Here is a 40,857-nt window from a genome sequence, read left to right on the forward strand (position 1 = left end):
GCGCGACCACGGAGGCTGGGGCGCCGTTTGCGGCTGACTGGCGACGCGCCGGCCGGATCGCGCAAGTCTTCACCCATTTCGCGCTCGAACTCGAAGTCTTTCATGCCCACATCAAAGGTGATGCGCCGGAAGGGCATTTCTGGTCGCTGGCCCATGAGATTTCCGGGGAGGCGCTGCCCACCGTCATGAAAAAGGTAATCGAGGCAGCGATACCGGGCGCGACCAAAGCGCGTCGCGTGTGACCGGGTCACGCGCGACACGCTATCCCAAACCGCTGCACTTTTGGGCGACATGCGCTAAGGCAGCGCCCGCATTGAAAGGACAGGCATGACCGAAATCCGCCACATCGTGTTCGACATCGGCAGGGTGCTGATCCACTACGATCCGGACCTTCCCTTCAGCCGCCTGATCCCCGATGCCGAGGAGCGGAAATGGTTCTTCGACAATGTCTGCACGCATGACTGGAACCTCGAGCAGGACCGCGGGCGGACATGGGCAGAGGCCGAAGCGCTGCTGATCGGCGAATACCCGGGCCATGCGGAGAATATTCGCAATTTCCGCCGGCATTGGCACGAGATGGTGCCGCATGCCTATGACGACAGCGTCGCCATCATGGTCGGCCTGATCGAGGCCGGCCACGATGTCACCATGCTGACCAACTTTGCCTCGGATACGCTTGCCGAAGCCCGGCAGCGCTTCGACTTCCTCAACCGTCCGCGCGGCGTGACCGTTTCGGCCGACATCCGCCAGATCAAGCCGGATCGCGCCATCTACGATCATCATGTCGCCGCGTTCGGCCTCGAACCGTCCGCGACGCTATTCATCGACGACAGCCAGAAGAATGTCGACGGCGCCAGGGCGGCCGGCTGGCAGTCGGTGCTGTTCACCGACGCCGAAACGCTCAAGACGGACCTCGAGCGTTACGGGATCAGGGCCTGATTTGAATCGCTTCGGACGATCCGCTGAATTTCTGATTCAACTTTAACAGCGGGATCTCAGGCCCCTGCCCGCTCCATGCCGAGGCGGGCGATGCGGCGCAGCTCGTCGATCGGGGTGAGGCCGCCGCTACGCTCATAATGCCAGAAGGTCCAGCCGTTGCAGGCGTCCAGCCCCTGCACCTCGGCGCCGATCTTGTGGATCGAACCGGCGCTGTCACCGATCGCCACCGTGCCGTCGGCGCGCACCTTGGCAGCCCAGCGCTTCTTGGCGTCGTAGAGGGTGGCGCCGGGCTGCATCAGTCCGGTGTCGATCAGGCTGATGAAGGCGACGCGCGGCTCGGCGCGCTTGCCGGACAATACGGTCAGGTCGGCGCCTTCCAACGGCCGCACTGCGTCGATGCGCTCATTGGCGGCGTCGATATAGGCCTGCTCGCGTTCGATGCCGACGAAGTGGCGGCCGAGGCGCTTTGCCACCGCGCCGGTGGTGCCGGAGCCGAAGAAGGGATCGAGCACGACGTCGCCCGGCCTGGTCGAGGCCATCATGATGCGGGCGAGCAGTGCTTCCGGCTTCTGCGTCGGATGCAGCTTGTCGCCATTGTCGTTCTTCAGCCGCTCCTGGCCGGTGCATATCGGAAACAGCCAGTCGGAGCGCATCTGGACGTCGTCGTTCGAGGCCTTCAGCGCCTCGTAGTTGAAGGTGTAGCCCTTGGCCTTCTGGTCGCGCGAGGCCCAGATCATCGTCTCATGCGCGTTCTGGAAGCGGCGGCCGCGGAAGTTCGGCATCGGGTTGGTCTTGCGCCAGACGACGTCATTGAGGATCCAGAAGCCGAGATCCTGCATCTTGGCGCCGACCCTGAAGATGTTGTGATAGGAGCCGATGACCCAGATGGTGCCGTTCGGCTTCAGCACGCGCCGCGCCGCCAGCAGCCAGGCGCGGGTGAAGGCGTCATAAGCCTCGAAACTCTCGAACTGGTCCCAGTCGTCGTCGACGGCATCGACCTTGGACTGGTCGGGCCGGTGCAGGTCGCCGTCGAGCTGCAGGTTATAGGGCGGATCGGCGAAGATGACGTCAATGGATTTTTCGGGCAACCGTTCGAGGGCCGCGATGCAGTCGCCCTTGAGGATGGTGTCCAGCCATTCGGATTGCTGGGGAGCGCGGGAGAGCTCGTCGATAAGACGCACGGCTGACATTTTTACACCCAAGGCACGCGTTACTGTTTACTGTCCGTTATGGTTACCGATCAGCGTAAATATTCGATGAAGGGCGGGACTGCCCCGGTCGAGACCTGCCGTGAATTTGCGAAGCCCCGCCGCTTGGTGTATGCCGCGCCGCCTGAGCCGTATCAGGCCAGCTTTCTCCCGCGTTCCGGATTGCCATGCCCCAGCCAGACCTTGTCATCTTCGATTGCGACGGCGTGCTCGTCGATTCCGAAATCATCGCCGCGCGCATCGAGGCCGAGCTCCTGACCTCGGCCGGGTATGAGATCTCGGCCGAGGAACTGGCCGAGACCTATGCCGGACTGACCTTCAAGGACATCATGATGCGGGTCGAGGAGAAATCCGCCATCCCGTTCCAGGCCTCGCTGATCGGCCGCGCCGAAGAGCTGGTCGACCGCAAGCTGCGCAGCGACGTGCGCGCCATCGACGGCGCGCGCGAGGCGGTCGCGGCGGTGACGGTGCAGCGCTGCGTCTGCTCGAATTCCCGCACGGAGCGGGTCGAGTTCATGCTGGAGAAGGTGGGGCTGTTGCCGTTCTTCGCCGGCCGCATCTTTTCGGGGCTCGACATCCCAAGCAAAAAGACCAAGCCGGCTCCGGACGTGTTCCTTTACGCCGCCGAAAGGCTCAACGCCGATCCGAGAAACACCTTCGTCATCGAGGACTCGGTGCATGGCGTCACCGGCGCCAGGACGGCCGGCATGCGCGTCATCGGCTTCACCGGCGCCGCGCACAGCTATCCCGGCCACGCCGACGCGCTGACCGAAGCCGGCGCGGAGACGGTCATCCGCCGCTGGGCCGAGTTGAAAAGCGTGATTGCCGCGCTGTCGGAATGGTCGGCGGACGCTTGAAGCGTCCGCCCCAGCCCACCTCAGTTCGTCGCCGGAGCGGCCTTTTTCTTCCGCTTGCCCTTGTCGGTCGCGGCTTTCGGCGTGTTTTCGTCATAGCCGGCAAAGGCCTGGTAGTCCTTGGCGGTCGGTTCCGGCACCACGACGTTCTGGTCGGTGAAGACGAACTGCGTCGCGGCCGACGGGTCGGAGACCTGGACCTGGTACTGGTGGATCTGCGAGTAGAGCACATCGGTGCCGTGCATCACCGCGACGCGGATCGGCATGGTGATGGTGCCGGGCGCGAACATCGGTCCCGGCACGACCTTGCCGGCCACCGCTATCTTCATCGACAGCTGGCCGTTGGCGCGCGTGCAATCGCGAGTGACGTCGGTGATCGAGGCCTGATAGATGACCTTGGCGGGATCGCGATCGGGATCGACAATAGTGCCATCAGGCGCGGTCTGGGCGGCGGCGGCCTCGGCGTCCTGCGCGGCGTCGGCCTTCTTCCTGGGCTTGGCGCCGCCCTTGGCATAGGTGTTGAAGTAGGCGGTACCGTCGCGCAGCGTCACTTTCGGGCAATAGGCCTCCAACTGGCTGGCAAGCACCTTGGGGTCCTGCGGCGGCGGTGGCGCCTGGGTGTCCTTCTTGCCCAGACCAAAGCTCAGTATGCCATTGTCGCTCGATTGGCAGCCGGCGGCGGCAAGCATAAAGCCGGCAAGCGCCAGACCCGCGACAAAACGACGGTTGACCGAATGAAACGCCATGAACTCCACTTCCCTCTCGCAAAGCTGGTGACGTATATCAACGGCGCGGCGAAAATGCGACTGAGCCGGCTCGGAAAATTAACCAATTGGCGGTGGATGAACCCGCCGGCTGCAATGGACTTGTGACGATGCAATATGTGAGTACCCGCGGGGACGCGCCCGTGCTTGGATTTTCCGACGCGGTGCTGGCCGGGCTGGCCCGCGACGGCGGGCTCTATGTGCCGCGCGAATGGCCGCAGTTTTCCGCCGCCGACATCCGCGCCATGCGCGGCCTCGCCTATCCCGACCTTGCCATTCGCGTGCTGACGCCGTTCCTGGGCGGCGAGATCGCGGCGCCCGTCTTCGAGCGGCTGGTGCGCGAGGCCTATGCCACCTTCCGCCACGAGGCCGTCTGCCCGCTGGTGCAGACCGGGGCGAACACTTTCGTGCTCGAACTCTTCCACGGCCCGACGCTCGCCTTCAAGGACGTCGCCATGCAACTGCTGGCGCGGCTGATGGATCATGTGCTGGCCGAGCGCGGCCAGCGCGCCACAATCGTCGGCGCCACCTCCGGCGACACCGGCGGCGCCGCGATCGATGCTTTCGCCAGCCGCGACCGCACCGACATCTTCATCCTTTTCCCGCACGGCAAGGTCTCGCCGGTGCAGCAGCGGCAGATGACGACGTCTAGCGCGGCGAACGTGCATGCACTGTCGATCGAAGGCAATTTCGACGATTGCCAGGGCCTGGTGAAGGACATGTTCAACGACCACGGTTTTCGCGACCTGGTCTCGTTGTCGGGCGTCAATTCGATCAACTGGGCACGCATCATGGCCCAGATCGTCTATTATTTCTCCTCGGCGCTGTCGCTCGGCGCGCCCGACCGGCCGGTGTCGTTCACCGTGCCGACCGGCAATTTCGGCGATATCTTCGCCGGTTATGCCGCGAAAAGGATGGGATTGCCGATCGATCGGCTGATCATCGCCACCAATGACAACGACATATTGGCGCGCACGCTGGCGAGCGGCGAATACCGCACCAAGGGCGTGTTCGCCACGACCTCGCCGTCGATGGACATCCAGGTGTCGTCGAACTTCGAGCGCCTGCTGTTCGAGGCGGCCGGCCGCGATGCCGAGACCGTGCGGCGCTACATGAACGGGCTGAAGCAGTCCGGCGCCTTCACCATCGAGGCGGGCGAAATCGCGAAGATCCGCGCCGAATTCGACGCCGGCCGTTCAAGCGTCGACGAGGTCGCCGCCACCATCCGTTCGACGCTCGCGGCGAGCAACTATCTGCTCGACCCGCACACGGCGGCGGCCGTGCACGTTGCCGCCGGAAAGGTCGATGGCGCAGTCCCCATGGTGGTGCTGGGCACCGCCCATCCAGCCAAGTTCCCGGCCGCGGTCGAGGCCGCCAGCGGCATCACGCCGGCCCTGCCGGCATGGCTGGGCGCATTGATGACAGCCGACGAAAAATACACGGTACTTCCCTCCGACCTGAAAATGGTGGAAGATTACGTCGGACGCCACACGCGGGCGGCGCGTTAAGGAGTACTTGCCATATGGGTGTTGAGGTAAGCCGTCTGTCGAACGGCCTGACAGTCGCAACCGAAACCCTTCCAAGCCTCGAATCCGTTGCCCTCGGTGCCTGGGTCAAGTCGGGCGCACGCAATGAGCGTGAGGAAGAGCACGGAATGGCCCATTTGCTCGAGCATATGGCCTTCAAGGGCACGAAAAGGCGCACCGCCTTCGAGATCGCCTCGGAAATCGAGAATGTCGGCGGCGAGATCAACGCCGCCACCAGCGTCGAGACCACCTCCTATTACGCCAGGGTGCTCTCCGACGACGTGCCGCTGGCGGTCGACATCCTGGCAGACATCCTGCAGGAGTCCGAATTCGACCCTGAAGAACTCGAGCGCGAACAGCATGTGATCCTGCAGGAAATCGGCGCCGCGCACGACACGCCCGACGATATCGTCTTCGATCGCTTCACCGAAACCGCCTTCCGCCACCAGACGATCGGCCGCTCGATCCTCGGCACCCCGGAAACGGTCAAATCCTTCACCTCCAAGCAGCTGCACAATTTCATCGAGCGCCAGTACGGCGCCGAGCGCATGGTGGTCGTGGCCGCCGGCGACATCAAGCACGACAATTTCGTGCGCGAGGTGGAGAAGCGGCTCGGCGGCTTCCGCGCCAAGGCCGAGAGCAGCATTCCGCAATACGCGCAATATGTCGGCGGCGACTTCCGCGAGGATCGCGACCTGATGGACGCGCAGATCGTGCTCGGCTTCGAGGGCCGCGCCTATCATGTGCGCGATTTCTACGCCTCGCAGGTGCTGTCGATGATCCTTGGCGGCGGCATGTCGTCGAGGCTGTTCCAGGAGGTGCGCGAGAAACGCGGCCTGTGCTACTCGGTCTACGCGTTCCACTGGGGCTTTTCCGACACCGGCATATTCGGCGTGCACGCCGCGACCGGGCAGAGCGATATCGCCAAGCTGGTGCCGGTCATCATTGACGAATTGCAGAAGGCCGGCGAGAACATCCTGCAGGAGGAGCTCGACCGGGCGCGCGCGCAATACCGCGCCGGTTTGATCATGTCGGCCGAAAGCCCGGCCAGCCGCGCCTCGCAGATCGCCAGGCAGTTGCTTCTGTTCGGCCGGCCGATCGCCAAGGAAGAGCTGATGGAACGGCTGGCGGCGCTCACCACCGAGCGGCTCACCGATCTCTCGTCGCGGTTGTTTTCGACCAAGCCGACGCTCACCGCCGTCGGACCCGTGGGGACGCTGGCGCCCTATGAGGCGATTCTCGATTCGCTTTCGGGTCCGCAGACGACGGCCCGCAAGCTCGCCGTCTAGTCCTGCTCAAGCGCCATGTTCGCGCTCCCTTTCTTTCGCCGCGACCTGCCGGCACTGAAGGGCGACAAGGTCACGCTGCGCGTGCCGCTGACCAACGACTATCGCGATTGGTCGACGCTGCGCGGTGAAAGCCGCGCGTTCCTGGAGCCGTGGGAGCCGCGCTGGACGCCGGATGAGCTCGACCGCACGGCATGGCGGCTGCGCATCAGCCGCTATCGCGAGGATTACGCGCAAGGCACCGCGATCGCCTTCTTCATCTTCGAGAAGTCGAGCGGCAAGCTCGCCGGCGGCATCACCCTCGGCAACATCCGCCATGGCGTCGCGCAAAGCGGCCATATCGGCTACTGGATCGGCGAGCGCTATGGCGGCCGCGGTCTGATGACTGAGGCGGTCAAGCTGGTGTCGCGCTTCGCCTTCGATACGCTGAGGTTGCACCGGATCGAAGCGGCCTGTATTCCCGACAACGCCCGGTCGATCCGCGTGCTTGAAAAAGCCGGATTCCGGCGCGAAGGACTTCTGCGATCCTACCTCAGGATCAATGGTATCTGGCAGGATCATTACCTCTACGCCCGGATCGCGGACGATCCGCCGGGCGCTGGAACGAAGGGCTGATAGTTGACGAATTTTTTGCGATTCGCGTCGCTGCTCGCCCTTGTCCTGGCGATGGTCGTTGCGCTCTGCGCAGCCTCGCCGGCGTTCGCCGTCGAGCCGATCAAGATCGCCCGCGACGACGTGGCGCTCGATCTCTCGCGCGCCTTCGATCTGTACCCGAATCAGGGCGAGAATTTCCAGGTCTCGACAGCCCCCGGCCCCGACGGCATCGTAAGGCGCATCGAGGTGGAAGCGAAGGATTCGCGATCGAGTGGCGACTGGGCCGTGTTCGCGCTCGCCAACACCACCGACCAGCAACTCGACCGGCTGATCGTGGCGCCGCATTTCCGGCTGGTGAATTCCGGCATCTTCTGGCCCGATCTCGGCGCGACACGTATCGCCGCGATCACGCCCAGCGAAGGCTTCGCGCTCGACCGCCAGACCAGCCCCGATGCCGACGTCTTCCGGGTGACGCTGAACCCCGGCACTGTGGTCACCTTTGTCGCCGAGCTTGCCTCGCCGAAACTGCCGCAGGTCTACCTCTGGGATCCGGAATCCTACAAGGACTCGGTCAATTCCTACACGCTGTTCCGCGGCATCGTCATCGGCATCGCCGGCCTGCTGGCGCTGTTCCTGACCATCCTGTTCGTCGTCAAGGGCACCTCGATGTTCCCGGCGACGGCCGCGCTTGCCTGGGCGGTGCTTGCCTATATCTGCGTCGATTTCGGCTTCCTCAACAAGATCATCGAGATATCGCCCGGCAATGAACAGATGTGGCGCGCCGGAACGGAGGTGGCGCTGGCGGCGACCTTCGTTGTGTTCCTGTTCGCCTATCTCAACCTCAACCGCTGGCACGGCCATTTCAGCTACGGCGCGCTGGTCTGGATCCTCGGCCTGCTCTTGATCGCCGGCGTCGCCATCATCGATCCTGCGGTGGCGGCCGGCATTGCCCGCATCTCGTTCGCGGCAACCGCGCTGACCGGGCTCGGCCTGATCATCTTCCTCGGCATTCGTGGCTATGACCGTGCGATCATGCTGGTGCCGAGTTGGGTTATGGTCTTGCTGTGGCTATGCGGGTCGTGGATGGCGATCACCGGCATGCTCGACAACGATATCGCCCAGCCAGCGCTGGGCGGCGGCCTGATCCTGATCATCCTTCTGATCGGCTTCACCGTCATGCAGCACGCCTTCGCCGGCGGTGGCGCCCATCAGGGCCTGTTCTCCGATCTCGAACGGCAGGCGCTCGCCGTCGCCGGATCGGGCGACATCGTCTGGGACTGGGACGTGCTGCGCGACCGCGTCGTCACCAAGCCGGATGTCAGCCTGCAGCTTGGCCTTGCCCCCAACAGCCTAGGCGGGGCGGCCCGCAACTGGCTGCCGGTACTGCACGCCGACGACCGCGACACCTTCCGCACCACGCTCGACGTTGTGCTGGAGCACCGTCGCGGCCGGGTGGCGCAGAATTTCCGCCTGCGCGGCGCCGACGGCCACTATCACTGGTTCGCGCTGCGCGCCCGCCCGGTGATCGGCTCGGACGGCGAGGTGATCCGCTGCGTCGGCACCATGGTCGACGTCACCGAGCAGAAGAAATCCGAGGAACGGCTGCTGCACGATGCCGTGCACGACAATCTGACCGGCCTGCCGAACCGCGAACTGTTCATGAACCGGCTGGAGGCGATCATCTCGATCGCCCGCACCGAAGACAAGGTGCGCCCGACCGTCTTCGTCATCGACATCGACCGCTTCAAGCAGGTCAATGACGGCCTCGGCATCTCGGCCGGCGACACCATCCTGCTCACCATCGCGCGCCGTCTGCACCGGCTCTTGAAGCCGAAGGATTCGCTGTCGCGCTTTGCCGGCGACCAGTTCGCGCTGATGCTGCTGTCGGAACAGGATCCGGCCCGCATCGCCGCGGTGGCGGACGCCATCAAGCATGCAATCAACAACCCGATCACCTTCGCCAAGCGCGAGATCGTGCTGACCGCCTCGATCGGGCTGATCACCTGGACGACGGCGCAGACCTCGTCCGAGGACATGGTCAAGGACGCCGAGCTTGCCATGCACCAGGCCAAGCGCTTCGGCGGCGACAGGATCGAACCGTTCCGGCCGGCCTTCCGCACTGTCGGCACCGACCGGCTGCAGTTCGAATCCGACCTGCGCCGCGCCATCGAACGGCGTGAGTTCACCCTCGCCTACCAGCCGATCGTGCGGCTGGAGGACGGCAGCGTCGCCGGCTTCGAGGCGCTGCTCAGGTGGGACCATCCGCGCCGCGGCATGATCCCGCCGGCGGATTTCATTCCCGTCGCCGAGAATTGCGGGCTGATCGTGCAGCTCGGCCTGTTCGCCATGCAGCAGGCGGCCGAGGACCTGGCGACCTGGCAGAAGCAGATCGGCGACGCGCCGCTGTCGGTTTCGGTCAACCTCTCCAGCCGCCAGCTGATCCGCCGCGACCTGGTCAGCGACGTGCGCTCGGTCATCGCGCGCGCCAATCTGAAGCCGCGCTGCTTCCGCCTCGAGCTCACCGAATCGCTGGTGATGGACAATCCCGAGCAGACCTCGCATGTGCTGACCAAGCTGAAGCAGCTCGGTATCGGGCTTTCGCTCGACGATTTCGGCACCGGCTATTCGTCGCTGTCCTATCTGACGCGCTTCCCCTTCGACACGATCAAGATCGACAAGAGCTTCGTCGACGACGCGACGCCGAAACGCGCCGTGCTGCTCAAGTCCATGGTCAACATGGCGCACGAGCTTGGCTTGTCCGTCGTGGCGGAAGGCATCTCGGACGAAAGCGATGCGCTGGAGCTGCGCCAGATGGGCTGCGAATACGTTCAGAGCTTCATGTTCGGCGCGCCGATGCCCGGCGAGCAGGTGCTGAAGACGCTGAAGGAGCAGTATCCGCTGACGCAGGCCTGATCAGGCGTGGCCGGCGGCCAGGCTGAGATGCGCGAGATCGATGCCGATCGAGGCGAGGATGCGGTCGTATTTGCGCTCGATGTCGGCGTCGAACAGAAGCTCCGGCGTCGCCGGGCAGGTCAGCCAGCCATTCTCGGCGATCTCGCTTTCGAGCTGGCCTGCGCCCCAGCCGGAATAGCCGAGCGCCATCAGCGCATGGCGGGGACCGCGGCCGGACGAGATGGCGCGCAATATGTCGACGGTGGCGGTCAGGCAGATGTCGTCGGAAACGCTGAGCGAGGATTCCACCCGGTAGTCGCCGGAATGCAGGACGAAGCCGCGGCTGCGGTCCACCGGCCCGCCGTTGCGCACGACGAAATCGCGCGCATGCGCCGGCAGGCGGATCGCCTCCTGCTCGTTCATGATGCCGAGCTGCACCAGGAGGTCCGGAAACAGCATCTGCTGCGTCTGGTTGATGATCAGGCCCATCGCGCCCTCGTCGCTGTGGGCGCAGATGTAGATGACGGAGCGCGTGAAGCGGTCGTCCTTCATGCCGGGCATGGCAATCAGGAACTGATCGTCGAGAAAGCCGCGTCCGGCGGCCGTCTTCTTGTGGCGCAACAAGTCCATGGATGGGAGGGTAACGCGTTTCCCGGGCGTCGGAAAGATGCGCCGCGCGCGATTTGCGGCCGGCGTGCCGCTGCCGATTGCGCCGCGCGCTTTTTGGCACGCGCACGATGTCACGCAAATATGATACCGAATGGCTGATGAAATCATTGCGCAGCCATGAACTGACGATCAAATCACCGCCATGCAAAGCTTGAAGATCCTGCTGCTCTGCTCCGCCTTTGGATTGGGAACGAGCATTCCCGCCTCGGCCTCCTCCTCGATCTGGTACAACAGCGAAGGCGGCCAGGTGCGGCTCGTCACCAGCGGCAAGCCCGACGAGGCCGGGCGCGTCCAGGGCGTGCTCGACATTGCGCTGAAGCCCGGCTGGAAAACCTATTGGCGCGACCCTGGCGATGCTGGCGTGCCGCCGCAGATCGACATTTCGCCGAGCACCAACGTGGCGAGCGCCGCCTTCTCGTTTCCGCCACCGCAGCGCCATGACGACGGCTACGGCGAATGGGCCGGCTACGACCATCCGGTGTCGCTGCCGGTGACCTTCACGCTGTCGGCCGCCGACCAGCCGGCCATCATCGTGGCCGATGTCTTCCTCGGCATCTGCGAGACGATCTGCATTCCTGTGCAGACGCGACTGACCATCGACCCGGCTTCCGACGCGGACAACGCCAAGGATGCGGCGCAGGTGAAGGCGGCATTCGCGGCGCTGCCGGCGCCGCCACGGCCCGATTTCGGCGTCAACGTGCTGCCGGGCGACCATGAGACGCTGGTCGTCGAAGCGAGCTTCCCGGGCGATCCGGAAGCGGCCGACTTCTTCGTCGCCGGCGAGCGGGACTATATGTTCGGCGCCCCGTTGCGCAGCCAGAAGGACGGCAAGCTGGTGTTCACGGTGCCGATCCTCGACCGGCCGTCGACGACGCCAACCGATGGCGGGCTGCACTACACGCTGACCAGCGCCGACGGCGCGGTCGAGGGTCTGCTACCTTTCCCGTGACGCAGATCGCAACATCTCTTGCTCCAGGCGGCCCGGCAGTTGCGGGCAGCATCCGACTTCGCTATCGCAGGGGCACGTCCTGCCCTCCATCTCTCCCAATCATCGAACGAGGTATTCCATGATCTCCGTTGGCGACAAACTGCCCGAAGCGACCTTCAAGACGATGACCGCCGACGGCGCCAAGCCGATCACGGCGGCCGAGATCTTCGCAGGAAAGAAGGTGGTGCTGTTCGGCGTGCCCGGCGCCTTCACGCCGACCTGCAGCAACAACCATTTGCCCGGCTATCTGGAAAACCGTGACGCCATTCTGGCGCGCGGCGTCGACACGATCGCCGTCGTCTCTGTCAACGACGCGCATGTCATGGGCGCCTGGGCGCGCTTCACCGGCGGCGAAGACAAGATCCTCTATCTGGCCGACGGCAGTGGCGACTTCGCCAAGTCGGTCGGTCTCGACAACGACCTTTCGGCAAGCGGCATGGGGCTGCGCTCGAAGCGCTTTTCGATGATCGTCGAAGACGGCAAGGTCACCGCTCTCAACGTCGAGACCAAGCCCGGTGTCGACACGTCGGGCGCTGCTCACATCCTGGAACAGCTCTAGCCCGCAGCCGGGACGAGCCACACACCGCCAAGGATCGCGCCCGACAGCGCTTGGCGTTTCTTGCCTATTGGGGGACCTGACCGATGCTCGACGTGATCTGGCGCAGCGTGGCGATCGGCATTGGCGCCACGGCGTTGATGGATGTCTGGGCCATTTTCCTCCACAAGGCCTTTGCCCAGCCGCGGCCGAACTGGGGGCCGGTCGGCCGCTGGGTCTGGCACCTCAGGAGCAAAATCTTCCACGACGACATCGGCGATGCCGTGCCCTACCGGCATGAAGCGGCGTTGGGCTGGGCTTTCCATTATTTCGTTGGCATCGTCTACGGCATCATCCTGGTCGTGCTGGCCGGAACGGCCTGGCTCACCCAGCCGACTTTCCTGCCGGCCTTCATCCTGGGGATCGTCACCGTCGGCGCCGGCTGGTTCCTGCTTGCGCCTGGCATGGGCGCCGGCTGGGCCGCCTCGAAGCGGCCAAATCCAATGCAGATCCGCGCCCTCAACCTCGTCGCGCACACGGTGTTCGCGCTGGGGCTCTACGGCACCGCCCTGCTGATCCGCTGAGGGACGGCGCGAATGGTCACGATCCGCTGGCGGCGCGTGGCTTCATCGAGGCGACAGTGTCGATGATTTCCTGGCGCAGCGCGCCCTTCTGCGCCTCGAACTGCTCTCGCGTGACGCCCTGACCGCCGGTGGCGGTGACGCCGAATTCCTCCAGCGCGAATTCGTAGCGCGTCTTCCATCTGATCACATGCCCGGTCATCGCCTGGGTGTGCGCCGGCACCGAGCCCGGATGCGCCGGCAGGCCGCACAATTGCGTGGTCCGCGCATCCGCAGCCAGCATGACGACATTCCAGTCGTCGAAGCCGATCAGATCCATCTGGGCATAGAGGAACGCCCCGTGCTCGCCGTCCCAGATCGTGTCGCCGATGACCAGGAAGGGAGCGGCACGGCAATAGCCGTGGCGTGCCGTCATCTCGCTGTTGAAGGTTTCGGTGCGCTGCTGAAGCCGGTACCGGGCAGCTGCAAAAAGGGCGATGTAGTCGTCGGCCGTGCGCATGATGTTGCGCTGGTCGTCCGGCGCGAAGCCGAGTTCGCGCAGCATCGAGCCGATTTTCGGATCGTTCCAGAGTTCCTTGGAGAAGACGCGCGTCACGCCATCGGAATCGGGCGTCGGACGCATCATCTTCTTGAGGTCGGCAAAGCTGTGCTTTTGCTTGCCGAAGGTCCTGCGCCCGAACATCTTCGCAATACCTCGTGCCAGGTCGATCGCGGCAGTCTATCGCGTCACGCGTAAAATTGAATTTAATCCGAAGCCTCGATTTGTCCCGGTCCGGCCAACTCAATCATCGAGGCGCGGTGAGGCCCTGTCGATCGGCCGCCATCCGTGGATGAGGCTGTGAGCGCCGATATCGTAGGCGAAATAGTTGCCGCCGCCCGCCGGCTGATCCGCCTCGCGGCTGATTGCCCGCCCGGTCAGAGAAAGCAGCAGGAGCGTCCCCACGCCTCCATGGCCGACGAAAGCGGTATCGCCGGGATCGTCGTTGCCGAGCACCGCGTCGACCTCGCTCACGATGCGGCGCTGGGCATCGATGGCCCGCTCCCATCCGCGAATGCTGTCGTTTGGATTGGCGAAGAACTGGTCGGCGACGGCTTCGAACTCCGGCGGCGGCAGGAAACCCGTCGCCGACCGGTCGTTCTCATGCATCCGCTCCCTTACCTCGACCGCGAGGCGCAGACGCGTCGCGAGGATTTCGGCGGTCTCTATCGCCTTGCGTTCAGCCGACGACACGATACGCCGGATCGACCCGATCCAGGGCTGATCGAGCATTGCGACCGCCCTTGCCTTTCCGATGTCGGACAGCCCCCATTCCGGCACCGGAACGTTGGCATCGACCTGAACCTGGGGATGCGTGATGTAGTATGCGATCGGCACGATAGAGGTTCTTCCTGCCGGCGAGCGGACCGCTCCCGCAATCAATAGCTCTGCGTCGAGCGCCGTGCTTTTGCGACCGTCGGTCGTGTTGGCTGTGCCGCCGGCTGCGGCGCGGCAGCAGGCCTGATCGGGCCCTTCTTGAATGGCGCCATGCCTTCGCGAGCGAGCTCGTCGGCGCGCTCGTTCTCGACATGGCCGGCATGACCCTTGACCCAGTTCCAGGTCACCTGATGGCGTCTATTTGCAGCATCGAGGGCCTGCCAGAGCTCGCCGTTCTTGACCGGCTTCTTGTCGGCGGTCTTCCAGCCGTTCTTCTTCCAGCCGTGGATCCACTTGGAAATGCCGTCCATGACGTATTTGCTGTCGGTGTGAAGCTCGACCGCGCAGGGCTCCTTCAGCGCTTCAAGCGCGGAGATGGCGGCCAGCAGTTCCATGCGGTTGTTGGTGGTCTCGGCCTCGCCGCCCGACAGTTCCTTGGTCTTGCCGTTGAAGCGAAGGATGGCGCCCCAGCCGCCAGGGCCCGGATTGCCCGAGCAGGCGCCGTCGGTGAAGATTTCAACATGCTTGGTCATAGCAATCCGTATTCGGAAGGAGATCTGATCGCCCGATGGAAGCGCATGCGGCGGATGTATTCGGTCGGGTCGCGCTTCATCACCAGCCCGCCATTGGGAATGGTCAGCCAGTCGTAGAGCCGGGTCAACATGAAGCGCAGCGCCGAGCCGCGCGCCAGCATCGGCAGCGCCGCCTTCTCGTCGCCGGAAAGCTGCCGCACGCTCTGGTAACCGGCGAGCAGCGCCGTGCCCTTGGTCAGATTGAAGGAAAAATCCTTCTCGAAGCACCAGGCGTTGAGGCAGGTGGCAACGTCATAGGCGTAGAGGTCGTCGCAGGCGAAATAGAAATCGATCAGGCCGGACAATTTCTCGCCGAGAAAGAAGACATTGTCCGGGAAAAGGTCGGCATGGATGATGCCTTCCGGCAGGTCCTTCGGCCAGTTGCGCTCGAAATCGGCGAAATCGGCATCGACCTCGGCCGCCAAGCCCGGCTCAACCTCGTCGGCACGGTCGCGAGAAGCGTCCCACAATTTGCGCCAGCCATCGATGGCGAGCGCATTCGGGCGCCGCATGGCAAAATCCCGGCCGGCGAGATGGAGTTCGGCCAGCGCCTTGCCGACCTCGCCGCAATGCGCCGCTGTCGGCCGCCGCAGCGACAGACCTTCGAGGAAGGTAATGATGACGGCGGGCCGGCCGGCGAGTTGGCCGATGACGGTGCCGTCATGCGCGGTGACCGGCAGCGGGCAGGAAATGCCCTTTCTCGCCAGATGGCCCATCAGGCCGAGGAAGAACGGCAGGTCGGCCTTGTCGACGCGCTTCTCGTAGAGCGTCAGGATGTAGGAACCGCTGGTGGCGTGCAGCAGGAAGTTGGAATTCTCGGTGCCTTCGGCGATGCCCTTGTAGGACAGGAGCTCGCCGACCGGATAGGCCTTCAGGAACGCGCCGAGCTCGCCCTCGTTGACATCGGTATAGACGGCCATGGGCTGTTCACGCGGCTCCGTTGACGAAGGCCATGTCGGCCGCCGTCAGTTCGACATCGCGCAGAACCCGCATCACCGGAAAGTCCGCCGTTTCGGTCGCCGTCACCGCCAGTTCGATCGTCACGTCGAAGCGCTGCCGGAAGGCATCGATGATCTCGTCGACGATGATCTCGGGCGCCGAGGCGCCCGCCGATAGGCCGAGCGTCGAGATGTTGGCGATGTCATTCCACGGAATCTCGGCGGCACGCTGCACGAGAAGCGACATCTTGGCGCCGGCGCGTTCGGCGACCTCGACAAGACGCCGCGAATTGGAGGAGTTGGGAGCGCCGACGATCAGATAGAGATCGGCGCCGGCGGCGGTCTCCTTCACCGCCTCCTGGCGGTTGGTGGTGGCATAGCAAATCGATTCGGCGGCCGGCGCGTGCAGCTCTGGAAAGCGCTGCTCTAGCGCCCGGATGATGCCGGCGGTGTCCTCGACCGAGAGCGTCGTCTGGGTGACGAAGCCGAGGGCTGCGGGGTCGGCCGGCTCGAAGACGGCGGCATCGGCCTCGGTCTCGATCAGCGTGACGGCGCCGTCCGGCAATTGGCCCATGGTGCCGATCACCTCCGGGTGGCCGGCGTGGCCGATCAGGAGCACGTGGCGGCCAAGGCGCTGGTGGCGCATCGCCTGCTTGTGCACCTTGGACACCAGCGGGCAGGTGGCGTCGAGGTAGAAGAGACTGCGCGCCTGAGCATCGGCCGGCACCGATTTCGGCACGCCATGCGCTGAAAAGACAACCGGGCTCTGGCGATGCTCCGCAGGTATCTCGGACAGTTCCTCGATGAACACCGCGCCCAGGCTCTGCAGCCCCTCGACGACATAGCGGTTGTGCACAATCTCGTGGCGAACATAGACCGGCGCGCCATACTTCTTCAGCGCCAGCACGACAATCTGGATCGCGCGGTCGACGCCGGCGCAGAAGCCGCGCGGCTGGCAGAGCCTGATCGTCAGCGGTGGCTTTGTCTGAAGCATGATTGCGGACCGGTTGATCGGAACTAACTCAAGCGCGAATACCTAGGCGCGAAATGAGGCGCGCACCCCTGCCCTGTCAAGGGCAGCGTCTCCATCACCCTGCTTTCGCCGGGCGGCGAAGCCTGAACAACAGGACGCCGGCAAGGGCGGCGGCAAGGCCGTACCAGGTGACGGCGTATTGCAGGTGGCTGTTCGGCAGATCGATGATGGTGACGCCACCGACCGGCATATCGCCCGGATTGGGCGTCTTGTCGGCATCGATGAAGAACGGCACCAGTCCGGCCCCTGCGGGCAGGCCGGCGCTCGCAGCCATCGCATCGCGGTCCTTCCAGTAGAAGATGTTCTTTTGCACATCATTGTCGGGAAGCATCATCGAGGGCTTGCCCACCAGCGGATTGCGGGCGAGCCCGGTAATCGTGACCTTGCCGGCGACCTCGCCTTGCGGCCGCTTGGCAGCATCCTTCAGGTCGTAGGGGACGAAGCCGCGGTTGACGAACACGAAGCGGCCATCGTCGAGCTGCAGGGGCGTGAAGACGTCGAAGCCGGAGGCGCCTTTCCAGGTGGCGAAGAAATGGCGCTCGCCCAGGTGCAGGAAGGTGCCGGTCACCGTGACCGGCGTGTAGTCGACGTCACCTGTGGCTGCGAACTGCTTTTCGAGCTCGGCCAGAGGGCGTGGCGCCGAATGCGTGCGCTGGTCGATGGTCTGGAGCAGGCCTTCCTTCCAGTGCAGGCGCTGGACCTGCCAGGTGCCAAGGCCGATCAGGACGGCGAACAGCGCCATGCCGAGGATGAGCAGCAACGCCCGCTTCGGCCGCGAGCGGCCCGCCGCCACGCCGGATGCCTCGCTCATTGGTCGGTGTCCAGCCTGCCCTCGGCGGCCTTGTTGCGGTATTGCAGCGTCAGGAGCACACCCTTGATCAGCCTGAGGGCGGTCAGGCACAGCGCCAGGGCCAGCGGTATCCAAAGCAGCAGGTGCACCCAGAGCGGCGGGCCAAGCGTCACCTCCATCCACAGCGCCAGGCCGACGACAATAAAGCCGATGATCAGGATGACGAACACGGCAGGCCCGTCGCCGGCATCGGCGAAGGAATAGTCGAGGCCGCAATTGACGCAGTGCTTGCCGACGCTGAGGAAGCCCGAAAACAACTTACCCTCGCCGCAGCGCGGGCAGCGGCCGCGCAGGCCGGCCGAGATCGGCTCAATCGGTGGCCAGATGGCCTTGTCCTCGCTCATTGCAGGCATCCTAGATCATTACGAGCAAAAGATAAGGCGGCCACGTCGCCGCAGCCGCCTCGTCACATTCCTCGGACTGCTGTCAGTGCGCTTCGATCATCGCGCCGTTCGAGGCCCAGACGTAGATGGCGCTGAACAGGAACAGCCAGACCACGTCGACGAAGTGCCAGTACCAGGCAGCCGCCTCGAAGCCGAAATGCTGCTTCGGGGTGAAATCGCCCTTCATCGCGCGCACCAGGCAGACCAGCAGGAAGATGGTGCCGATGATGACGTGGAAGCCGTGGAAGCCGGTGGCCATGAAGAAGGTGGCGCCGTAGATGGAATCCTTGAAGCCGAATGGCGCGTGCATGTACTCGTAGGCCTGCACCATGGTGAACAGCATGCCGAGGCCGACAGTCAGCACCAGGCCGTTGATCAGGCCCTTGCGGTCGCCATGGATGAGCGAATGGTGCGCCCAGGTCACGGTCGTGCCCGACAAAAGCAGGATGATGGTGTTGTAGAGCGGCAGGTGGAAGGGGTCGAGGACCTCCATGCCCTTCGGCGGCCAGACGCCGCCGGTAAAGGCGGTGCGGGCATATTGCTGCGTCTCGCCCGGAAACAGGCTGGCGTCGAAGAAGGCCCAGAACCAGGCGACGAAGAACATCACCTCGGAAGCGATGAACATGATCATGCCGTAGCGCAGATGCAGCGACACGACGCGGGTGTGATGGCCCTCATGCGCTTCCTTGATGGTGTCGGACCACCAGGCGAACATGGTGTAGATCACGATCAGGAGGCCGATGAAGAACAGCCACGGATTGGCGATGTTGTGGCCGAAGATCGGGAAGCTGCCGGCCTTCAGATACTGCATCAGGCAGACGCCGCCGATGGCGGTCACCAGGGCGCCGACGGAGCCCAGGAACGGCCACGGGCTGGGGTCGACGAGATGGTAGTCGTGCTGTGGTTTTGCGTGTGCGTCTGCCATATCAACCCCCGAGGCTTGCTTCGGTATTCGGAACTTTGTTGGTGCTTTGGGCCGGCGCCGACGATGCGACGGGCTTGTTCTTGTCGACCGGGAACATGGTGTAGGACAGGGTGATGGTCTTCAAGTCCTTCAGTTCCGGCACGTTGACGATGTCGGGATCTACATAGAACACGACCGGCATGTCCAGCGATTCACCGGGCTTCAGCGTCGTGTCGGTGAAGCAGAAGCACTCCACCTTGTTGAAGTAGGGACCGGCCAGTTCAGGCTGCACGTTGAAGGTGGCGCGGCCGGCGAAGGGGCGGTCGAACTTGTTGGTGGTGCTGAAATGCGCCTGCACCGTCTCGCCGATCTTGATGGTGACCGAGCGGGCGACCGGCTGGAACTCCCAAGGAACCCCGGCGGTGTTGGCGTCGAAGCGGACGGTGATGTCGCGGTCGAGCACCCGGTCGGCATATTGCTGGGTGGCGCGCTTGACCGTGCCGCCATAGCCGGTGGCCTGGCAGAACATGGTGTAGAGCGGCACTGCGGCATAGGCCATGCCGATCATGCCGCCGAAGAAGGCGATGCAGACGCCGGCGACGACGCGGTTGGTGTTCTTCTTGGTGGGATCGGTGACCGTTTCGCGCGCCATGATCGACCTCACATCGTCCCGGAGAGATTGTGGCCGAACTTAACGATGGTGGCGATGTAGAAGATGATGACCAGCACCGCCAGCGCCACGCCGATGGCGACCGAGCGGCTGCGGCGCGCCTTCTGCTGGCGTTCGGTCAGCGTTACGAGCTCGAGGTTCTTGTCGGCCACGATCAAATCCCCCCCATGGCGAGCGCGCGCCCGACCACGCAGTCGGCGAGGTAGACGGCGAAGATGGCAAAGAGATAGAGCAACGAATAACCGAACAGCGCCTTGGCCGGCTTCATCTCCTTGTCGTCATCGGCCATGCCAAGCACTTTCCAGGCGTACCAGACGAAGCCGGCGCCAAGCACGGCGGCAACGGCGCCATAGGCTGCCGTGGTGAAACCAAGCGCCCAGGGCAGCACGCCAACCGGCGACAGGATGACCGAATAGGCGAAGATCTGGCGGCGGGTCGAGGCCTGCCCGGCGACGTTCGGCATCATCGGGATGCCGGCGCGCTGATAGTCCTCGGACTTGAACAGCGCGAGCGCCCAGAAATGCGGCGGCGTCCACAGGAAGATGATCAGGAACAGGATCAGGCTTTCCAGGCTGACATTGCCGGTCACCGCCGCCCAGCCGATGACCGGCGGGAAGGCGCCGGCCGCACCGCCGATGACGATGTTCTGCGGCGTCCAGCGCTTCAGCCACATCGTGTAGATGACTGCGTAGAAGACAATGGTGAAGGCAAGAAGCGACGCCGATAGCCAGTTGACCAGCACGCCCAGCGTCATCACCGACAGCACCGACAGCACCAGGCCGAAGCTCAGCGCCTCGCCGGGCGTGACGCGGCCAGCCGGAACCGGACGGCTCTTGGTCCTGGTCATCACCCGATCGATGTCGGCGTCGTACCACATGTTGAGCGCGCCGGAGGCGCCCGCTCCGATAGCGATCGACAGGATGGCGATCACCGCCAGCAGCGGATTGATGGTGACGGGCGCCGCAACCAGGCCGACAAAGGCGGTGAACACCACCAGCGACATGACGCGCGGCTTCAGGAGGGCGAAGAAATCACCCGCCGTCGCTTCCGACATGCGAAAGCCCGCTTCGTCAATCAATCTCTCGTCGACAAGGGCCATGCGTACTTAAAGTCCATTATTTCCGTTGGCCAAAACCGCCGGACGAGCCGGCGGTCTCGTATTCAAGCTAGGCTGCCGCCTACTTGATCTTCGGCAGCTGTTCCCACTGGTGGAACGGCGGCGGCGACGGCAGCTGCCATTCCAGCGTGGTCGCACCCTCGCCCCACGGATTGGCGCCGGCCACCCGCTTCTTCTGGAAGGCTTCGAACACGCCGTAGAGGAAGATCACGACGCCGACGGCCGAGATGTAGGAGCCGTAGGACGAGACCATGTTCCAGCCGGCGAAGGCATCCGGATAGTCGATGTAGCGGCGCGGCATGCCCGAAAGGCCGAGGAAGTGCTGCGGGAAGAAGATCAGGTTGACGCCGACGAAGGTGACCCAGAAATGGGTGTTGGCGATGACGGGCGAGTACATGTAGCCGGTCATCTTCGGGAACCAGTAGTACCAGCCGGCGAAGATGGCGAACACGGCGCCGAGCGACAGCACGTAGTGGAAGTGCGCGACGACGTAGTAGGTGTCGTGCAGCGGGCGGTCGAGGCCGGCATTGGCGAGCTGGACGCCAGTGACGCCGCCAAGGGTGAACAGGAAGATGAAGCCGATCGCCCACAGCATCGGGGTCTTGAGCGAGATCGACCCGCCCCACATCGTGGCGACCCAGGAGAAGATCTTCACGCCCGTCGGCACCGCGATGACCATGGTGGCGAAGACGAAGTAGCGCTGCGTGTCGAGCGACAGGCCGGTCGTGTACATGTGGTGCGCCCACACGATGAAGCCGACGGCGCCGATCGCGACCATGGCGTAGGCCATGCCGAGGTAGCCGAACACCGGCTTCTTCGAGAAGGTCGAGACGATGTGGCTGACGATGCCGAAGCCCGGCAGGATCAGGATGTAGACTTCCGGGTGACCGAAGAACCAGAACAGGTGCTGGAACAAGATCGGGTCACCGCCGCCATCCGGCGTGAAGAAGGTGGTGCCGAAATTGCGGTCGGTGAGCAGCATGGTGATGCCGCCGGCCAGGACCGGCAGCGACAACAGCAGCAGGAAGGCGGTGATCAGCACCGACCAGGCAAACAGCGGCATCTTGTGCAGCGTCATGCCCGGCGCGCGCATGTTGAAGATGGTGGTGATGAAGTTGATGGCGCCGAGGATCGACGAGGCGCCGGCGATGTGCAGCGACAGGATCGCCAGGTCCATGGCAGGCCCAGGCTGGCCGGATGTCGACAGCGGCGGATAGATCGTCCAGCCGCCCCCGACACCGAAGGCGCCCGGCGCGCTCGGCACGAACATCGAGGTGAGCAGCAGGATCAGGGCCGGCGGCAGCAGCCAGAAGGAGATGTTGTTCATACGCGGGAAGGCCATGTCCGGCGCGCCGATCATGATCGGCACCATCCAGTTGGCGAAGCCGCCGATCAGCGCCGGCATGACCATGAAGAAGATCATGATCAGCGCATGCGCGGTGGTGAAGGCATTGTACATGCTCTTGCCGCCGTCGATGGCGGCGTCACCGCTCATGCCGTAGACCATCTGCGCCAGACCGGTGAAGATCTGGATGCCCGGCTCCTGCAGCTCCATGCGCATGACAACCGAGAGCGCGCCGCCGATGATGCCCGCGCAAATCGCGAAGATCAGATAGAGCGTGCCGATGTCCTTGTGGTTGGTCGAATAGACCCAGCGGACCCAGCCATGATAGGGCTTGTGGTCGTGATCGTCGTGAGCTGCAGCCTCTGCCATGTTCCGCTCCGTTCCCTGATCTTTCCTGGCCGCGGCATCAGTTGCCGGCGGCCGCTACCTTGTCTTGAGCATCGACCTCGGCCATCAGCGCCTTGTTGGCGCCGGGCAGGTCGGTCCTGGCTGCGGCCAGCCAGGTGTTGTACTGCGCGTCGGAGACGACGCGGATGGCGATCGGCATGAAGGCGTGGTCCTTGCCGCACAGTTCCGAGCACTGGCCGTAGTAGAGGCCTTCCTTCTCGGCCTTGAACCAGATCTCGTTGATGCGGCCGGGCACGGCGTCGGTCTTGACGCCGAAGGACGGCATGGCGAAAGCGTGGATCACGTCGGTCGCCGTCACCAGGACGCGGGTCATGGTGTTGACCGGCACGACCATCTCATTGTCGACGGCCAGCAGGCGCGGATAAAGCTTGCGGTCTTCCTTGCCGGCGGCTGCGCGGTCAGCGTCCTGGAGGATCGCGGAGTTGAAGGTGAGCGTCTTGTCGACCTGGTACTCGTAGTCCCAGTTCCACTGGTTTGCGGTCGCCTTCAGGGTCAGCTTGGCTTCTTCCGGCGGCGTGTATTGCGCGGTCAGCAGCTGGAAAGAGGGGATGGCAAGGCAAAGCAGGATGACGACCGGCCCGACCGTCCAGATCACCTCAATCAGCGTGTTGTGGCTGGTGCGCGAGGGCACCGGATTGACGCTGGCGCGGAACTTCACGATGCAATAGGCGAGCAAAAACAGCACGAACAGCGTGATCGGCACGATGAACCACAGCGTGTAGTGCTCGAACCAGGTGACCTGCCGCATGATGTCGGTGGCGGCGGGCTGGAAGGTCATCTCCCACGGCTGCGGCTGGGCCGCATGGGCGGATGCGCCGGCAAAGACTGCGGCGGCGGCAGCGGCGCTTGCTAGGAATTTTCTCATCGCCCTCATCATCTCCCATTTCCTCGCGGCCGTGCGCGCAAGAATATCGAATAGCGCCGGGACGGGAATCCCGGACAGTCCCAAGGGTGGTTCAAACCATACTCTAATTGCCTCCGCAAGAAAGGAGCGGAGGAAACCGTGCGGCATTTTTGCGCGCAAGTGCAGCCGCGCCTTGAAGAGGGCAAAGCGGCCTCTGCCGATCACCGCCGCGTGATCGGCGACGAACACCCCGGAGCCGTCCGCCGGACGGTCGCAATTCGGGCGAAATTGGCTTGGAAAAGCGCTTGATTGCCCATATCCGGGCGGGCCGGCCCCGGTCCCGTCCTTTACTTGGCAGTCGCGCGGCTTCAAAGTGCCGTGATTCGCAATGGAGCCGTCATGAGACCCTGGCTTTCGAGAACCTTGGCGAAGGTCATCTTTCTCGCCGCCGTGCTTGGCGCCGGCCTGTCCGGAACTGGCGCGTCGAATGCTGCCCAGGCCAATGCCGCGCAGCAACCGAGCGGCACGGTGCGCTCGACGCATGGCGCGTGGTCGATCATCTGCGACACGCCGGCCGGCGCGACCTCCGAGCAATGCGTGATGATGCAGAACGTCGTCGCCGAGGACCGTCCGGAGATGGGGCTGTCGGTGGTCGTGCTGCGCACCGCCGACAACAAGGCCGAGATCCTGCGCGTGCTGGCGCCGCTCGGCGTTCTCCTGCCCAACGGGCTTGGCCTCAACGTCGACGGCAAGGACATCGGGCGGGCCTATTTCGTGCGCTGCTTCCAGGACGGCTGCTATGCCGAGGTGATCCTCGAAAAGCCGCTGCTCGACACGCTGAAGACCGGCACCTCGGCCACCTTCATCGTCTTCCAGACGCCGGAAGAAGGCATCGGCATTCCCGTCGACCTCAAGGGTTTCGCCGACGGTTTTGCCGCCCTCCCCTGATCCTAGCCGGCAAGGCTGCGACGACGGCGGCGGCCTGACACCGCCGTGATCGGCGCTGTTGCCGATTGTCTCGGCGCGCCTTCGCCCCTACATCGGGGGAAACGACCAATCCTCCTGCGGACGGACCTGCCATGAACAGCCTGATCGGCCAATTCGACATTTCCGACGATCGCATCAAGAAGATCGTCACCGAGACCATCAGCGGCGCCGACGACGGCGAGCTTTTCCTCGAATACAGCGAGAGCGAGGCGCTGATGTTCGACAATGGCCGGCTGAAGACCGCCAACTTCAACACCGACCAGGGTTTCGGACTGCGCGCGGTGGCCGGCGAGGCCAGCGGCTATGCGCATTCGAGCGATCTTTCCGAAGCCTCGCTGCTGCGCGCGGCCGACGCCGTCTCGGCGGTCAAGGGCGGCTATTCTGGCACGCTTGCCGCGCCGCCCGCCCGCACCAACCGCCATCTCTATGGCGAGGAAAACCCGATTCCCTCGCCTTCTTTCGAGGCCAAGGCGAAGCTGCTGCAGGAGATCGACGCCTGGCTGCGCGCCGAGGATCCGCGCGTGCGCCAGGTGACGGCCTCGCTGGCGGCTTCCTGGCAGCATGTCGAGATCGTGCGCGCCGACGGCCAAATGGTGCGCGACATCCGCCCGATGGTCAGGATCAACGTCTCGGTCGTGGTCGGCAGCGGCGACCGCCAGGAAAGCGGCTCCTACGGCATGGGCGGCCGCAAGAGCTTTGGCGAATTCCTGGTCGAGGAGAGCTGGAAGCACGCGGCCAAGGAGGCGCTGAGGCAGGCGCTGGTCAATCTCGAGGCCGTGCCGGCGCCGGCCGGCACATTCGACATAGTGCTCTCCAGCGGCTGGCCTGGCGTCATGCTGCACGAAGCCGTCGGCCACGGACTGGAGGGCGACTTCAACCGCAAGAAGACCTCGGCCTTCGCCGGGCTGATGGGCCAGCAGGTTGCGGCCAAGGGCGTCACCGTCGTCGATGACGGCACGCTACCCGAACGGCGCGGCTCGCTGACCGTCGACGACGAGGGCACGCCCTCGGCGCGCAACGTGCTGATCGAGGACGGCAAGCTGGTCGGCTACATGCAGGATCGCCAGAACGCGCGGCTGATGGGCATGAAGGCGACCGGCAACGGAAGGCGCGAAGGCTATGCGCACCAGCCGATGCCGCGCATGACCAACACCTACATGACCGCCGGCGACATGCAGCCGGAAGAGATCATCGCCTCGGTCAAGAACGGCATCTATGCCGTCTCCTTCGGCGGTGGCCAGGTCGACATCACGTCGGGCAAATTCGTGTTCGGCTGCACCGAGGCCTACATGATCGAGGACGGCAAGGTGACGCAGCCGATCAAGGGCGCGATGCTGATCGGCAACGGGCCGGACGCCATGCACCGCGTCACCATGGTCGGCAACGACATGAAGCTCGACAACGGCATCGGCATGTGCGGCAAGGCCGGACAGGGCGTGCCGGTGGGCGTCGGCCAGCCGCACCTGAGGATGAACCAGATGACGGTCGGCGGCACCAGGGTTTGAGCGATTACCGCCTTCGCTTCGGCTTCTCCAGCAGTGCGACGGCCTCGACATGCGGCGACCACAGGAACTGGTCGATCGGAGCGACACTTTTCAGCGCGTAACCGCCATCGATCAGGATGCGCAGATCCCGCGCTAGCGTCACCGGGTTGCAGGACACTGCGGCCACCAGCGGCACGTCCGAGCGGGCGATCTGCTTCGACTGGTCCTCGGCTCCGGCGCGCGGCGGATCGAAGACCAGGCCGTCGAAGGCGTTCAATTCCTTGAACGTCAGCGGCCGCCGGAACAGGTCGCGGCGCTCGCTGGTCACCCGCTTCAGTCCGTTGGCAAAACGGAAGGCGCGGTCGAGCGCTGCAAGGGCCGGCGCGTCGCCTTCGACGGCATGAACCTCCGACTTCGCCGCAAGCCGCAGCGCGAAGCTGCCGCAGCCGGCGAACAGGTCGGCGACCTTTTTTGCGCGCGACAGGTGCTGGCCGACCAGCTCGGCCATGGTCCGCTCGGCGGCTTCGGTCGCCTGCATGAAAGCGCCGGGCGGCACGGCTACGGCGACCGATCCAAACTGCACCACAGGCTTCTTCGGCTCGACGACGATCTCACCATCGACCGATAGTCTGGCCAACCCCTCGGCGGTGACGAAATTCGACGCGATGCGGCGCTGATGATCGCCGAGCTTGCCTCCGTCCTGGACCGCGACATCCAGACCGGATGCGGTCACGGTGACGGTCATGTGGAAGGCTTTCGAAGTGGCGCAGACCAGGTCGGCCAACGCCCGCAGGCGACCCAGCGCGGCAACGATCGCCGGCAGCGAGATCGGGCATTCCTCGATCGGAATGATCTCCGAGGAAAGCGCGCGCACGAAGCCAAGCAGCATGCCGGCCTCGGTGCGCCGGGCGCTGAAGACGACGCGGCGACGGGTCTCGGGCGCGCATGGCACCAGCGCGGCGACATCGAAAGCGATGCCCTTGGCCTTCAATGCCTGCATAACCTTGTCGCGCTTCCACTGGCGGTAGGCTTCAGCCTCGAAATGCTGCAGCGCGCAGCCGCCGCATTCGGTGAAATCCCGGCAGGCCGGATCGATCCTGAGCGGCGATGCCTCCAGCACCGACATCAGCGTGGCGCGGTGCTTTTCGCGGGCGGCGGTGACCGTCTCGCCCGGCAGCGTGAAGGGAATAAAGACCTCGCCGCCGTCGGCCTCGGCGATGCCGTCGCCCTGCGAGCCAAGCCTGGCGATGGTGAAACGCGCGCTCACTTTTCATCCTTGATGGCGGCGAGCAGGAATTCGCGGTTGCCGTCGCCGCCCTCGATCGGCGAAGGGTGCCGCCCCAGCACGCGCCAGCCGGGAATGCCGCCAAGCCAGTCGCCGAGCAGGCCGGCGATGCGTTCGGCGTCGGCCTGATCCCTGAGCAGGCCGCCCTTGCCGATCGCCTCGCGGCCGGCCTCGAATTGCGGCTTGACCAGAAGCAGCGCCCTGGCGCCATCTCCGGCGAGGGCAAGCGCCGGCGGCAGCGCCAGCTTCAGCGAGATGAAGCTGACATCGCAGACGATGAAATCGGGGACAACGCCGCCCAGGTCGGCGGACGAGAGATCGCGGGCATTGAGGCCCTCGATGACTGTCACGCGCGGATCGCCTGAGATCTCCGGATGCATCTGGCCGTGGCCGACATCGATCGCGGTGACGTGCGCGGCGCCGCGCTCGAGCAGCACCTGGGTGAAGCCGCCGGTCGAGGCGCCGATATCGAGCGCTTCGCTGCCGGTGGGATCGAGGCCGAACCGGTCAAGGCCGGCGATCAGCTTCAGCGCCGCGCGCGAGACATAGGCCTGCCCCGGATCGTCGATGGCGAGGTGGCAATGGGCCTGGACGCTCAGGCCGGGCTTGCGGGCGATGGTGCCGTCAACCGTCACTGTGCCGCGCTCGACGGCGTCGCGGGCGCGCGAGCGGCTGGCGAACAGGCCGCGCTGGACGAGCAGTTCGTCGAGCCTGAGGCGCGCGCTGGCTGGCAAAGTGGAGTTCATCGGCCTTCCTTGGCGAAAGCCGGTCGCGAAGGCAAGAAGGGGATTAGAAGATGGTCCGCGAAACCGGCCGTTCGACGGCGGGCGCCAGACCGTCATTCCTGTCGCCGGAAGCTTGCCGGCGCTGCGGCTCGACCGGCACCGCCGCCGCGGTCTCGGGCAGCACGACGAGCTGCGGAACCTGCTTGTAGGAGAAGCCGCCGCGGATGTCGCCGATCTTGCCGGCGACTATGTCCATCGCCGCTTTTTCGAGATTGCGGTCGTAGCGCGTCTCGGCGTTCGCCGGTCCAGCGGCGAGCGCCAAAAAGGCGATGCCGCACAGAAACCTGTTCATTGTCGTTGCCCCTATCCCTCGGCAGGCTTCTAGCAGGCCGCCGTTGAGAAACGGCCAAGAGACAGGGTAAGCAAAGCGCCAAATGGTAGCGTAAATAATCGATTACGACAGCAAGCCGGCAAAGCGATTCAGGATGCTGATATCTTGAGTCAGGCGCTTCTGGCGCTGGCCGCGTGGCCGAGGGCGGCGAACACCGTGCGCACGATGCCGCCTGCGTCCAGGCCCGCATCGGCATACATCTTCTCGGGCTTGGCGTGATCGGTGAATGCGTCGGGCAGCACGAGCGGGCGCACCTTGAGGCCGCCTTCCAGAAGGCCTTGATGGGCGAGGAACTGCAGCACCTGGCTGGCAAAGCCGCCGACCGCGCCCTCTTCCACCGTCACCAGCACTTCATGCGAGCGGGCGAGCCGGCGCACGAGATCCTCGTCCAGCGGCTTGGCGAAGCGGGCGTCGGCGACGGTGGCGGAAAGCCCGGCGGCGCCGAGTTCCTCGGCAGCGATCAGGCAATCCTGCAGGCGGGTGCCGAAGGAAAGCAGCGCCACCTTGGTGCCTTCCTTGAGAATGCGGCCCTTGCCGATGTCGAGCACCGAGCCGCGCTCCGGCATGTCGACGCCGACGCCGTTGCCGCGCGGGTAGCGGAAAGCGATCGGACCCTCGTCATAGTGAGCGGCGGTGCGCACCATATGGCGAAGTTCCGCCTCGTCGGCGGCGGCCATGACGACGAAGCCCGGCAGCGAGGCGAGGAAGGTGGTGTCGAAGGCGCCGCAATGGGTGGCGCCGTCGGCGCCGACGAAGCCGGCGCGGTCGATCGGGAAGCGCACCGGCAGCTTCTGGATCGCCACATCGTGGACGACCTGGTCGTAGGCGCGCTGCAGGAAGGTCGAATAGATGGCGCAGAAAGGCTTGTAGCCTTCCGTGGCGAGGCCGGCGGCGAAGGTCACGGCATGCTGCTCGGCGATGCCGACATCGAAGGTCCGGGCCGGGAAGGCCTCGCCGAAGAGATCGAGGCCTGTGCCGCTCGGCATGGCGGCGGTGATGGCGACGATGCGGTCGTCCTCGCGCGCCTCCTGGACCAGGCTTTCGGCGAACACCTTGGTGTAGCTCGGCGCGTTGGCAGGCGCCTTGGCCTGCGCGCCGGTGATCACGTCGAACTTATTGACGCCGTGATATTTGTCGGCGGCGGCTTCGGCCGGTGCGTAGCCCTTGCCCTTCTGGGTCACGACATGGATCAGCACCGGGCCGTCACCATTGTCGCGGACGTTCTTCAGCACCGGGATCAGGTGCTCGAGATTGTGCCCGTCGATCGGGCCGATGTGATAGAAGCCGAGCTCCTCGAACAGCGTGCCGCCGGTGACGTAGCCGCGCGCATGCTCGACGGCTCGTGTGATGGCGCGATCGGCGCGCTTGCCGAGATAGGAGGTCAGCTTCTTGCCGAAATCACGCAGGCCGAGATAGGCCTTGCCGGAGGCGAGCCGCGCCAGATAGGCGCTCATCGCCCCGGTCGGCGGCGCGATAGACATGTCGTTGTCGTTGAGGATGACGATCAGCCGGGCATCTAGCGCGCCGGCATTGTTCATCGCCTCATAGGCCATGCCGGCCGACATGGCGCCGTCGCCGATGACGGCAATGACGTTGTTGCGGCCGCCGGAGAGGTCGCGGCCCATCGCCATGCCGAGGCCGGCGGAGATCGAGGTCGAGGAATGGGCGGCGCCGAACGGGTCGTATTCGCTCTCGGCACGCCGGGTGAAGCCGGAAAGGCCGCCCTCCTGCCGCAGGGTGCGGATGCGGTCGCGCCGGCCGGTCAGGATCTTGTGCGGATAGGCCTGGTGGCCGACATCCCAGATCAGCCGGTCGTCCGGGGTGTTGAAGACATAGTGGAGCGCAACGGTCAGTTCGACCACGCCGAGCCCCGCGCCAAGATGGCCGCCGGTGTGCGAGACGGCGTCGATCAGCTCGGCGCGCAACTCCGAGGCGAGTTGCGGCAGCTCGCTTTCGTCAAGCGTCCTCAGATCCGCGGGGATGCGGACCTTGTCGAGGAGCGGCGTATCGGGCTTTGCGTTCACGGCTAAGGGCCTGGTCAAACCTGACGTTCATGCACGTTGATCATGGGCGAAATATGCCGCCGCCCGGCGAATGTAAATGCGTGTCAATGACGCGGATGCTTCTGGCGTTAATTGTCCGGTAATGGAATGAACTCTTCCTCGTCTCCAGGAACGATATCGAAGCGGCCGGTCTTCCATTCCTCTTTCGCCTGTTCGATGCGTTCCTTCGACGACGAAACGAAGTTCCACCAGATGTAGCGCCTGGAGCCGAGCGAGGCGCCGCCGAAGAGCATGAAATGGGCGCCGCGCTCGGACGAAACGACGATTTCGTCGCCCGGTTTGAACACCAGCAGCCGCTCGGCCGGGAAACGGTCGCCTGCAATCGAGACCTCGCCTTCCAGCGTGTAGATGGCGCGCTCCTCGGCATCGGGCGGGATCTTGACGCTGGCGCCGGGCGCCAGCCTCAGGTCGGCATAAAGGGTGTCCGAGGCGGTCGAAACCGGTGAGCGCAGACCGGAAAAAGCGCCGATGATGACGCGGCCGCGGATGCCCTCGGCATCGATCTCGGGCAAGCGGATCACCGCCGTGTTCTCGAATACCGGAGCAATTTCCTCCTTGCCGTCCGGCAGCGCCAGCCAGGTCTGCAGGCCGGAGATCGACATCGGCGCGCCGCGCAGTTCCTCCGGCGTGCGCTCGGAATGGACGATGCCGCGGCCGGCGGTCATCAGGTTCACATCGCCCGGCGCGATCACCATTTCGGTGCCGAGCGAATCGCGATGCCTGATCTTGCCGTCGAAAAGGTAGGTCACCGTCGACAGGCCGATATGGGGATGCGGGCGCACATCGAGCGCGTGGCCGGCGCGCAGGATGGCCGGGCCCATGCGATCGAAGAAGATGAACGGGCCGACCAGACGACGCTTCGCGGTGGGCAGCGCGCGGCGAACCTCGAAGCCACCAATGTCCTTGGCGTTAGGTACGACCATCAGCTCGATCTGGTCGCAGGCGAACGCATCGCCAGGCTCAGGATCGTTTCCCGGAAAGAAGCTCATCTCGACCTCAGGCGAAACGAAGGGCGGACCTGGCCTTCGCCTTGGCCGCCTCTTCCTCGCGATTGCGCGGCTCCTGGTTGGTCTCGAGCGAGTCGATCAATTCACGCGCGATGGCGGCGATCGCCTCGACGGCGTGATGGAAGGCGTGCTCATTGCGCTTTGAGGGTTTGGTCGATCCGCTCAGCTTGCGCACGAACTGAAGTGCCGCGTCATGCACTTCGTCATTGGTTGCCGGCGGTTCGAAATTGGCCAGGGTCTTGATGTTGCGGCACATAGCTTAAACTCCTTACCTGCTGCCCGATCCACCGCCTGCGCGGACTGTGCACTACCGCAAGCGCAGGAAAGCCGCCATTTGCAGGCCGGCTGAATATCAATACACCTTACTCGGCGTCGAGCGGCTCCGTGCCAACCGGCTTGCCGTCGCGCGAGAGCCTGATCTTCTCGACCTTGTCCTCTGCCGCCTTCAGCAACCGGTCGCAATGGACTTTCAGCGCCTCGCCGCGCTCATAGATCTTGATCGACTGGTCGAGCGGCACGTCACCGCGCTCAAGATCGTCGACGATCTTCTCCAGCGCGTCGAGCGCCTGCTCGAAGCTCATCGCCTTGACGTCCTCGTTAGCTTCACCAGCCATAATTCATCCCTTCATCAGCCGCCCGACATGGGCGGCGACCGAAAATGCCAGTCCCTGCAGATCGTAGCCACCCTCGAGCAGGCTGACGAGCCGATTGCCGCTGTGGCGCGCGGCGCGCTCCATCAGTTGGCCCGTCGCCCAGTCGAAATCCTCCTCGGTCAGGTTGATCTCGGCCAGCGGGTCGCGATGGTGCGCGTCGAATCCGGCGGAAATGATGATCAGGTCGGGTGCGAAATTGTCGATCGACGGCAGCACGCGCGACAGGAAGGCGTCACGGAACGTCTCGCTGCCGGTGCGCGGCGCCAGCGGCGCGTTGACAATGTTGCCGGCGCCGGTCTCGCCCTTGGCGCCGGTGCCGGGATAAAGCGGCATCTGGTGAGTCGAGCAATAGAGCACCGAAGGGTCGTCCCAGAAGATGTCCTGCGTGCCGTTGCCGTGATGGACGTCCCAGTCGACGATGGCGACGCGCTCGGCCTGGTGCCTCTTCTGCGCGTAGCGAGCGGCGATCGCCGCGGTGTTGAACAGGCAAAAGCCCATGGCCGTGGTCTTCTCGGCATGGTGGCCGGGCGGCCGGGCGGCGACGAAGACATTGGCGGCGCGGCCGTCGAAAACGTCGTCGACGGCGGCATTGGCGGCGCCGATCGCCGTCACCGCCGCCTGCCAGCTCTTCGGGCTGGCGCTGGTGTCGGCATCGATCGAAGCGATGCCGGTTTCCGGAATGGCGGCGCGCACGCGTGCGACGTGATTCTCGGGATGCGCATAGAGGATGGTCGCCTCGTCGCCTTCCGGCGCCTTGACCCGGTCGAGCGCCGAAAATGCCTCGTCGTCCAGCACGCGCTCGATGGCGCGCAGGCGATCGGGCCGCTCGGGGTGGCCGGGCGAGGTCAGGTGTTCGAGGAAGACCGGGTGGGTGTAAAGCCTGGTGACCATGCCCCGATATAGGCGCGCAAGACCGGTTTGGCCATGTTTTCGCGCCGCCAAAGAGGAACGTTCAACAGGGATTAGGCTGGTTTCCCGGCTATTGGGGTGCCGGCTGCGTCCAGCGCGAGCCGCCGAACGAGGCCAGCGCCTTGTCCTTGAGTTCGCGGAATTTCGAGGAGGCTTCCGCCAGCCGGCGGTCCCAGTCCGGATTGGGCGCCTGGCCCTCGATGGTGGCGAAATAGACCTGCATCAGCGAGGCGATGGCGAAGGGCTCGATGAAGGCGGCCTTGAAGGCCCAGGCAAAGACGATGGCCAGGACGAAGGCCCAGCCGGCAAGCTGGCCTGGCATGACCCAGAGGATGGCGCCGGCCGGCGCCAGCATCAACAGGAAGATGACGAAGGACACGCCCCACATGATCACCGCCAGCCAGACCGCGTTCTTGACCATGGTCTTGCCGTTCTGCGCATAGAGCACGACGCCTTGCCGGGCGGTCTCGAAGGGCGAGGTGGAATTGATGCGGATGTTGTAGCCGAGGATGATCTCGTCGACATAGGTCAGCGACATGCGGATCACCGTGTTGATGAAGCTGACAAGGCCGTTGAGACCGGGAATGGGCAGGAAGGCGGCGATGCCGCCGATGAGGCCGGTGATGGCGCGGATGGCGCCCTTGACCAACTGGTCGATCACGAACAGCACATTGGCCTCGGCGAAACGCTCGGTCACCACGGCCCTGGCATAGGAGATCTGATTCTGGCCGTCGGGAACGTCCTGGCCGTCGATCAGATGGACCATGACGGCGATATGCCCGGCCTTGAGGACGTAGAGGATGTATTCGCGGATCCAGTAGACGGCTACGGAGACGATGCCGAAGCCGACCACGCCACCCCATAGCGCGAAGGAGAGCGGCCCGTCGGGGTCGGTGGAGATGTGGCCGACACCATAACCGACGCTGGCCCCGGTCCCGGTCGCCATGATGTAGGCCAGCGTGATGCCGAAATAGACAACCATGCGAAAGACGATGAAAGGCCATGTCCTGATCATGATGGACACCGACCGGCCGATGCTGAAGTCCCACATGGCCCGACTCTCCCGCCTCAGAGATGGTTGAGGAGGATGCGCTCGCCCCGGCGATTGTCAATCTTGGCGACGCCGCGCCGGCCTAAAACCGGTGCACAAACCGCGCGTCATGGTTAGCTGACCGTGTGCTCAGGGCTGCTTGCGCAGCCCCTCGAGCAGTTGCTTGAACGCAGCCACCGCCTTTTTCGACGTCGCTTCCGGATCCTGCGAATTGGCGATCCGCTGCGCAGCCTGGCTGCTCGCGCCGTTGATCAGCCGCGCCGTGGTCTCGGGATCGAGGTCGGCCACGACCACCCCCTCCTCCTGCAGCCTGGTCAGGTGATCGGTCATCGACGCCGTGCATGCGCTGGCGTTCGGCCACTGCGCGGGATCACCCAGCACCGCCGGCGCATCGCGGAACATGATGCGCTGGATCTCCGGCTCCAGCGCCAGCTCGATGTAAGTGGTGCATTCGTCGACGAAATGCTGCCAGCGGGTCGGCGCCCTCGCCGCCACCTCGTTCACCCGGGCAGCCATCTCGCCGTCGATCTCGGCGATGACCGCCTGCAGCAATCCCCTCTTGTCGCCGAAGTGGTGATAGAGCGCGCCGCGCGTCAGCCCGGCCGAGGCGGTGAAATCATCCATCGAGGCGTCCGCATAGCCGATGGTGCCGAAAGCGTGGCGGGCGGCCGCGATCAGCTTGGCGCGCGTCTCGGCGATCATCTCCTTGCGAGGTCGGTGCATGCGGTCTGGCCCAACTCACATACGCCTCGTATGCCAATTGACATACGCGGCGTATGATCTATCTGATTTCATACGCAACGTATGTAATTGCCGATCCGTCCCTTGTCGAGGAGCCAGAGCATGCAAAATCCCTATTCGGAAATATTTCGAGCCCCCGGCACCAAGGGTTTCGCGGCGGCTGGCTTCGTTGCCAGGCTGCCGATCGCCATGGCGCCGATCGGGATCGTCGCCATGCTGTCGCAGACGCATGGCGAATACTGGCTGGCCGGCGCCGTTTCGGCGAGTTTCGCGCTGGTGAACGCGTTTATTGCGCCGCAAATATCGCGGCTCGTGGATCGCCTCGGTCAGACGCGCATCGTCGTGCCGACGACGGTGATCGCCGTGCTCGCCTTCGCAGTGCTGATCGCGGCGGCCAACCAGGACTGGCCGATATGGACGCTGTTCGCCTCGGCGCTGCTTGCCGCTGCCATGCCCAGCATACCTGCGATGGTGCGCGCCCGCTGGACGGAGATCTTCCGTGACCGCCCGGAGCTGAATACCGCTTTCGCCTTCGAGTCTGCAGCGGATGAACTGGTCTATATCGCCGGCGCATCGCTGTCGGTCGGGTTGAGCACCGCGCTGTTCCCGGAAGCGGGCATGCTTGCCAGCACTCTCTTCCTCGCATTCGGCTCGGCGGCCTTCATCCTGCAGCGCGCGACCGAACCCAACGTGCGGCCACAGGAACATGGTTCACGCGGCTCGGCGATCCGCCTGCGGCCGGTTCAGGTCATAACGTTCGCCCTGATCTTCATCGGCGCCACTTTCGCCACCACGGAAGTCAGCACCGTGGCGATCACCAAGGAGCTCGGCCAACCGGAAGCGGCAAGCCTCGTCATCGGCGTCTACGCACTCGGCTCGTTCGTGCTCGGCATCATCATCGGCGCGCTCAACCTGAAAGCGCCGCTGCAACGCCAGCTGGCTGTCGCCGTCGCCGTCATCGCGCTCACCACGCTGCCGCTGCTGGCCGCCGGCACGGTACCGCTGCTGGCGCTTGCCGTGTTCGTCAGCGGCCTGGCGATCTCGCCGACCTTCATCACCGCCTTCGGCCTGATCGAGCGGCGCGTGCCCGAAGCGATGCTGACCGAGGGCATCACCTGGGTGACGACCGGAATCGGTATCGGCATGGCGCTCGGCTCCTTCGCCGCCGGCGCGGTGGTGGACGCGTTCGGCGCCCAGAACGGCTTTCTTGTGTCGGTGGCGGCGGGCGCGATCGCGCTGGCGACGGTTCTTATCGGCCAGCGCAGCCTGGCCGGTCCGGATTGCGATCTTGCCGGATGTGAGGCGGAGGCGGTTCCCGCGGAGTGATGTCGTGCGCGTCCGGTCCTGCAAGGGGCCTGGCGCCTTAGAGGATCTCGGTCTTGGCGATATGGATGCCGAAACCTTCGAGGCCGACATAGTGGCGCTCGCGCGAGGCGATCAGGTTGATCGACGAAATGCCCAAATCTTTCAGGATCTGCGCGCCGAGGCCAATTTCGCGCCATTCGCTTTCGCGCCGGCGGGCTTCCTCATGATCCTCGCGCTCGCCGCTCACCGGCCGCTTGCGCTCCTGATGGGCGACGCCGACCGAACCCTCGCGCAGATAGACGATGACGCCGCGCTTGCGCTCGCCCATCGCCTTCATGATGGCGTCGAGCCGGTGGCTGGTGCCGAACACGTCGGTGACGACATCCTCCGAATGCAGGCGCACCGGCACCTCCTCGCCGTCGCGGATATCGCCGAAGACGATCGCGACGTGATGCATTGAATCCCAGGGCAGCGTGTAGGTGAAGACCTGCGCCTTGCCGCCAAGTGTGTCGATGTCGGAACAGGCGACGCGCTCGACCAGCGTTTCCTTGCGCTGCCGGTAGGCGATGAGATCGGCGACCGAGACCTGTTTCAGGCCATGCTGCTCGGCAAAGGCCTGAACCTCCGGCCCGCGCTTGACGGTGCCGTCGTCGTTGACCAGTTCGGAAATGACGCCGATCGGCGGCAGGCCGGCAAACTTGCAGAGGTCGACGGCCGCTTCGGTATGGCCGGAGCGCATCAGCACCCCGCCCTCGCGGGCGACCAGCGGGAAGATATGTCCGGGACGGACGAAATCGGAGGCGCCGACATTGCCGTTGGCAAGGTTGCGCACGGTGAGCGTGCGATCGTCGGCGGAGATGCCGGTCGTGGTGCCGTGCTTGAAATCGACGCTGACGGTGAAGGCGGTGGTGTGGGCGGAATCGTTGTCGGCCACCATCGGCGCAAGGTTGAGGCGCTTTGCCTCCTCGCGCGGCATCGGCGTGCAGACGATGCCGGAGGTATTGCGGACGATGAAGGCCATCTTCTCCGGCGTGCAGTGGACGGCGGCGACGATCAGGTCGCCCTCGTTCTCGCGCCCGTCATCGTCCATCACGACGACGATCTCGCCGCGCTCGAAGGCGCGGATGGCTTCGACGATCTTCTTCTGGTCGTATGGCATGGAAATGCTCGCTTCGCTCGCCAGGGAGTAGGGGATAGGGCAGTAAGGGAGTATGGAAAAGGAAAATGTTTGGCGTGGCGAAACGCGACGTAACATATTCCCCTATTGCCTTACTCCCCTATTCCCTTCCCCGTCTGTCCTCTGTGCCGCAGATAGTGATCGGCGATGGCGCAGGCAACCATGGCCTCGCCGATCGGCACGGCGCGGATGCCGACGCAGGGGTCGTGGCGGCCCTTGGTCATCACCTCGACGTCGTTGCCGTCCTTGTCGATCGATTTGCGCGGGGTCAGGATCGACGATGTCGGCTTGACGGCGAAACGGGCGACGATCGCCTGCCCGGTCGAGATGCCGCCCAGGATGCCGCCGGCGTGGTTGGACAAAAACACCGGCTTGCCGTCATTGCCCATGCGCATCTCGTCGGCATTCTGTTCGCCGGTGATGCGGGCTGCCTCGAAACCGTTGCCGATCTCGACCCCCTTGACGGCATTGATCGACATCAGGCCGGACGCGATGTCCTGGTCGAGCTTGGCATATATCGGCGCGCCGAGGCCGGCCGGCACGCCTTCGGCGGCGATCTCGATGATGGCGCCGACCGACGAGCCCGCCTTGCGGATGGCGTCGAGATATTGGGTGAAGACGGGGACCGATGCCGGGTCCGGCGTGAAGAACGGATTGTCGGCATCGCCGATGAAGTTCCAGTTCCAATTGGCGCGATCGATGGATTTCTCGCCCATCGAGACCAGCGCGCCGCGCACCACCATGCCGGGCACTACCTTGCGGGCCAAGGCGCCTGCCGCCACTCTAGCTGCCGTCTCGCGGGCCGAGGAACGGCCGCCGCCGCGGTAGTCGCGCAGGCCGTATTTGACCTCATAGGTGTAGTCGGCATGGCCCGGCCGGTACTGGCGGGCGATCTCGCCATAATCCTTGGAACGCTGGTCGACATTCTCGATCAGCATCGACACCGGCGTGCCGGTGGTGATCATCGTCTCGCCGTCCTCGTCGAGGATGAAGCCGGAGAGTATCTTGACCTCGTCCGGCTCGCGGCGCTGCGTCACGAAACGCGACTGGCCGGGGCGACGCTTGTCGAGTTCGGTCTGGATGTCCTCACGCTTGAAACGGATGCCGGGCGGGCAGCCGTCGACGACGCAGCCGAGCGCCGGCCCATGGCTCTCACCCCATGTGGTGACGCGGAACAGGTGGCCGAAAGTGTTGTGAGACATGGAAAACGCCCTGCCCGGCGGCGGAGCCGGAAGTCCAAAGTGGTGCGGCGTCCCTTGCGCGTCAAAAAACACGCGCAGCGCTGCACGCTGCCTTCTATTGGCGTTTTGCAAAGCGGTCAAACTGTGTGTGCGGGGAGACCTGCGCTGCCACGAACGGCCAGGGCTGCTGCCCCACCCTGCCGCAATGATCAAGAGCACGCCGCGCGAGTGGCTGCCACTCATTTCTCGTGAAAGGAACCGTCGTTGGAACTCGCGATCGCACCTTGAGCGAAATAGGTCGTGACGAAGCCAGTTTTACTTTTGACACATTCGCTTGGTTTCTGCTTTCTTCCATCCGCCGTTGAGGACCCGCCGCTAGCCATGCCGGCGCAATGATAATGAGGACGACGATGCGTACCCTGATTGGCGCTGTTGCCGCCATGCTGATGATTTCCACCGCCGCCGCGTTCGCCGGCCAGACCGAGGGCCTGATCAAGAAGGTCGACAAGGACACGCTGACGCTGACGCTGGACGACGGCAAGTCCTACAAGCTCAACGCCGAAACCGATCTCGACGCGCTGCAGCCGGGCATGGACATCGTCATCGCCTTTGACGTGACCAATGGCGAGAATGTGGTCACCGACATGCAGCTGCCGGATAGCGACGCCAACTAAATCTAAGATGAGGCCGGCCTGATCTGAATTCGACAGGCTGCAGCCTTCACAGCCACTCCAGGCTCCGCCCTTGCAGCCGGAGCAGGCGGTCCTGAGGGATTTCCAGGCCCGCCGCCTCCTGTTTTGACACGCCCATGACGAAGCGGAAAAGGCAGCGCATCACGCCGCCATGGGTGACGCAGACCGTCTGCCGGTCGAGCGCGTCGAACCATGGCTTGATCCGCTCGAGCAGCATCTCATAGCTTTCCGCGCCCTCTCCGGGCGGCTGGAAATCCCATTTGGCCGAGCGGCGCCCGCGGGTCGATCCCGGAAGCCGGGCTTCGAGCTCACGAAACGTAAAACCCTGCCAGTCGCCGAAGCTCAATTCCACCAGACGCGGTTCTGTCCGGTAAGCGAGCGGGTCGAGCCCCATTGCCGCCCGCAGCAGTTCCATCGTTTCGCACGTGCGCCGCATCGGGCTGGCGACAAAGTCGAAATCCTCACCCTTGCCGATCATCGCGGCCAAGCGCCGGCCATTGCCAGTCGCCTGCTGGCGTCCAAGTGCATTGATGTCGGTATCGGCCTGACCCTGCAGGCGACGCTCGGTGTTCCATTGCGTCTGGCCGTGGCGCACGAGATAGACGAGCGGATACATCAGGTCTTCCGGAGGTCGGGCCAGGGTCTGGGCGGAGGGCCGGCGGAGAGAACTATTCCTTGACGGTCGAGATGTCGGGCGCGTCGACCGCCTTCATGCCGACGACGTGGTAGCCAGAATCGACGTGATGGACCTCGCCGGTAACGCCGCGCGACAGATCCGACAGGAAATAGACGCCGGAATCGCCGACCTCTTCCTGGGTGACCGTCTGCTTCAGCGGCGCGTTGTACTCGTTCCACTTCAGGATGTAGCGGAAGTCGCCGATGCCGGAGGCGGCAAGCGTCTTGATCGGGCCGGCGGAGATGGCGTTGACGCGGATCTTCTTGGCGCCGAGATCGACGGCGAGATAACGCACGCTCGCTTCCAGCGCCGCCTTTGCCACACCCATGACGTTGTAGTGCGGCATCACCTTTTCGGCGCCGTAATAGGTCAGCGTCAACAGCGAGCCGCCATCGGTCATCAGCGGCTCGGCGCGCTTGGCGATGGTGGTGAAAGAGAACACCGAGATGTCCATGGTGCGCAGGAAATTGTCGCGCGTCGTCTCGACATAACGGCCGGTCAATTCGTCCTTGTCGGAAAACGCGATGGCGTGGACGAGGAAGTCGAGCTTGCCCCAATGTTTGGCGATGTCTGCGAAGACGGCATCAAGGCTTGCCGGGTCGGTGACGTCGCAATGACCGGCGACATGGGCGTTGAGCTCCGCCGCCAGCGGCTCGACGCGCTTCTTGAAGGCTTCGCCCTGATAGGTCAGCGCGATCTCGGCGCCATGATCGACGCACGCCTTGGCGATGCCGAAGGCGATCGACCGATTGTTCGCAACGCCGAGGATCAGCCCGCGCTTGCCGGCCATCAGGCCCTGTCCACCCGCCATGTGAGCGTTCTCCGCAAGAATGTCTGCTTTGTGGAGAGCCTATCGCACAGGCACAGAGCCCCTTCAAGCGCTCAAAGCGGACTGTCCGGGGGAGAAAACTCCAAAGCTCAGCCCTTTTGGCGACGCATCAGCGCTTCCAGCTCGCTGTCGCCGCCCTCGGGCAGCATCAGCCTGACATGGACATAGAGATCGCCATGGCCGCCGGTTTTCTCCGGCAAACCCCTGCCTTTCAGCCGCAGCACCTTGTCGGAGCTCGACCATGCCGGGACATTGACCGCGAGGCGGCCGGTTGGTGTCTCGACCGCCACCTTGGCGCCCAGCACCGCGTCGGCCAGCGCCACCGGCAGATCGGCATGCAGGTCGCGACCCTCGACACGGTAGCGCGGATGGCGGCGGATATGGATC

44 protein-coding genes and 1 pseudogene are annotated in these 40,857 nt (G+C 64.7%); 14 read left to right on the forward strand and 31 right to left on the reverse strand.

Annotated elements, in window-relative coordinates:
• Positions 1–242 (forward strand): annotated as a pseudogene (locus EN738_RS03580) (NUDIX domain-containing protein); the annotation flags it as partial.
• 85 nt (positions 243–327) lie between these two features.
• The gene (locus tag EN738_RS03585) at positions 328–939 is read left to right on the forward strand and encodes an HAD family phosphatase (RefSeq protein WP_127282487.1); all 612 of its coding nucleotides are present in this window, start codon (positions 328–330) and stop codon (positions 937–939) included.
• Positions 940–995: 56 nt separating this feature from the next.
• On the opposite strand, the gene EN738_RS03590 is transcribed toward EN738_RS03585, so the two are convergent.
• A complete protein-coding gene (locus tag EN738_RS03590) occupies positions 996–2,129 on the reverse strand; it encodes a site-specific DNA-methyltransferase (RefSeq protein ID WP_127282488.1) in 1,134 nt (377 codons plus the stop codon).
• Between the two features lie 185 nt (positions 2,130–2,314).
• Here EN738_RS03590 and EN738_RS03595 point away from each other — a divergent pair, with 185 nt between their 5' ends.
• Complete coding sequence (locus tag EN738_RS03595) at positions 2,315–3,004, forward strand: HAD family phosphatase (RefSeq protein ID WP_127282489.1); 690 nt, start codon at positions 2,315–2,317, stop codon at positions 3,002–3,004.
• A gap of 20 nt (positions 3,005–3,024) precedes the next feature.
• Here EN738_RS03595 and EN738_RS03600 read toward each other — a convergent pair whose 3' ends face one another.
• On the reverse strand, positions 3,025–3,747 hold the full coding sequence (locus EN738_RS03600) for a hypothetical protein (RefSeq protein ID WP_127282490.1): 723 nt from the start codon (positions 3,745–3,747) through the stop codon (positions 3,025–3,027).
• A 128-nt stretch (positions 3,748–3,875) separates the two neighbouring features.
• On the opposite strand from EN738_RS03600, the gene thrC reads away from it, so the two are divergent.
• The 4 genes from thrC to EN738_RS03620 are packed head-to-tail and all read left to right on the forward strand — an operon-like array spanning position 3,876 to position 10,084.
• Complete coding sequence (thrC, locus tag EN738_RS03605) at positions 3,876–5,273, forward strand: threonine synthase (RefSeq protein ID WP_127282491.1); 1,398 nt, start codon at positions 3,876–3,878, stop codon at positions 5,271–5,273.
• A gap of 14 nt (positions 5,274–5,287) precedes the next feature.
• Positions 5,288–6,580: a pitrilysin family protein gene (locus EN738_RS03610; RefSeq protein ID WP_127282492.1), complete on the forward strand. Its 1,293-nt coding sequence runs from the start codon at positions 5,288–5,290 to the stop codon at positions 6,578–6,580.
• A 15-nt stretch (positions 6,581–6,595) separates the two neighbouring features.
• A complete protein-coding gene (locus tag EN738_RS03615) occupies positions 6,596–7,192 on the forward strand; it encodes a GNAT family protein (protein WP_127282493.1) in 597 nt (198 codons plus the stop codon).
• 3 nt (positions 7,193–7,195) lie between these two features.
• Positions 7,196–10,084 (forward strand): EAL domain-containing protein, encoded by a 2,889-nt coding sequence (locus EN738_RS03620; RefSeq protein WP_127282494.1) that lies wholly within the window; start codon positions 7,196–7,198, stop codon positions 10,082–10,084.
• On the opposite strand, the gene EN738_RS03625 is transcribed toward EN738_RS03620, so the two are convergent.
• Entirely contained in the window at positions 10,085–10,693 is a 609-nt protein-coding gene (locus tag EN738_RS03625; RefSeq protein WP_127282495.1) for a YqgE/AlgH family protein, read from the reverse strand.
• A gap of 181 nt (positions 10,694–10,874) precedes the next feature.
• On the opposite strand from EN738_RS03625, the gene EN738_RS03630 reads away from it, so the two are divergent.
• The 3 genes from EN738_RS03630 (at position 10,875) to EN738_RS03640 (ending at position 12,839) form a co-directional block, all read left to right on the forward strand.
• Positions 10,875–11,681 carry a protein-disulfide reductase DsbD domain-containing protein gene (locus EN738_RS03630; protein ID WP_127282496.1) on the forward strand — a complete coding sequence of 269 codons (807 nt, stop codon included), beginning with the start codon at positions 10,875–10,877 and terminating at the stop codon, positions 11,679–11,681.
• A gap of 118 nt (positions 11,682–11,799) precedes the next feature.
• On the forward strand, positions 11,800–12,279 hold the full coding sequence (locus tag EN738_RS03635; protein ID WP_127282497.1) for a peroxiredoxin: 480 nt from the start codon (positions 11,800–11,802) through the stop codon (positions 12,277–12,279).
• 83 nt (positions 12,280–12,362) lie between these two features.
• Positions 12,363–12,839: a DUF2938 domain-containing protein gene (locus EN738_RS03640; protein ID WP_127282498.1), complete on the forward strand. Its 477-nt coding sequence runs from the start codon at positions 12,363–12,365 to the stop codon at positions 12,837–12,839.
• Between the two features lie 16 nt (positions 12,840–12,855).
• Here the strand turns inward: EN738_RS03640 and EN738_RS03645 are convergent, their stop codons facing one another.
• From EN738_RS03645 to coxB, 13 genes are all read right to left on the reverse strand, one after another.
• The gene (locus EN738_RS03645) at positions 12,856–13,518 is read right to left on the reverse strand and encodes a hypothetical protein (protein ID WP_127282499.1); all 663 of its coding nucleotides are present in this window, start codon (positions 13,516–13,518) and stop codon (positions 12,856–12,858) included.
• Positions 13,519–13,617: 99 nt separating this feature from the next.
• Positions 13,618–14,211 (reverse strand): histidine phosphatase family protein, encoded by a 594-nt coding sequence (locus EN738_RS03650; RefSeq protein WP_127282500.1) that lies wholly within the window; start codon positions 14,209–14,211, stop codon positions 13,618–13,620.
• A gap of 41 nt (positions 14,212–14,252) precedes the next feature.
• A complete protein-coding gene (gene rnhA / locus EN738_RS03655; protein WP_127282501.1) occupies positions 14,253–14,783 on the reverse strand; it encodes a ribonuclease HI in 531 nt (176 codons plus the stop codon).
• Complete coding sequence (locus tag EN738_RS03660; RefSeq protein ID WP_127282502.1) at positions 14,780–15,742, reverse strand: homoserine kinase; 963 nt, start codon at positions 15,740–15,742, stop codon at positions 14,780–14,782. Before EN738_RS03660 ends, rnhA begins: the two co-directional genes overlap by 4 nt.
• Positions 15,743–15,749: 7 nt before the next feature.
• Complete coding sequence (gene ispH / locus EN738_RS03665) at positions 15,750–16,754, reverse strand: 4-hydroxy-3-methylbut-2-enyl diphosphate reductase (RefSeq protein ID WP_127282503.1); 1,005 nt, start codon at positions 16,752–16,754, stop codon at positions 15,750–15,752.
• Positions 16,755–16,848: 94 nt separating this feature from the next.
• Positions 16,849–17,604, reverse strand: coding sequence for an SURF1 family protein (locus EN738_RS03670; RefSeq protein ID WP_189605738.1), 756 nt, complete (start codon positions 17,602–17,604; stop codon positions 16,849–16,851).
• Positions 17,601–17,987, reverse strand: coding sequence for a DUF983 domain-containing protein (locus tag EN738_RS03675; protein WP_127282504.1), 387 nt, complete (start codon positions 17,985–17,987; stop codon positions 17,601–17,603). The genes EN738_RS03670 and EN738_RS03675 overlap by 4 nt, the downstream gene beginning before the upstream one ends.
• A gap of 82 nt (positions 17,988–18,069) precedes the next feature.
• The gene (locus EN738_RS03680; RefSeq protein ID WP_127282505.1) at positions 18,070–18,951 is read right to left on the reverse strand and encodes a cytochrome c oxidase subunit 3; all 882 of its coding nucleotides are present in this window, start codon (positions 18,949–18,951) and stop codon (positions 18,070–18,072) included.
• 1 nt (position 18,952) lies between these two features.
• Positions 18,953–19,582 carry a cytochrome c oxidase assembly protein gene (locus EN738_RS03685; RefSeq protein WP_127282506.1) on the reverse strand — a complete coding sequence of 210 codons (630 nt, stop codon included), beginning with the start codon at positions 19,580–19,582 and terminating at the stop codon, positions 18,953–18,955.
• 8 nt (positions 19,583–19,590) lie between these two features.
• Positions 19,591–19,752 carry a hypothetical protein gene (locus tag EN738_RS03690; RefSeq protein WP_127282507.1) on the reverse strand — a complete coding sequence of 54 codons (162 nt, stop codon included), beginning with the start codon at positions 19,750–19,752 and terminating at the stop codon, positions 19,591–19,593.
• Positions 19,753–19,754: 2 nt separating this feature from the next.
• Positions 19,755–20,699 (reverse strand): heme o synthase, encoded by a 945-nt coding sequence (locus EN738_RS03695; protein ID WP_127282508.1) that lies wholly within the window; start codon positions 20,697–20,699, stop codon positions 19,755–19,757.
• A 79-nt stretch (positions 20,700–20,778) separates the two neighbouring features.
• Positions 20,779–22,431 (reverse strand): cytochrome c oxidase subunit I, encoded by a 1,653-nt coding sequence (ctaD, locus tag EN738_RS03700; RefSeq protein WP_127282509.1) that lies wholly within the window; start codon positions 22,429–22,431, stop codon positions 20,779–20,781.
• A gap of 37 nt (positions 22,432–22,468) precedes the next feature.
• Positions 22,469–23,335 (reverse strand): cytochrome c oxidase subunit II, encoded by an 867-nt coding sequence (gene coxB, locus EN738_RS03705; RefSeq protein WP_187331211.1) that lies wholly within the window; start codon positions 23,333–23,335, stop codon positions 22,469–22,471.
• Between the two features lie 378 nt (positions 23,336–23,713).
• Between coxB and EN738_RS03710 the strand changes: the two genes are divergently transcribed.
• Both EN738_RS03710 and tldD read left to right on the forward strand, forming a co-directional pair.
• Complete coding sequence (locus tag EN738_RS03710) at positions 23,714–24,262, forward strand: invasion associated locus B family protein (protein ID WP_127282511.1); 549 nt, start codon at positions 23,714–23,716, stop codon at positions 24,260–24,262.
• 131 nt (positions 24,263–24,393) lie between these two features.
• Complete coding sequence (gene tldD, locus EN738_RS03715) at positions 24,394–25,806, forward strand: metalloprotease TldD (RefSeq protein ID WP_127282512.1); 1,413 nt, start codon at positions 24,394–24,396, stop codon at positions 25,804–25,806.
• Positions 25,807–25,810: 4 nt separating this feature from the next.
• Here the strand turns inward: tldD and EN738_RS03720 are convergent, their stop codons facing one another.
• From EN738_RS03720 to EN738_RS03765, 10 genes are all read right to left on the reverse strand, one after another.
• Positions 25,811–27,052 carry a class I SAM-dependent RNA methyltransferase gene (locus tag EN738_RS03720; RefSeq protein WP_127282513.1) on the reverse strand — a complete coding sequence of 414 codons (1,242 nt, stop codon included), beginning with the start codon at positions 27,050–27,052 and terminating at the stop codon, positions 25,811–25,813.
• On the reverse strand, positions 27,049–27,816 hold the full coding sequence (locus EN738_RS03725; protein ID WP_127282514.1) for a TlyA family RNA methyltransferase: 768 nt from the start codon (positions 27,814–27,816) through the stop codon (positions 27,049–27,051). The genes EN738_RS03720 and EN738_RS03725 overlap by 4 nt, the downstream gene beginning before the upstream one ends.
• A 43-nt stretch (positions 27,817–27,859) precedes the next feature.
• Positions 27,860–28,147, reverse strand: coding sequence for a hypothetical protein (locus tag EN738_RS03730; protein WP_127282515.1), 288 nt, complete (start codon positions 28,145–28,147; stop codon positions 27,860–27,862).
• 149 nt (positions 28,148–28,296) lie between these two features.
• Positions 28,297–30,210, reverse strand: a complete 1,914-nt coding sequence (gene dxs, locus EN738_RS03735) for a 1-deoxy-D-xylulose-5-phosphate synthase (RefSeq protein ID WP_127282516.1) — start codon at positions 30,208–30,210, stop codon at positions 28,297–28,299.
• Between the two features lie 107 nt (positions 30,211–30,317).
• A complete protein-coding gene (locus tag EN738_RS03740; RefSeq protein ID WP_127282517.1) occupies positions 30,318–31,238 on the reverse strand; it encodes a pirin family protein in 921 nt (306 codons plus the stop codon).
• 7 nt (positions 31,239–31,245) lie between these two features.
• Positions 31,246–31,512 (reverse strand): DUF2277 domain-containing protein, encoded by a 267-nt coding sequence (locus tag EN738_RS03745; RefSeq protein ID WP_127282518.1) that lies wholly within the window; start codon positions 31,510–31,512, stop codon positions 31,246–31,248.
• Between the two features lie 106 nt (positions 31,513–31,618).
• Entirely contained in the window at positions 31,619–31,870 is a 252-nt protein-coding gene (locus EN738_RS03750; RefSeq protein WP_127282519.1) for an exodeoxyribonuclease VII small subunit, read from the reverse strand.
• Between the two features lie 3 nt (positions 31,871–31,873).
• Positions 31,874–32,800, reverse strand: a complete 927-nt coding sequence (locus EN738_RS03755; protein WP_127282520.1) for a histone deacetylase family protein — start codon at positions 32,798–32,800, stop codon at positions 31,874–31,876.
• An 88-nt stretch (positions 32,801–32,888) separates the two neighbouring features.
• Complete coding sequence (locus tag EN738_RS03760) at positions 32,889–33,869, reverse strand: hypothetical protein (RefSeq protein ID WP_127282521.1); 981 nt, start codon at positions 33,867–33,869, stop codon at positions 32,889–32,891.
• Positions 33,870–33,998: 129 nt separating this feature from the next.
• The gene (locus tag EN738_RS03765; RefSeq protein WP_126055934.1) at positions 33,999–34,592 is read right to left on the reverse strand and encodes a TetR/AcrR family transcriptional regulator; all 594 of its coding nucleotides are present in this window, start codon (positions 34,590–34,592) and stop codon (positions 33,999–34,001) included.
• Positions 34,593–34,712: 120 nt separating this feature from the next.
• Between EN738_RS03765 and EN738_RS03770 the strand changes: the two genes are divergently transcribed.
• The gene (locus tag EN738_RS03770) at positions 34,713–35,936 is read left to right on the forward strand and encodes an MFS transporter (protein WP_127282522.1); all 1,224 of its coding nucleotides are present in this window, start codon (positions 34,713–34,715) and stop codon (positions 35,934–35,936) included.
• Between the two features lie 37 nt (positions 35,937–35,973).
• Here EN738_RS03770 and ribB read toward each other — a convergent pair whose 3' ends face one another.
• Together ribB and aroC are read right to left on the reverse strand one after the other, a co-directional pair.
• Positions 35,974–37,074 carry a 3,4-dihydroxy-2-butanone-4-phosphate synthase gene (ribB, locus tag EN738_RS03775; protein ID WP_127282523.1) on the reverse strand — a complete coding sequence of 367 codons (1,101 nt, stop codon included), beginning with the start codon at positions 37,072–37,074 and terminating at the stop codon, positions 35,974–35,976.
• A gap of 110 nt (positions 37,075–37,184) precedes the next feature.
• Positions 37,185–38,294 carry a chorismate synthase gene (gene aroC, locus EN738_RS03780; RefSeq protein ID WP_127282524.1) on the reverse strand — a complete coding sequence of 370 codons (1,110 nt, stop codon included), beginning with the start codon at positions 38,292–38,294 and terminating at the stop codon, positions 37,185–37,187.
• 389 nt (positions 38,295–38,683) lie between these two features.
• Here aroC and EN738_RS03785 point away from each other — a divergent pair, with 389 nt between their 5' ends.
• Positions 38,684–38,947: a DUF1344 domain-containing protein gene (locus EN738_RS03785; RefSeq protein WP_127282525.1), complete on the forward strand. Its 264-nt coding sequence runs from the start codon at positions 38,684–38,686 to the stop codon at positions 38,945–38,947.
• Between the two features lie 46 nt (positions 38,948–38,993).
• Here EN738_RS03785 and EN738_RS03790 read toward each other — a convergent pair whose 3' ends face one another.
• From EN738_RS03790 to EN738_RS03800, 3 genes are all read right to left on the reverse strand, one after another.
• The gene (locus EN738_RS03790) at positions 38,994–39,581 is read right to left on the reverse strand and encodes a histidine phosphatase family protein (RefSeq protein WP_127282526.1); all 588 of its coding nucleotides are present in this window, start codon (positions 39,579–39,581) and stop codon (positions 38,994–38,996) included.
• A gap of 52 nt (positions 39,582–39,633) precedes the next feature.
• Complete coding sequence (gene fabI, locus EN738_RS03795; protein WP_127282527.1) at positions 39,634–40,452, reverse strand: enoyl-ACP reductase FabI; 819 nt, start codon at positions 40,450–40,452, stop codon at positions 39,634–39,636.
• A 107-nt stretch (positions 40,453–40,559) separates the two neighbouring features.
• Positions 40,560–40,857 (reverse strand): DnaJ C-terminal domain-containing protein (locus EN738_RS03800; protein WP_281034303.1); only part of this gene is annotated, 298 nt, incomplete at its 5' end.

The sequence above is a fragment of the Mesorhizobium sp. M4B.F.Ca.ET.017.02.2.1 genome (genome assembly GCF_003998955.1).
Lineage (GTDB): Bacteria > Pseudomonadota > Alphaproteobacteria > Rhizobiales > Rhizobiaceae > Mesorhizobium > Mesorhizobium abyssinicae.

What these genes read in the sequence shown, in the direction of transcription:
- EN738_RS03585 (WP_127282487.1), top strand. Translation starts at nt 328, where the DNA reads ATGACCGAAATCCGCCACATCGTGTTCGACATCGGCAGGGTGCTGATC.
- EN738_RS03590 (WP_127282488.1), bottom strand. Translation starts at nt 2,129, where the DNA reads ATGTCAGCCGTGCGTCTTATCGACGAGCTCTCCCGCGCTCCCCAGCAA.
- EN738_RS03645 (WP_127282499.1), bottom strand. Translation starts at nt 13,518, where the DNA reads ATGTTCGGGCGCAGGACCTTCGGCAAGCAAAAGCACAGCTTTGCCGAC.
- EN738_RS03760 (WP_127282521.1), bottom strand. Translation starts at nt 33,869, where the DNA reads ATGTGGGACTTCAGCATCGGCCGGTCGGTGTCCATCATGATCAGGACA.
- EN738_RS03695 (WP_127282508.1), bottom strand. Translation starts at nt 20,699, where the DNA reads ATGGCCCTTGTCGACGAGAGATTGATTGACGAAGCGGGCTTTCGCATG.
- EN738_RS03765 (WP_126055934.1), bottom strand. Translation starts at nt 34,592, where the DNA reads ATGCACCGACCTCGCAAGGAGATGATCGCCGAGACGCGCGCCAAGCTG.
- EN738_RS03740 (WP_127282517.1), bottom strand. Translation starts at nt 31,238, where the DNA reads ATGAGCTTCTTTCCGGGAAACGATCCTGAGCCTGGCGATGCGTTCGCC.
- aroC (WP_127282524.1), bottom strand. Translation starts at nt 38,294, where the DNA reads ATGTCTCACAACACTTTCGGCCACCTGTTCCGCGTCACCACATGGGGT.
- ctaD (WP_127282509.1), bottom strand. Translation starts at nt 22,431, where the DNA reads ATGGCAGAGGCTGCAGCTCACGACGATCACGACCACAAGCCCTATCAT.
- coxB (WP_187331211.1), bottom strand. Translation starts at nt 23,335, where the DNA reads ATGAGAAAATTCCTAGCAAGCGCCGCTGCCGCCGCCGCAGTCTTTGCC.
- EN738_RS03770 (WP_127282522.1), top strand. Translation starts at nt 34,713, where the DNA reads ATGCAAAATCCCTATTCGGAAATATTTCGAGCCCCCGGCACCAAGGGT.
- EN738_RS03730 (WP_127282515.1), bottom strand. Translation starts at nt 28,147, where the DNA reads ATGAACAGGTTTCTGTGCGGCATCGCCTTTTTGGCGCTCGCCGCTGGA.
- EN738_RS03635 (WP_127282497.1), top strand. Translation starts at nt 11,800, where the DNA reads ATGATCTCCGTTGGCGACAAACTGCCCGAAGCGACCTTCAAGACGATG.
- EN738_RS03675 (WP_127282504.1), bottom strand. Translation starts at nt 17,987, where the DNA reads ATGAGCGAGGACAAGGCCATCTGGCCACCGATTGAGCCGATCTCGGCC.
- EN738_RS03630 (WP_127282496.1), top strand. Translation starts at nt 10,875, where the DNA reads ATGCAAAGCTTGAAGATCCTGCTGCTCTGCTCCGCCTTTGGATTGGGA.
- EN738_RS03625 (WP_127282495.1), bottom strand. Translation starts at nt 10,693, where the DNA reads ATGGACTTGTTGCGCCACAAGAAGACGGCCGCCGGACGCGGCTTTCTC.
- EN738_RS03660 (WP_127282502.1), bottom strand. Translation starts at nt 15,742, where the DNA reads ATGGCCGTCTATACCGATGTCAACGAGGGCGAGCTCGGCGCGTTCCTG.
- ispH (WP_127282503.1), bottom strand. Translation starts at nt 16,754, where the DNA reads ATGCTTCAGACAAAGCCACCGCTGACGATCAGGCTCTGCCAGCCGCGC.
- EN738_RS03600 (WP_127282490.1), bottom strand. Translation starts at nt 3,747, where the DNA reads ATGGCGTTTCATTCGGTCAACCGTCGTTTTGTCGCGGGTCTGGCGCTT.
- EN738_RS03750 (WP_127282519.1), bottom strand. Translation starts at nt 31,870, where the DNA reads ATGGCTGGTGAAGCTAACGAGGACGTCAAGGCGATGAGCTTCGAGCAG.
- EN738_RS03615 (WP_127282493.1), top strand. Translation starts at nt 6,596, where the DNA reads ATGTTCGCGCTCCCTTTCTTTCGCCGCGACCTGCCGGCACTGAAGGGC.
- EN738_RS03595 (WP_127282489.1), top strand. Translation starts at nt 2,315, where the DNA reads ATGCCCCAGCCAGACCTTGTCATCTTCGATTGCGACGGCGTGCTCGTC.
- thrC (WP_127282491.1), top strand. Translation starts at nt 3,876, where the DNA reads ATGCAATATGTGAGTACCCGCGGGGACGCGCCCGTGCTTGGATTTTCC.
- rnhA (WP_127282501.1), bottom strand. Translation starts at nt 14,783, where the DNA reads ATGACCAAGCATGTTGAAATCTTCACCGACGGCGCCTGCTCGGGCAAT.
- EN738_RS03745 (WP_127282518.1), bottom strand. Translation starts at nt 31,512, where the DNA reads ATGTGCCGCAACATCAAGACCCTGGCCAATTTCGAACCGCCGGCAACC.
- EN738_RS03680 (WP_127282505.1), bottom strand. Translation starts at nt 18,951, where the DNA reads ATGGCAGACGCACACGCAAAACCACAGCACGACTACCATCTCGTCGAC.
- EN738_RS03755 (WP_127282520.1), bottom strand. Translation starts at nt 32,800, where the DNA reads ATGGTCACCAGGCTTTACACCCACCCGGTCTTCCTCGAACACCTGACC.
- EN738_RS03670 (WP_189605738.1), bottom strand. Translation starts at nt 17,604, where the DNA reads ATGAGCGAGGCATCCGGCGTGGCGGCGGGCCGCTCGCGGCCGAAGCGG.
- EN738_RS03610 (WP_127282492.1), top strand. Translation starts at nt 5,288, where the DNA reads ATGGGTGTTGAGGTAAGCCGTCTGTCGAACGGCCTGACAGTCGCAACC.
- EN738_RS03710 (WP_127282511.1), top strand. Translation starts at nt 23,714, where the DNA reads ATGAGACCCTGGCTTTCGAGAACCTTGGCGAAGGTCATCTTTCTCGCC.
- tldD (WP_127282512.1), top strand. Translation starts at nt 24,394, where the DNA reads ATGAACAGCCTGATCGGCCAATTCGACATTTCCGACGATCGCATCAAG.
- EN738_RS03685 (WP_127282506.1), bottom strand. Translation starts at nt 19,582, where the DNA reads ATGGCGCGCGAAACGGTCACCGATCCCACCAAGAAGAACACCAACCGC.
- ribB (WP_127282523.1), bottom strand. Translation starts at nt 37,074, where the DNA reads ATGCCATACGACCAGAAGAAGATCGTCGAAGCCATCCGCGCCTTCGAG.
- EN738_RS03785 (WP_127282525.1), top strand. Translation starts at nt 38,684, where the DNA reads ATGCGTACCCTGATTGGCGCTGTTGCCGCCATGCTGATGATTTCCACC.
- EN738_RS03790 (WP_127282526.1), bottom strand. Translation starts at nt 39,581, where the DNA reads ATGTATCCGCTCGTCTATCTCGTGCGCCACGGCCAGACGCAATGGAAC.
- EN738_RS03640 (WP_127282498.1), top strand. Translation starts at nt 12,363, where the DNA reads ATGCTCGACGTGATCTGGCGCAGCGTGGCGATCGGCATTGGCGCCACG.
- fabI (WP_127282527.1), bottom strand. Translation starts at nt 40,452, where the DNA reads ATGGCGGGTGGACAGGGCCTGATGGCCGGCAAGCGCGGGCTGATCCTC.
- EN738_RS03725 (WP_127282514.1), bottom strand. Translation starts at nt 27,816, where the DNA reads ATGAACTCCACTTTGCCAGCCAGCGCGCGCCTCAGGCTCGACGAACTG.